Source organism: Rhizobium alarense (genome assembly GCF_021555155.1).
Lineage (GTDB): Bacteria > Pseudomonadota > Alphaproteobacteria > Rhizobiales > Rhizobiaceae > Rhizobium_D > Rhizobium_D alarense.
On record NZ_JAKGBU010000006.1, the window covers coordinates 1 to 52,244 of the forward strand.

Annotated in this window: 48 protein-coding genes, 1 tRNA gene and 1 pseudogene; 22 read left to right on the forward strand and 28 right to left on the reverse strand. The window is 64.1% G+C overall.

Features of this window, described 5'->3' with window-relative positions:
- From LXM94_RS02990 to LXM94_RS03030, 9 genes are all read right to left on the reverse strand, one after another.
- Nucleotides 1–1,966: Wzz/FepE/Etk N-terminal domain-containing protein (locus tag LXM94_RS02990; protein ID WP_235769666.1), on the reverse strand; the 1,966-nt coding region annotated here is incomplete at its 3' end.
- Between the two features lie 94 nt (nucleotides 1,967–2,060).
- Nucleotides 2,061–2,966 (reverse strand): UTP--glucose-1-phosphate uridylyltransferase, encoded by a 906-nt coding sequence (locus LXM94_RS02995; RefSeq protein WP_235769667.1) that lies wholly within the window; start codon nucleotides 2,964–2,966, stop codon nucleotides 2,061–2,063.
- 5 nt (nucleotides 2,967–2,971) lie between these two features.
- Nucleotides 2,972–3,994 carry a glycosyltransferase family 2 protein gene (locus tag LXM94_RS03000; RefSeq protein ID WP_235769668.1) on the reverse strand — a complete coding sequence of 341 codons (1,023 nt, stop codon included), beginning with the start codon at nucleotides 3,992–3,994 and terminating at the stop codon, nucleotides 2,972–2,974.
- Complete coding sequence (locus tag LXM94_RS03005; RefSeq protein WP_235769669.1) at nucleotides 3,991–4,929, reverse strand: glycosyltransferase; 939 nt, start codon at nucleotides 4,927–4,929, stop codon at nucleotides 3,991–3,993. The genes LXM94_RS03000 and LXM94_RS03005 overlap by 4 nt, the downstream gene beginning before the upstream one ends.
- Entirely contained in the window at nucleotides 4,926–5,924 is a 999-nt protein-coding gene (locus tag LXM94_RS03010; RefSeq protein ID WP_235769670.1) for a glycosyltransferase family 2 protein, read from the reverse strand. The genes LXM94_RS03005 and LXM94_RS03010 overlap by 4 nt, the downstream gene beginning before the upstream one ends.
- Entirely contained in the window at nucleotides 5,914–7,128 is a 1,215-nt protein-coding gene (locus tag LXM94_RS03015; RefSeq protein WP_329605581.1) for a glycosyltransferase family protein, read from the reverse strand. The genes LXM94_RS03010 and LXM94_RS03015 overlap by 11 nt, the downstream gene beginning before the upstream one ends.
- Before the next feature lie 111 nt (nucleotides 7,129–7,239).
- Entirely contained in the window at nucleotides 7,240–8,025 is a 786-nt protein-coding gene (exoK, locus tag LXM94_RS03020) for an endo-1,3-1,4-beta-glycanase ExoK (RefSeq protein ID WP_235769671.1), read from the reverse strand.
- A gap of 3 nt (nucleotides 8,026–8,028) precedes the next feature.
- Nucleotides 8,029–9,129, reverse strand: coding sequence for an acyltransferase family protein (locus LXM94_RS03025; protein WP_268964996.1), 1,101 nt, complete (start codon nucleotides 9,127–9,129; stop codon nucleotides 8,029–8,031).
- Between the two features lie 408 nt (nucleotides 9,130–9,537).
- Nucleotides 9,538–11,016, reverse strand: a complete 1,479-nt coding sequence (locus tag LXM94_RS03030; protein WP_235769672.1) for a lipopolysaccharide biosynthesis protein — start codon at nucleotides 11,014–11,016, stop codon at nucleotides 9,538–9,540.
- 120 nt (nucleotides 11,017–11,136) lie between these two features.
- Between LXM94_RS03030 and LXM94_RS03035 the strand changes: the two genes are divergently transcribed.
- Together LXM94_RS03035 and LXM94_RS03040 are read left to right on the forward strand one after the other, a co-directional pair.
- Entirely contained in the window at nucleotides 11,137–12,096 is a 960-nt protein-coding gene (locus LXM94_RS03035) for a glycosyltransferase family 2 protein (RefSeq protein ID WP_235769673.1), read from the forward strand.
- A gap of 71 nt (nucleotides 12,097–12,167) precedes the next feature.
- Complete coding sequence (locus tag LXM94_RS03040; protein WP_235769674.1) at nucleotides 12,168–13,118, forward strand: polysaccharide pyruvyl transferase family protein; 951 nt, start codon at nucleotides 12,168–12,170, stop codon at nucleotides 13,116–13,118.
- Between the two features lie 22 nt (nucleotides 13,119–13,140).
- On the opposite strand, the gene LXM94_RS03045 is transcribed toward LXM94_RS03040, so the two are convergent.
- Together LXM94_RS03045 and LXM94_RS26125 are read right to left on the reverse strand one after the other, a co-directional pair.
- The gene (locus LXM94_RS03045) at nucleotides 13,141–14,145 is read right to left on the reverse strand and encodes a glycosyltransferase family 2 protein (protein WP_329605583.1); all 1,005 of its coding nucleotides are present in this window, start codon (nucleotides 14,143–14,145) and stop codon (nucleotides 13,141–13,143) included.
- Nucleotides 14,146–14,248: 103 nt separating this feature from the next.
- Nucleotides 14,249–14,575 carry an exopolysaccharide production repressor protein gene (locus LXM94_RS26125; RefSeq protein WP_329605584.1) on the reverse strand — a complete coding sequence of 109 codons (327 nt, stop codon included), beginning with the start codon at nucleotides 14,573–14,575 and terminating at the stop codon, nucleotides 14,249–14,251.
- Between the two features lie 750 nt (nucleotides 14,576–15,325).
- Between LXM94_RS26125 and LXM94_RS03055 the strand changes: the two genes are divergently transcribed.
- From LXM94_RS03055 to LXM94_RS03090, 8 genes are all read left to right on the forward strand, one after another.
- Nucleotides 15,326–16,003, forward strand: coding sequence for a sugar transferase (locus LXM94_RS03055; RefSeq protein ID WP_235769675.1), 678 nt, complete (start codon nucleotides 15,326–15,328; stop codon nucleotides 16,001–16,003).
- Between the two features lie 53 nt (nucleotides 16,004–16,056).
- The gene (locus tag LXM94_RS03060; RefSeq protein ID WP_235769676.1) at nucleotides 16,057–17,331 is read left to right on the forward strand and encodes a polysaccharide biosynthesis/export family protein; all 1,275 of its coding nucleotides are present in this window, start codon (nucleotides 16,057–16,059) and stop codon (nucleotides 17,329–17,331) included.
- Nucleotides 17,332–17,338: 7 nt separating this feature from the next.
- Complete coding sequence (locus tag LXM94_RS03065; protein WP_235769677.1) at nucleotides 17,339–18,616, forward strand: O-antigen ligase family protein; 1,278 nt, start codon at nucleotides 17,339–17,341, stop codon at nucleotides 18,614–18,616.
- The gene (locus tag LXM94_RS03070; protein WP_235769678.1) at nucleotides 18,613–19,650 is read left to right on the forward strand and encodes an acyltransferase family protein; all 1,038 of its coding nucleotides are present in this window, start codon (nucleotides 18,613–18,615) and stop codon (nucleotides 19,648–19,650) included. The genes LXM94_RS03065 and LXM94_RS03070 overlap by 4 nt, the downstream gene beginning before the upstream one ends.
- Before the next feature lie 251 nt (nucleotides 19,651–19,901).
- On the forward strand, nucleotides 19,902–20,291 hold the full coding sequence (locus LXM94_RS03075) for a hypothetical protein (RefSeq protein WP_235769679.1): 390 nt from the start codon (nucleotides 19,902–19,904) through the stop codon (nucleotides 20,289–20,291).
- A complete protein-coding gene (locus LXM94_RS03080) occupies nucleotides 20,291–21,388 on the forward strand; it encodes an efflux RND transporter periplasmic adaptor subunit (protein WP_235769680.1) in 1,098 nt (365 codons plus the stop codon). Before LXM94_RS03075 ends, LXM94_RS03080 begins: the two co-directional genes overlap by 1 nt.
- Nucleotides 21,385–24,474 carry an efflux RND transporter permease subunit gene (locus LXM94_RS03085; RefSeq protein WP_235769681.1) on the forward strand — a complete coding sequence of 1,030 codons (3,090 nt, stop codon included), beginning with the start codon at nucleotides 21,385–21,387 and terminating at the stop codon, nucleotides 24,472–24,474. Before LXM94_RS03080 ends, LXM94_RS03085 begins: the two co-directional genes overlap by 4 nt.
- Nucleotides 24,475–24,526: 52 nt before the next feature.
- Nucleotides 24,527–24,718, forward strand: coding sequence for a hypothetical protein (locus LXM94_RS03090; RefSeq protein WP_235769682.1), 192 nt, complete (start codon nucleotides 24,527–24,529; stop codon nucleotides 24,716–24,718).
- Between the two features lie 767 nt (nucleotides 24,719–25,485).
- Here the strand turns inward: LXM94_RS03090 and LXM94_RS03095 are convergent.
- Entirely contained in the window at nucleotides 25,486–26,658 is a 1,173-nt protein-coding gene (locus LXM94_RS03095; RefSeq protein ID WP_235769683.1) for a patatin-like phospholipase family protein, read from the reverse strand.
- Between the two features lie 219 nt (nucleotides 26,659–26,877).
- On the opposite strand from LXM94_RS03095, the gene LXM94_RS03100 reads away from it, so the two are divergent.
- Nucleotides 26,878–27,192, forward strand: a complete 315-nt coding sequence (locus LXM94_RS03100) for a hypothetical protein (protein ID WP_235769684.1) — start codon at nucleotides 26,878–26,880, stop codon at nucleotides 27,190–27,192.
- Between the two features lie 12 nt (nucleotides 27,193–27,204).
- Here the strand turns inward: LXM94_RS03100 and LXM94_RS03105 are convergent, their stop codons facing one another.
- From LXM94_RS03105 to LXM94_RS03115, 3 genes are all read right to left on the reverse strand, one after another.
- Entirely contained in the window at nucleotides 27,205–28,611 is a 1,407-nt protein-coding gene (locus tag LXM94_RS03105; protein ID WP_235769685.1) for a sensor histidine kinase, read from the reverse strand.
- Nucleotides 28,608–29,363 carry a response regulator gene (locus LXM94_RS03110; protein WP_235769686.1) on the reverse strand — a complete coding sequence of 252 codons (756 nt, stop codon included), beginning with the start codon at nucleotides 29,361–29,363 and terminating at the stop codon, nucleotides 28,608–28,610. Before LXM94_RS03110 ends, LXM94_RS03105 begins: the two co-directional genes overlap by 4 nt.
- A 106-nt stretch (nucleotides 29,364–29,469) precedes the next feature.
- A complete protein-coding gene (locus tag LXM94_RS03115; protein ID WP_235769747.1) occupies nucleotides 29,470–30,312 on the reverse strand; it encodes a MipA/OmpV family protein in 843 nt (280 codons plus the stop codon).
- Between the two features lie 590 nt (nucleotides 30,313–30,902).
- On the opposite strand from LXM94_RS03115, the gene LXM94_RS03120 reads away from it, so the two are divergent.
- Nucleotides 30,903–33,548, forward strand: coding sequence for a glycosyltransferase family 39 protein (locus LXM94_RS03120; RefSeq protein ID WP_235769687.1), 2,646 nt, complete (start codon nucleotides 30,903–30,905; stop codon nucleotides 33,546–33,548).
- 130 nt (nucleotides 33,549–33,678) lie between these two features.
- Here LXM94_RS03120 and LXM94_RS26270 read toward each other — a convergent pair.
- The 3 genes and pseudogenes from LXM94_RS26270 to LXM94_RS03135 form a co-directional block, all read right to left on the reverse strand.
- A pseudogene (locus LXM94_RS26270) lies at nucleotides 33,679–33,846 on the reverse strand (Arm DNA-binding domain-containing protein); the annotation flags it as partial.
- A 180-nt stretch (nucleotides 33,847–34,026) separates the two neighbouring features.
- Nucleotides 34,027–34,113: transfer RNA gene (locus tag LXM94_RS03130), tRNA-Leu, on the reverse strand.
- 84 nt (nucleotides 34,114–34,197) lie between these two features.
- Nucleotides 34,198–35,616 (reverse strand): phosphomannomutase, encoded by a 1,419-nt coding sequence (locus LXM94_RS03135; RefSeq protein ID WP_235769688.1) that lies wholly within the window; start codon nucleotides 35,614–35,616, stop codon nucleotides 34,198–34,200.
- 207 nt (nucleotides 35,617–35,823) lie between these two features.
- Between LXM94_RS03135 and LXM94_RS26275 the strand changes: the two genes are divergently transcribed.
- The gene (locus tag LXM94_RS26275) at nucleotides 35,824–36,177 is read left to right on the forward strand and encodes a BA14K family protein (RefSeq protein ID WP_408015577.1); all 354 of its coding nucleotides are present in this window, start codon (nucleotides 35,824–35,826) and stop codon (nucleotides 36,175–36,177) included.
- A gap of 66 nt (nucleotides 36,178–36,243) precedes the next feature.
- On the opposite strand, the gene LXM94_RS03145 is transcribed toward LXM94_RS26275, so the two are convergent.
- Complete coding sequence (locus tag LXM94_RS03145) at nucleotides 36,244–36,555, reverse strand: SelT/SelW/SelH family protein (RefSeq protein WP_235769689.1); 312 nt, start codon at nucleotides 36,553–36,555, stop codon at nucleotides 36,244–36,246.
- 187 nt (nucleotides 36,556–36,742) lie between these two features.
- On the opposite strand from LXM94_RS03145, the gene LXM94_RS03150 reads away from it, so the two are divergent.
- The gene (locus tag LXM94_RS03150; RefSeq protein ID WP_235769690.1) at nucleotides 36,743–37,192 is read left to right on the forward strand and encodes a DoxX family protein; all 450 of its coding nucleotides are present in this window, start codon (nucleotides 36,743–36,745) and stop codon (nucleotides 37,190–37,192) included.
- Nucleotides 37,193–37,232: 40 nt separating this feature from the next.
- Here LXM94_RS03150 and LXM94_RS03155 read toward each other — a convergent pair whose 3' ends face one another.
- Nucleotides 37,233–37,598: a hypothetical protein gene (locus tag LXM94_RS03155; protein WP_235769691.1), complete on the reverse strand. Its 366-nt coding sequence runs from the start codon at nucleotides 37,596–37,598 to the stop codon at nucleotides 37,233–37,235.
- A gap of 213 nt (nucleotides 37,599–37,811) precedes the next feature.
- Here LXM94_RS03155 and LXM94_RS03160 point away from each other — a divergent pair, with 213 nt between their 5' ends.
- Nucleotides 37,812–38,579 (forward strand): Crp/Fnr family transcriptional regulator, encoded by a 768-nt coding sequence (locus tag LXM94_RS03160; protein WP_235769692.1) that lies wholly within the window; start codon nucleotides 37,812–37,814, stop codon nucleotides 38,577–38,579.
- Nucleotides 38,580–38,582: 3 nt separating this feature from the next.
- Here the strand turns inward: LXM94_RS03160 and pyrC are convergent, their stop codons facing one another.
- The 5 genes from pyrC to LXM94_RS03185 all read right to left on the reverse strand — a co-directional run bounded on the left by pyrC (nucleotide 38,583) and on the right by LXM94_RS03185 (nucleotide 43,309).
- On the reverse strand, nucleotides 38,583–39,623 hold the full coding sequence (gene pyrC / locus LXM94_RS03165) for a dihydroorotase (protein WP_235769748.1): 1,041 nt from the start codon (nucleotides 39,621–39,623) through the stop codon (nucleotides 38,583–38,585).
- Between the two features lie 94 nt (nucleotides 39,624–39,717).
- Nucleotides 39,718–40,338, reverse strand: a complete 621-nt coding sequence (locus LXM94_RS03170; protein ID WP_235769693.1) for a nucleoside triphosphate hydrolase — start codon at nucleotides 40,336–40,338, stop codon at nucleotides 39,718–39,720.
- Nucleotides 40,335–41,117, reverse strand: a complete 783-nt coding sequence (locus LXM94_RS03175) for an ATP-binding cassette domain-containing protein (protein WP_235769749.1) — start codon at nucleotides 41,115–41,117, stop codon at nucleotides 40,335–40,337. Before LXM94_RS03175 ends, LXM94_RS03170 begins: the two co-directional genes overlap by 4 nt.
- On the reverse strand, nucleotides 41,114–42,172 hold the full coding sequence (locus LXM94_RS03180; RefSeq protein WP_235769694.1) for an ABC transporter permease: 1,059 nt from the start codon (nucleotides 42,170–42,172) through the stop codon (nucleotides 41,114–41,116). Before LXM94_RS03180 ends, LXM94_RS03175 begins: the two co-directional genes overlap by 4 nt.
- A 111-nt stretch (nucleotides 42,173–42,283) precedes the next feature.
- Nucleotides 42,284–43,309: a sugar ABC transporter substrate-binding protein gene (locus tag LXM94_RS03185; protein ID WP_235769695.1), complete on the reverse strand. Its 1,026-nt coding sequence runs from the start codon at nucleotides 43,307–43,309 to the stop codon at nucleotides 42,284–42,286.
- A gap of 302 nt (nucleotides 43,310–43,611) precedes the next feature.
- Here LXM94_RS03185 and LXM94_RS03190 point away from each other — a divergent pair, with 302 nt between their 5' ends.
- The 4 genes from LXM94_RS03190 to LXM94_RS03205 all read left to right on the forward strand — a co-directional run bounded on the left by LXM94_RS03190 (nucleotide 43,612) and on the right by LXM94_RS03205 (nucleotide 46,417).
- Nucleotides 43,612–44,835 (forward strand): ROK family transcriptional regulator, encoded by a 1,224-nt coding sequence (locus tag LXM94_RS03190; RefSeq protein WP_235769696.1) that lies wholly within the window; start codon nucleotides 43,612–43,614, stop codon nucleotides 44,833–44,835.
- A complete protein-coding gene (locus LXM94_RS03195; protein WP_235769697.1) occupies nucleotides 44,835–45,263 on the forward strand; it encodes an RbsD/FucU family protein in 429 nt (142 codons plus the stop codon). Before LXM94_RS03190 ends, LXM94_RS03195 begins: the two co-directional genes overlap by 1 nt.
- Before the next feature lie 100 nt (nucleotides 45,264–45,363).
- Nucleotides 45,364–45,552, forward strand: a complete 189-nt coding sequence (locus LXM94_RS03200; RefSeq protein WP_235769698.1) for a hypothetical protein — start codon at nucleotides 45,364–45,366, stop codon at nucleotides 45,550–45,552.
- A 124-nt stretch (nucleotides 45,553–45,676) separates the two neighbouring features.
- Nucleotides 45,677–46,417, forward strand: a complete 741-nt coding sequence (locus LXM94_RS03205; RefSeq protein ID WP_235769699.1) for a type 1 glutamine amidotransferase — start codon at nucleotides 45,677–45,679, stop codon at nucleotides 46,415–46,417.
- Between the two features lie 28 nt (nucleotides 46,418–46,445).
- Here LXM94_RS03205 and LXM94_RS03210 read toward each other — a convergent pair whose 3' ends face one another.
- Entirely contained in the window at nucleotides 46,446–47,477 is a 1,032-nt protein-coding gene (locus LXM94_RS03210; protein ID WP_235769700.1) for a hydroxyacid dehydrogenase, read from the reverse strand.
- 79 nt (nucleotides 47,478–47,556) lie between these two features.
- Nucleotides 47,557–47,868, reverse strand: coding sequence for a hypothetical protein (locus LXM94_RS03215; RefSeq protein ID WP_235769701.1), 312 nt, complete (start codon nucleotides 47,866–47,868; stop codon nucleotides 47,557–47,559).
- 82 nt (nucleotides 47,869–47,950) lie between these two features.
- Between LXM94_RS03215 and LXM94_RS03220 the strand changes: the two genes are divergently transcribed.
- Together LXM94_RS03220 and LXM94_RS03225 are read left to right on the forward strand one after the other, a co-directional pair.
- Nucleotides 47,951–48,577, forward strand: coding sequence for a ribonuclease D (locus tag LXM94_RS03220; RefSeq protein ID WP_235769702.1), 627 nt, complete (start codon nucleotides 47,951–47,953; stop codon nucleotides 48,575–48,577).
- A gap of 88 nt (nucleotides 48,578–48,665) precedes the next feature.
- Nucleotides 48,666–49,781: a hypothetical protein gene (locus LXM94_RS03225; protein ID WP_235769703.1), complete on the forward strand. Its 1,116-nt coding sequence runs from the start codon at nucleotides 48,666–48,668 to the stop codon at nucleotides 49,779–49,781.
- A gap of 23 nt (nucleotides 49,782–49,804) precedes the next feature.
- On the opposite strand, the gene LXM94_RS03230 is transcribed toward LXM94_RS03225, so the two are convergent.
- Nucleotides 49,805–50,098: a DUF6665 family protein gene (locus tag LXM94_RS03230; protein WP_235769704.1), complete on the reverse strand. Its 294-nt coding sequence runs from the start codon at nucleotides 50,096–50,098 to the stop codon at nucleotides 49,805–49,807.
- Between the two features lie 336 nt (nucleotides 50,099–50,434).
- Between LXM94_RS03230 and LXM94_RS03235 the strand changes: the two genes are divergently transcribed.
- A complete protein-coding gene (locus tag LXM94_RS03235) occupies nucleotides 50,435–52,126 on the forward strand; it encodes a hypothetical protein (protein WP_235769705.1) in 1,692 nt (563 codons plus the stop codon).
- Nucleotides 52,127–52,244 lie beyond the last annotated feature (118 nt).

Below are 52,244 nucleotides of genomic sequence, written 5' to 3' on the forward strand. Positions count from 1 at the left end.
GCGCCACGGGAAGGATCGCAAGTTTCGTCTGGGGATCGACCTTGACCGCCTGCATCCACGTCGTTTCGCCGAGCGCCGCTTCGACGATGCCGGAGCGCGGCGACGGCTTCAACATCTTGCTGAGCCCGGGGTTGCGCAGGTCCGCGTCGATCAGGAGCGTCCGCTTGCCGCTTGCAGCCAGCAGGACGGCGAAATTCGCCGCAACCGTCGACTTGCCCTCGCCGGGCATCGCCGAGACGACGCCGATCACCCGGCTCTCCCGCCCCTGCAACAGGACGTCGCTCGCGAGCTTGGCATTGCGCAGCGTTTCGGCAAAGGCCGACCGCGGTGCGTCGAGCACGACGCGTGTGATACGCTCCAGCGGCAGCACCTCGTCCTCCGGCAACTCGCCATCACGCGGTTTCTGCATCTTCGCGCCGACCAGTCGCATGCGGCGCCTGCCCGGCTTGCCGACGAGCGGCAGGTAGCCGAGCGGTTTCAGGCCCAGCTGGGTGCGGACGTCGTTCTCGACGCGAAAGAAACGCTCGCGCATCTCCTGCACGAAGGCGAGCGCACCGCCCGCCATCAGCCCCAGCACCAGCGACAGCGCCATCACCATCGTCTTCCTGGGGCTCGACGGCGAGACGGGAACGCCGGCATCCGAGATGACGCGCGCCTTGGCGATCGGGAACGACTGCTGCTGCGACGCCTGCTCGTAGCGTCCGAGATAGGATTCGGAGAGCGTCTTCAGCGCTGCCGCCTTCTGCTCCAGCTCGCGCAGTTGCACCAGCGACCTGTTGGCCTCGGAATTGCGGCCCGAGACAGTGTCGATGTTTTCGCGCAGCGATTCCTCGCGCGAACGGGCGACCTCATATTCGTTGCGGTAGCTTGCGGCCAGCTGCTGGAGCTCCTGATATATCTGGCCGGCGAGATCCGACTTTTCGCCGCGCAACGCCACGGCCTGCGGATGATCCGCGCCGAAATTGTCGGAAATCTCCTGTTCCCGCTTGCTGACGGAAAGATAGCGGCCGCGCAGTTCCTGAATAACGGAATTGTCCGCCTGCCGTGTCGGCACGGTGGCGTTGTCGACGGCCTTGTCCGGCCCCTGCTCGACGATCGCACGGAACTGGTTGTAGCGCGCCGACGCGCTGGCCGTGTCGGCCTGGGCCACGATGAGCTGGCTGTTGAGGTCGGCGAGCTGCTGCTCGGACATCAGCTCGCCCCGCGCCGAGGTAAGGCCGTTCTCGGTCTTGTAGCGCTCGACCTCCAGCGCCGCCTCCTGGGCGCGCCGCTGCAGGTCCGTCAGACGCTCCTGCAGCCAGATCGAGGCACGCTCGGTTGCGTCGAAATTGGCGTTGAGCTGATCGGTGAGAAATGCCTCGGCATAGCCTTTGGCGATCACCGCGGCGAGCTGCGGATCGGAGGAGCGGAAGGAAATCGCGACAACGGAACTGCGCGATACGCGCTCGACCGTCAGCGCCTGCTGCAGCAGGGCCGCCGCCTTCTGCCGGTTGCCGTTGCGGATCGCCTCCTCGGAACGCTCCGGCGAAAGGGAAAACAGGTCGGTCGCCGATTTCACCCAGCCCTTCACGAGGGCCATCGGCGACTGGGGCGGATTGAGGATCGTCGCGTTCTCGGCCAGGTTCAGGTCGTCGGTCACTCGCAGTGCCAGGCGGCCGGATTTCAGGATCTCGACGGCGCTCGAAATGCGCATGTCCGCCTGCTGGCTGCTCTGCGGTGACTGCTCCGTCTCTTCGGCGTAGCGCGAGAGGTTCTCGTCGAGCAGGACCTGGGTCATCGAGGTGTAGATCGGCGTCGTGAAGACGAGATAGGAGGCGCCGAGCGCCAGGAACAGCACGGCCGCGAGCGCCACGATCCGGGCCCGGCGGGCGACGATCACCATCAGCCGGTTGAGATCGATGAAGGAATCGGACGCATCCTGTTCCCGGTGAAGGATGCTGTTGCGGGGCAAGGTCCGTTGATGCATGGGCCGTTTCTGCCTTCCTGGCTCGGTTCGTGCGGGCTGCTCACGCCGCCGTCTGTCCCGGGCCGGTCCGCCGGCCCGGGACAATTGCACTTCGTTATGCAGCGCGCGTGGCGCCCTCGTGCGACAGGACCAGCGCGCGCAGCGACTGGTAGACGGCCGCGCCGATATCCGCCCGCTTGAGCGCGAAGGCCACATTCGCCTCGATGAAGCCGTGTTTCGAGCCGCAGTCGAAGGTGCGCCCGTCATAGGGATGCGCGTGGAACGGCTGGCTGTCGGAAAGGGCCAGCATGCTGTCGGTCAGCTGGATCTCGTTGCCGGCACCGCGCTGCTGGCGGGCGAGAAGTCCGAAAATCTCCGGCTGCAGGATATAGCGACCGTTGAGGTAGAAGTTCGACGGCGCTTCGCCGGCCTTCGGCTTCTCCACCATGCCGGTGATCGCGAAGCCGTGCGGCACGGCGGCGCCCGTCGCGACGATGCCATATTGCGAGGCCTCTTCCGGCGCGCATTGCTCGACGCCGACGACATTGCCGCCAACGTGGCCGTAGAGGTCCATGAGACCGGCAAGGCAGCCGCGGGCACCGTAGGAGATCATGTCGGGCAGGAGCAGCGCGAAAGGCTCGTCGCCGATCAGGTCACGGGCGCACCACACCGCATGGCCGAGGCCGAGCGGCGCCTGCTGGCGCGTGAAGCTGACGGAGCCCGCCTTCGGCAGCAGCCGTTCCAGTTCGGAAACCTGCGCGTCCTTGCCGGACCGGGTAAGCGACGTGATCAGTTCGGGCGTATCGTCGAAATGATCCTCGATCGCCTGCTTGTTGCGGCTCGTCACGAAGACGATGTGTTCGATGCCCGCCTCGCGGGCTTCGTCGACCGCGTATTGCACCACCGGACGATCGACGACCGTCAGCATCTCCTTGGGCATCGCCTTGGTGGCGGGCAGGAAGCGGGTCCCGTTGCCGGCCACGGGGATGACGGCCTTGCGGACTGTCTTGGTACGCTCCATGGGCACTATCCTTTACTCTTGAACGGAGAAAGTTCCGTTGTCGATTGCGGAAGGGCCGCGCGATGCGCGGCGGCTTTGCGGCGGGCCAACGGCGCCGCGAGGCGGCGCAGTCGGGCAGCGATCGGCATTCTCAGATGCCGGAGCGCACGGGGATCGCCGAGCGCGACCTTCAACGCGCCGCGTGGCGAAAGGTTCTTCAGATGCCCGACGATCGCGAGGAACGAGCGCGCCTCCTCGAGACTGCGCGTCCGGCGCGCCTGAGCCGCCGCGGCTGCGGTGCCGAGCGGAAAGCGGAGGAGAAAGCGCGCGTCCGCAGCCAGCATCGCCTCGACATGGTGCGGCTTCAGCACCCGCGAGATCGACCCGTCGCGGATGTGGTAGACGTAACCCGTCTCCGGAACGACGCGGCACTTTGCGCCGAGCGCCAGCGCGGAGGCGAGCAGAAGATAATCCTCGCCGATCCTCAGGTCCTCGTCGAAGCGCAACCGGTTTTCCTCCAGGAACCTTCGCCGGAACACCGGCTTCATGTAGCCGAAATTGTGCGTCGCCTCGAAAAGCACGTTCGAGGCAATGAAATCGGCGAGCGTCAGCCACGACAGGCAGCCGAGCAGTTCCGGCGCGAACATGCGCTCGCTGCGGCCATCCGGGGAAACCACCTCGATATTGTCGACCGCGACATCGGCGTTCTCCCGTTCGGCGACCGCGAGCATCGCCGAGAGCCGTTCGGGGTGGACCGCATCGTCGGAATCGAGAACCGCCACCCACCGGCCGCGGGCCGCGTCGAACCCGGCATTGCGCGCACCGCCGGGACCCCGATTCCTGTCGAGCGCGACGAGCCGGACTGCGGGGTCGGCAAACGCAAGAACCACGTCGCGCGTACCATCCGAGGAGCAGTCGTCCACCACGACAACCTCCACGCAAACGCCCCGCTGGGCGCGGGCGCTTGCGACGGCGCAGGCAATCGTCTCCGCCGCATTGTAGGCGGCGATCACGAACGTCACGTCGGGTTCAAGGGTTGTATCCGTCACGCCGCGTTCTCCAACTGCCCGTATTGTTCGATTGCTCGTGCCCCGAAGAGGCCGGCAACCGCGCCGGCATGGAGCGCACCCCGCAGGGCATAGCGGTAGCGTCGGACCCGGAAGGGGAAGAGGGCGAGCGACACCGCGGCGCAGAAGCCGCATTTGGTGGCGGCGAGCCCCATCTGCCGCAACCTGCTGAACCCCTCGTACTTGTCTGCCAGAATGCGCCCGTGCGTCTGACCCATGCGGAAGCGTCGCCGCGCCAGCCAGAGGAAGGTGGCGCGATCTTTGGCGACCGGTTCGTGCACCCAGGCCTCGGCCGCGAATTCAATCCGGCCGCCGGCGGCGTGGACGGCGTCGAAGAACGCGGTGTCCTCGCCGCCGCTCCGCCCGAGCGCCAGATCGAACCGCCGGCCGGCGATGGCGCCGGAATCGAGCCGCAGCAGCACGTTGCAGGTGTAACCCGTGCGGATCGCGCCATCGACCCAGACGGGCCGCGTGGAATGGAAATCGCCGCGGCGCATCCAGCCCGGCGCATCGGGGCGGTAATGTGCCTTCACCGGCCCGAGCACCGCCGCGGCACCCGTCTGGTCGGCCTGCTCGAGCAGTGTCACGAGCCAGAGCTCGTCCACCGTTTCGTCATCGTCGATGAAGGCGACGAAGTCCGCGGCGCAATGATCGAGGCAGGCGTTGCGCGCAATGGAAATGTTGCCGGCCGGAGCGTGGACATAGACGATCTCCATGCCGATCAGCCGCCGCGCCGCCTCGACACGCGGTGCCGCGCTCGGCGTGACGTCGTTGTCGGCGACGACGGCCCGCAGGTGCACACCTTCCGGCCGGCGCATCAGGGCGAGCGACACCAGCGTCTGCTCCAATTCCTTGCGGCGGAAGGTGCAGACGGCAATGTCGACGCGGCGTTCGGGCACGGGGGAATGGTCGGTCAAGGGATTACCCTCCGCGGCCGGAAAGCAAGCAGTTCGCGCCAGAAGCCGGCCGACCAGGCGAAGTGCATGACCATGGCGGAGATCGCGGCAAGCGGCCCGTAGGGATTGCGCTGCCCCAGCGCCATCCACGTGCCATAACCAAGGCAGGCGACCGCCCAGAGCGCGAAGGGCACCGCGGCGATCCAGGTCAGCGCAGCCAGCAGCGCGCCGAAGGTCACCGGCGCGACCATGAGGGGAATCATCTGGCGAATGCTGGGCAATGCGCGGTGCTTGAGGAAATTCCGGGCGCGCCCGCGTCCGTAACCGAAATACTGCCGGAACAACGGGCCGACGCTCGCGCGCGGATAGTAGACCATGCTCGTCTTCGCGGTCATCCAGATCCGGTAGCCGGCTTTGTGAAGGCGGTAGTCGAATTCCGCGTCCTCATTGGCGCTGAAACTCTCGTCGTAGCCGCCGACCGCTTCGAAAGCCGAAATGCGCATGAGCGCATGATGCCCGTGATCGGCCCAGTGGCTCTCCGCCCCCTTGCGATGCTTGGCGCCGCCGTTGCCGAGGGTGGAGTTCTGCGCGAAGGCCGTCGCCTTCTGGAAGGTGCCGAATCCGACCGTCTGCATGGCGACGACCACGGAGTCGGCGCCGGTGACCAGCGCCTCCTCGACGAGCCGCCGGCCGTAATCGTCCGGATAGGAGCCGTGCGCGTCGACGCGGATCATATAGTCGTAGCCGGCACCGAAGGTGGCGACGGCGAGATTGACCGCGGCACTTTGGATACGCTTCGGGTTGTCGAGAAAACGGATCCGTTCATGGTCGACCGCCAGCCGCTGGGCGATCTCCCGCGTCCCGTCGGTGCTGCCGCCGTCGGCGATGACGAGCGTTGCATCGAGCGCCTCCATCGACGGCGCCAGACGACCGACCAGCGGCTCCAGATGCTTCGCCTCGTTGAGGCACGGTATGACGATGAGGCAGCGCACGGATTTCAAGGCTTCAGCGGTCATGGTAGTCCACCTTGGTTGCGACGAGGTCGGGATAGGCCGGGGCATTGTCGGCGCAGGGTGTGCGGCGCGGCAGCCCCGCGAGGCGGCGGACCAGCGCAACGCAATCGGCGCGCTGGTAGATCCAGGGCTTTTCGCCTTCGGCGGCAACCGCGTCATATGCCGCGCGATAGCGCGTGGCATCCATCGCGGCGAGAAGGGCGCTCAGACGGTCAACCGTTGGCTCGGGCAGCGTCAGGCCGATGCCGTGCGCGGCGACGAACCGCGCCGTTTCCGTTCCCGCCACGACGATCGGCACCGCACCGTGGCGGCAGCCCTCGTACAACCGGTTCGGCAGGAGCCAGCTCGAGTTCAGCCCTTCCTCGAAGAAGTCGATCGCCCAGACGAATTGCACCTCGTCGTAGATCGCCGCGACATCCTCCGGATTGCGATAAGGGCCTTCGAAACGAAGATAGGGCTCGCGCGCGACGAAACCGTCGAAATCGGGGAATTCCGAGCGTGCCGGCCGGCCGCGCAGGACCACCTCGAACTGCCCTTCGAGCACGCGCGTGAAAGCAGCAAGCAGCTCAAGCGACTTCCGGCATCGAAGTGCGCCGAACCAGCCGATGCGCCAGGGAGCACCGGGCGCCGGCGGACGCGACCGGACAGCGGGCGCCGACCTGGCCGGATCGAGCTCCAGCATGCGGTTTTCGACGAGCTGCACTGGCGCCCGGATACCGGACAGCGGGCGGAAATAGCTCTCCACGAATGCCGGCGAGCTGGTCAGGAGCAGGCCGACGTTCCGTCCGAGGCGGGCCTCGGCGAGCCGCAGCGCACGGCCGACCGCATCGTCGCGCAAAAGCAGCCTGTGAATGTCCAGGCATTCATAGACGATGGCGACATCGTTGCCGTAACGGGTTGCGACGCGGTTTGCCACCGCCAGCATTTCGAGATTGCGCGCGATGATCACATCCGGCCTTGGTGCCGAACGCAGAAGGTCGCCGATCCGCAGGCAGGCGCGAGCGACGGCTGCGAGCCGATGGCCGAAACGCGCGTCCGCCGTTTGCCCGAGCTCGATCGCGGCGACGCCCTCGACTGCCGTGACCGCATCGTCACCGCGCCGGAAGCCCGCGAGCGTCAGCTCCGCACCGCCTGCCTTCAGCATCCGCACACGGCGCCGCACCGCCGGGTCGCTCAGGTCATGGACGAGGTAGAGGACGTTCGGCATCAGGACATCCCTTCCCGGCCGGCCTTGCCGGCTCTGCTGATGGGGTAGCGCATCGCTGCGCCGGTACGGCCTGTCTCGCTGGCGTGCATCTGCATCGGTCCCGCCGTCGCCTCAGTTCAGGATACAGGCGACGGAATCGGCGAACGGGCACGCGTCGCCCTCGGCCGTGAAGGCAACGCGATCCACCTCCAGCGTCGTCGGGCCCTCGTAGGCGAAAGCACCCATCCAGTCGGAGAGCTTGTCGGTGCCCCACAGCGAGAAGAATATCTTCTGCGCATTGCCCGGCAGCTTGTCAGGATCGCTAACCTCCTGGACCAGTTTGCCGTTCAGATAGTAGCGCAGGCGATCCTTCTGCCAGACGAAGGCATAGTCGTTGAAGCCGCCGTCGGCACCGCCCGGCACGTCGACCAGCTTCTCGTTGCCGCCCTTGCCGCCGACATACTGGTTGACCTGCACCTTGGCAGAATTCTTGCCGAGTACTTCGAAGTCGATCTCGTCATGCGGCTTCTTGTCGGTCGGCCCGATATAGGAGAAGAAGGCGGAGTTCAATCCGGAGCCGGTCGCGGCCTTCATCCGCGCCTCGTACGTGCCGTATCCGTAACGTTTCCGCGTCTGCACCTCGCCGCAGGCAAATTTGCGGTCGCCGGCGGTGCGCTCCTCGAACGTCAGTTGGAGCACGCCCTCGCGGATTCCCACCTGATCCTTCGACCAGGTACAATTCTGGTGGCCGCCATTGTTCCAGCCATCGGAGACATACCAGAAGCGGGTGTTCAGGTGGTCGAAGTTTTCTACGAACGAAGTGCCCTTCGGCCCCTCCTGGGCGAGGGCAGGGCCTCCGGCGCAAAGACCGGTCAGGATGGCGACCAGTGATCGGGGCGAAAGAAGAGAATGGGCCATCGGTCACCTCTGCTGGGACACATAAGGGGAATTCTGATGGGTGGGCCGGGTTCGTCCGCCGGCCTCGACACCCGGTTTTGGCGCGAGTCCCCCGCGGCTTCCGGTCAGGACGGCATGCAGGCCCGGCCATACGTGCCTTACCGCCGCGTTCGTCGCGACGAGAAGGAACAGCACCAGCGGCGGGGCCGCGAAATAAAACAGCGTATAGTCCTCGACCGCACCGACGCGGTTGAACACCATCCAGAAGGCGATCAGCAGCGGGTAATGACCGCAGAAGATCCAGAAGCTCAGGCCTGCCGTACGCGACAGGCGTTCGCCCGCCCGGGTCCGGATCAGCAGCGCGGACAGCGCCCAGGCTCCGAATATCCCCGCGACGGCGGCAAGGCTTCGCAGGCTGTCGAACCACAGGGGGTAGTCCGGGCCAAGCGCATAAAGACCGCTCGCCAGAAGCACCGACATGGCAAGGACGACGAGGACGATCGATACGGCCCGGTCATCGAGCTTCCGCACGTCCATGCGATGAAGCGCGACGCACGCCCCGAATCCGAAGCCGAACAGGATCGATTTCTTGAGAAAGATCAGGTTCGGGACCGGGAGAACCGCATAGGCGAGCATCATCGCAAGGCTCGCCCGCGGATAGCGCCAGACGACCGCGGCGATCGCCGGTGACAGCACGAGGCACAGAAGCAGGTCCCGGAGAAAATAGAGCGGCAGGTTGATCGGCCAGGACTCCGCCGCGAGGGCGAGGCTCAGCATCTCGCGTGGCGTGGCGCCGGCGACATCGGGCAGGTAGCCGAGACCGACGCCCGCGGTCTGCGCGAGGTAGACCAATGCCAGAAAGGCACCGTTCCAAAGCAGAAACGGCAGAAGGATTGTCAGCGCCTTCGTCTTCAAGGTCCTGCCGTAATGGAAATCGGCAAGCCCTTTGCGAAAGAGGAGGTAACCGGAAATGGCACTGAGGCACGGCACGCCGATGCGGAACAGGCTGTCGCCGAGAAAGACTCTCAGCCAATCGGCAAAACCGTTCAGGCCGAGAAAGGGACTGGTCGCCGGGTTATAGGGAACATGCACGAAAACGATGCCCGAGATCAGTACGATGCGCATCAGGTTGATACGTGATGAGACGTTCGCGTCCACGATGTCAGTCACCCCTTTCCGGGCCGTCCCCCCAAACGGCCATTTCAGACAGAGCAGACTTCAGCCCGCAGCGATGAAGGTAGAGCGGACTTGCGGAAGAAAATATGGCGCTGCAGCAAAAAACCGATGGCGCTTTGGTTGCATTGCAGCAACGGCGTTGACTGCTTCGTGGTCCGGCCGGCCGCCGCGATCGGGTCAGAACCCGTGAAAGGGATTGGGAAGCAAAGATGTGAAGTTGTTTCGCATATGCTTAAAGGCCGCAATTGGAGGCTGTGACGATGCCTGCAATTTTTTAGGTCGCCGTTACCTGAATATACCTTCCAGAACGCTTTGACGTCTCGAATTGGACAATTCCGCGTCGAATTGAGGCAATTTTCAGCCGGCACTCTGCAGGGCCGCACGCGATCCGGGGCGTGCAAGACCCCAAAGCTTGCGCAGCAGCGGTCGCTCGAGAACGAGAATCAGCACCGCGTAAACGGCGCCCCCAATCAGGCCGCCGGCAACGACCTTCAACGCCGGATGCGGCAGGTGCACGCCGTAGCGATCGAGCACATAGCGCACAACGAGCGCCATGACGATGGCCGAGATCATCGGACGGCTCGCCCGATAGAGGCCGACGACCAGCGGTGTCTGGTCGACCTTGAACACCACCCAGGAATACCCGAAGAGCACGGCCGCATTGACGGCACAGAGCCAGACCATCGCTTCGGTCAGCGAGCCGCCGAGCGCCCCGTAGGCAACGGCGCCGGTCGTCACGATCGCCCGCACGATCGCCCACCAGAAGAGAACCCCGCCGTTTCCGGAGCCTTTCAGGTAGGGAATGAACGTGCTGCAGGGGGTGAGTATGCCTTTCGACAGGGCGAGCAGGCCGAGCACCGGCCAGGCATAGGCCCATTGCGGACCGAACAGCACGAACATCGCCGGTTCGGCGATCGCCCAGAGACCGAACATCATCGGCGCGAGCAGCAGTGTCGTCACCTGCGTGCTCAGCATCAGCGCCTGCGAGCGGCGCTCCCGGTCGTGCGCCATGGTGCTGAAGGCTGGAAAGAGAACGCCCATCACGGCAGACAGCACCACCTGATTCGGAATGCTGGAAAACCGGTTCGCCGCCGAATAGGCGCCGGCATCCGCCAGGCCGAGATAGCGGGAAATGACGACCATCGGCGACTGGAAGGTGATGAAATTGGCAATCTCGGAGCCCATCAGCCCGAGGCTGAAGCGGGCCAGTTTCAGCACCCGTCGACTGTTGAACCGCAAACGCGGCATGTAACGGGATACCGCAAAGAGACCGCCGAGGCGAATCACGGCGGCCACGAAGAGCTGAACAATAAGAGCCCAGACCCCGAAGCCGAAGAGTGCCATCAGCACGGCCGCGATCGCGGCCGTCGATTCCGATGCCATGCTCCAGAGCGCATCCTTGCTGAACTGCATGCGGCGGGCAAGCAGCGCATAGGCGACGTCGCCGGCAAGCTGCAGCGGAATGAGCACGCTCATGACGCGCAGCAGATAGGCGGCCTGCGGTGCGCCGAGCCAGGCGGCGAAGAAATCCGCCCAGACGTAAAGGCCGATTGCCATGAGGCTGGCGATGGCGAGATTGGCCCAGAAGACTGAGTGGATTGTCTCCGCCTCCTCCTCCTTTTCCAGGATAAGGGCGGACGCCAGGCCCGCGCCGCCGACCATCGCCAGGAACTGCACGACGGCGAGCGCGACCGCCACCGCACCGAACTCTTCTGGCGACAGCAGCCTTGCCAGAATGGGCACCGTGACAAACTTAAGCCCGAATGTGCTTGTCTTGGATAGGACACTCCAGCCGACGTTGCGGGTCACGGACTTCGCATTCACATGCTGGGACATGGCAGGATCCTTGGAGACGGAGGAACGACGAAGACGACGCATCCGCGCTGAAGGCGGCCGCAACCCGGTGGGAGGAGACCCAAGCGAAACTCTTTCTAGAGAGACCACAGGGACGAAAAGATGGCGAAGCTGACTGTTATCATCCCCTTCTACCAGAAGGAGCCGGGTATCCTGAGGCGTGCACTCGCCTCGGTCTTTGCCCAGACGCATACCGACTTCGACATCATCGTCGTCGATGACCAATCTCCCTATCCGATTGATTTGGAACTCGAACCGCTCCAGGCGGCCGAGCGGGAACGCATCACGGTGATCCGCCAGCCGAATGCCGGGCCGGGCGGCGCGCGCAATACCGGCCTCGACGCCATCCCGCCCGACACCGACTTTGCTGCCTTCCTCGATTCCGACGATGTCTGGACCCCCGACCATCTTGCCAATGCACGGCAGGCCATGATGCGGTTCGGCGCCGACTGCTATTTCGCGTCGATCACCGGCGGTGACGCATTCTATTATCACTTCGGGATCGGTGACCTGGAGAAGACGGCGGGCACCGTCCGGCTCGGACACGATCCGCTGCTGCTCGAGATCCCGGACCTCACGCGGGTCATGCTGGAAAACTGGAGCTTCCTGCATCTCTCCTGCATGGTGATCGGCCGGCCGCTGTTCAGCCGCGTTCGTTTCGAGGCGGAACTTCGCCTGGCCGCAGAGGACGTGCTGTTCTTTTGCGATTGCGTGCTCGCGGCCTGCCGCGTCGTGCTGTGCGGCGCGGCCGGCGCCCTGCGCGGCGAGGGCATCAACATCTTCCACGGCATCGACAACGACTCGCCCCAGTTCCTGCGCCAGCAGTTCAACACCTGGGTAGCGCTCGATACGCTGGAGTCCCGCTTTTCCCGCCGCCCGGCCGAAGTCGCCTCGATCCGGTCCTACAAGGACACCGCGCGCCGGCAGGCGCTCTGGGGCCAGGCCCGCCTCGTCAAGCGGCGCAAGATGCCGGAGATGGGGTTGCTTGCCCGATGGGCCTTTCGCGATCCGCGCCTTCTCACCAGCGCCATGCAGCTCGCCGTCGGCAAGTTTGCGCGCTGATCCACCCGCATCCCGCCGGCGGCGCCAGGCGCCGTCGGCCCCCCGCACAAACCGCAATCGTGGAGCGCGACATGAAGCCTTTCTACTGGGAATCGCAGCACGGCAATTTCGGCGACGACCTCAATCTCTGGCTCTGGGATTTTCTGCTGCCCGGCCTGCGCGAGGTGCAGGAGGACGTGCTGCTGGTCGGGGTCGGCACGGTGCTCAACAGCGAACTGCTCGAGGGAAGCGGCCGCAAACTGGTGCTTGGCAGCGGGTTCGGCTACGGGACGCTTCCCGACATGGCGGATACGTCGACCTGGGACGTCCGCTGCGTCCGAGGCCCGCTGACGGCCGGCAAGGCCGGTCTCGATGCGGCGCTCGGCATCATCGATCCGGCTGTGATGGTGGCGGAGATGCCGGAATTCCAAGGACTTGAAAAGCTTCACAAACGCAGCTTCGTGCCCCATTGGGAATCGGCGGTTGCCGGGCTCTGGCCGCTGATCTGCTCCATGGCCGGCCTGAACTATATCGATCCGCGCGGCGAGGCAAAGGACGTGATCCGGCAGATCGCCCAGTCGGAGATGATCATCGCCGAATCCATGCACGGTGCGATCCTCGCCGACGCCTTCCGCGTCCCCTGGGTGGCGGTGGCGACGTCCGACAGCATCAACACGTTCAAGTGGAACGACTGGGCGTCGACGGTCGGCGTCCACTATCGGCCACGCCGCATTCCCGTCTCCAGCCGCGCCGAGGCGATCATCAAGGGAACGCGTTTCTGGGGTGTCGACTTCGAGACGCGGCGGCGTTCGCTGGAAACGCTCTGGGACGAAGTGCCAGCCGAACGGGCGGTCGCTGCAAGGGGCGCGCCACGGCAGACGGGCCTGCGTGTCGCCGCGAAACAGGTTCTCGCTGCCCCGTCGACGCTGGCGCTCTGGCAGGCGAGCCGTATCGAACCGCAGCTCAGCGCCGATTCACGGCTCGCGGAGCGGAAAGAGCGCTTCCTCGCGGTGCTTGAAGGCGCGCGCCGCGACTATTTTTGACGATGCCGTCACCGGCCGGCGTTCACTCCGTGCGGACGGGGAGAAGATAGCGTAAGCTGCCGGTTTCGTTTGCGTGGCCGATCTGCGGCCGTCGCCGGCCTTTCGAACCGCCGAGCTTGTCCGCAAGGATGCCGGCGGCAACGGCCGGCAGAAGCATCGGCCTTTCCAGGAGATCGCCGACGGCTGCCGGCAGCCCCTCCGCCTTCTTGATGTCGAGAAATCGCCTCAAGGCGTGGCGATCGCGGATCTGGCGACGATGCCGGCGAAGCGGGGAGACGGCATCCGCGGGAAGCAGCGGCTCCCGCAGCAGCCCTTCATCCGCCGTGAGCAGCACGGCAAGGTCGTCGGTGCGGTGTCTGCCACTCAGTGAATCGCGCCTGACGACGGCGCCGTAACCGCAGCTGTCGATGACGGTATAGCGGGCACCCTTCAGCAACGCCCTGGCATAAAGATCGTAGTCTTCACCGAGACGCATGTCCTCCCTGTAACGGAGACCATGATGCTCCAGGAAGGCGCGCCGCATCACGGGCTTCAGGAATCCCATCTCGCCCCGTTGCGTCCCTCTTCTGGAAAGATTGCCCTCGACGAAGACACGCAGGTCCACCCGGCGCGGGCTGGGCGGAAAATGCCGTCGTTCGATATGCGCGCGCTCGACATGCGCCGCATCGACGAAGGCGATGTTGTCGGCGACGAAGTCCCAGTCCGACTGGGCGAGAAGCGCCTGGAACCGGCCCGGAAAAAAGAAATCGTCTGCGTCCAGAATGGCGATGAACGGGGCGGATGAAAGAGCGATTGCATGATTGCGGGCAGCGGAGGGCCCCTTGTTGTGGTCGAACCGGACGATCTCAAGCCGCCTGCTGCCATCGTCGGCGGCGGCGGCCGCCGCCATCGTGCCGTCGTCGGATGCGTCATCGATGACGACGACCTCGGTCGTCTCGGGTTCGGCGAGTGCCGAAGCGACAGCACGCCCGATGGTGGAAGCCGCGTCGCGGGCGGCGATGACGACGCAAATGCTGTTGTTTGTCACGGCGATCTCCACGGCTTGAAGGATCGTCTGGAGATCCTGCCGGACTCCACGCTGCAACGCAGCATGTCGCACGATCGTGACGCAAAAACGGCCGGTCGGCGCTTTATAGATTGGAGGCGCCAGGCTCCTTGAGCCGGGAAACCGGAAGGCGCGCGGCTGCGCGGTCATCGACCGGGCGCGGCTCGGCCGCGGTTGCCGTCTCGGACTGACGCTCCCGGGCGGCCTTCCACACCAGGACAAGCAGCGCCAGGAAATAACCGACCTGGATGAGAACGGCGCAAGCCAGGGTCCAGACCACGGTCGTCCAGACGGAGCCGGTCGAAAGATAGGAGACAACGGCAAATGCGACGAGCGCGAATGCCATGCTCACCAAAAAGCGCGGTGCGTAGGCGACGCTTTCTCGCATGTTTGAATGACGGGCAGGTTTCATTCGACGGTCCGCCTTCTCCTCATAGGCACATTCAATATACGGGTTGATGCGTTGCGATTCAATTGCTGGTTCTCACTGCCGGGTTGCGCTCCCGTGCATGCCGGCATTATGCCGCAGCACCCCTTCTGTTTCGGTTACGGTCACATTTAAAATGATGCAGTGCGAAATAATCCTTCGGTCATCATGTCGCCCGATAGAATCGGTTGCCTTCTTTCTGCCGTTTTCCAGACGGCCACGGCGGCATTTTCGTCTCTTCGACAGCAAAAACGGGAAGTCACCGGGAGGATGCACAGCCCATGAGTTGCAACACTCCGGATCGTTGATCAAATTTTGTTACAAATTTAGACTGCACTAATGGAAAAATGTGCAGTGCAAAATGATATTGCAGCGCAAAATTTTTGCCTCGTGCTTGTGTACTACCTCGACACCTAGCAGAGAATTTTCGAACCTTATATGTATCAATTCGATTTCATGTAATTATTTTTCTCGCATTTCAAGTTTTACATCGTGATGCAAAATATTCATCGGGCAAATTATACAATGTTGCGGCCTCGCCCTCATCCTGAGATACGCTCATATTCCTTAGATATACTTTAAAAACTTAAATAAGAATTCCCTTAATTTCAATTCTTGACCAAACAGCCACGATGATTCGGCTTTAAAAAACAAAATCTCACCATACACTCACGTTTGGATACGTTCTCAGTCCGAGGGACCCGACCAATCGCCAACGTAAATGGAGCTCACTCTATGAAGTCCGCGACTCGATCGGCCATGTCGCCGTTTTTCAGTTCGATCGCAACCGGCGCGCCGCCGGTAGGGGGGATATCCAAGCGCAGCTTCGACATACTTGCCGCAGTGGCGGCTCTCGTCCTGTTGAGCCCGATCTTTCTGCTCATCATGGCGCTCGTAAAATTGTCGGACGGCGGAAGCATCTTCTATGGCCACCGCCGCGTCGGTCATAACGGTCAGACGTTCCACTGCCTGAAATTCCGCACCATGATGCCGAACGGCGACGCGGTGCTGCAGGAGTTCTTGCGCAACAATCCGGCCGCCTACGAGGAATGGCGGACGACGCGCAAGCTGCAGCACGATCCCCGCGTCACCATCGTCGGCTCCGTGCTGCGCAAGCTCAGCCTCGACGAACTGCCCCAGATCATCAACATCCTGCGGGGCGAGATGAGCGTCGTCGGTCCTCGACCGGTCGTCGAGGACGAACTCGAGATGTACGAGGCCGCGGCCGTCTACTACCTGCAGACGCGGCCGGGCCTGACCGGTCTCTGGCAGGTCAGCGGGCGCAACGACGTGTCCTATGCCTCCCGTGTCGCTTTCGACACCCACTATGTGCGCAACTGGTCGCTGCTGGCCGATTTTGTCATCGTCGTGCGCACGATCCCCGCCGTCTGCCTCTCGCGCGGCAGCTACTGACACTCCGTCTCCGGTGGCCGGGTGCTGCCGGAGTTGACAGAAATGGGAAGCTCATGACGACAACGCGCAGAGCGGCGCCGGCTGCCGGCCATTTCGCATTTGCCAGGACACTCCTGTTCGCCGTTGCGGTCAGTCTTGCCGGCCTTGCCGCTGCAGGGCCGGCGGAGGCGGAGGACTATCGCCTCGGCGTCATGGACAAGCTGCGCATCAGGGTCGCGGAATGGCAGACGGCGGAGGGCACGATCCGCGACTGGTCGGCGGTCAGCGGCGACTACAGCGTCGGTGCGGACGGCATGATCTCCCTTCCCTTCGTCGGTTCGCTGCCGGCGTCCGATCGCACGACCGGCGAGCTCGCGGACGAGATCGGCAAGAAGATGCAGATCCTGTTCGGCTTGCGCGACCGGCCGTCGGCCTCCGTCGAGCTGGCGCAATACCGTCCGATCTACATTTCCGGCGAGATCCAGACGCCGGGCGAATATCCCTATGCGCCCGGCATGACGGTCCTCAAGGCTGTCAGCCTCGGCGGCGGCCTGCGCCGGGCGGAAACCGGCCAGCGCTTCGCGCGCGACTTCCTGCGCTCGCAGGGCGACGCCTCCGTCTATCTCGCCGAGCGCAACCGGCTGCTTATCCGCCGTGCCCGGCTTATCGCCGAGATGAGCGGCGCGGCCGCGATCGACATGCCGGCCGAACTGAAGGGTACGCCGGACGCCGAGCCAATCCTCGAAAGCGAGATGGCGCTCATGACGTCGCGCGACAAACGCCTGAGACTGCAACTGACGGCGCTTGCGGACCTGAAGGAACTGCTGCGCAGTGAGATCGAATCGCTTGCCAAGAAATCCGAAACCCAGACGCGTCAGCTGACGCTGGTGGAAGGGGACCGGGAGAAGGTGGACGCGCTTGCCGAAAAGGGCCTCGCCATCAGTTCCCGGCGCCTGTCGCTCGAGCAGCGCGTCGCCGACCTGCAGGCGGCTCTGCTCGACATCGACACGGCGTCACTGAAGGCAAAGCAGGATATCAACAAGGCGACGCAAGACGAGACGAACCTGCAGAACGACTGGGACGCACAGCTCGCGGAGGAACTCCAGAACACCGAACAGGAGCTCGACACGCTCACCCTCAAGCTCGGCACCACCCGGGACCTGATGGCGGAGGCCCTGCTGCAGTCGGCGGATTCGGCATCCATGACGAAGCACGTCTCCGCCGCCAACGTCGTCTATTCGATCGTTCGCGATGTCGATGGCGAAAGTCGGCAGATCGCCGCCAGCGAGACGACCCGCGTCCTGCCCGGCGACGTTGTCAAGGTGGATGTCAGCGTCGCGATGCGATGAGGCGCCGATGCGGATCGCGAAGTCCCGCCTGATCGAACCCGGAGAGAACGACCCATATGGTGTCGTCGCCGTCGCCTTGTCGTTGTTCGTCTTCGCCTATTCCAGCCGATTCGGGCAAGTGTCGATCCTTGCCTATTATGCACTGTGGTTGCCGCTCGTCCTTGTCGACTACCGGCGCGTGCTCGGCAATTATCTGCGCTACGGCTGGATCTTCGGCTTCGCGCTCTTCGCCTGCCTGTCGGTGTTCTGGTCGCAGGCGCCATCCGTGACGGCGCGGGCCTCGGTTCAGTATCTGTCCCATATCGTCTGCGCGCTGATCGCGATGCGCACGCTCGACATCTGGACACTGGTGCGCGGCGGCATCGCCGGCACGGGGCTCGTGCTTGCCTATTCGCTCGCCTTCGGCGTCTACCATCTCGACCCGCTCGACGGCACCTACAGCTTCGTCGGCGCCTTCGCCTCGAAGAACCAACTCGGCTTCTACGCGTCGCTTGCGGTCTTCTTCTCCTTCTGCGCCATCGGCTTTCTGGGCGAGACGCGTCCCTGGAAGTTCGCCTCCCTCGGATCGGGATTGCTTGCGGCCTATAGCCTCGCGGCGTCGCAGTCGGCGACTTCCGTGCTGACGACCGTCCTCGTCATCGGCCTCTGCCTCGGCATGCGCGTACTTGAGACGCTCTCGCCCCACCACCGCCGCATGCTGTTTCTGGCGCTTGCCGTGGCCGTCCTGTCGCTCGTCGTGGCGGCGGCCTATGGCGGTGGCATGGCAATGGTCCTGGGCGCCTTCGGCAAGGACGCGACGCTTACCGGCCGCACCTATCTCTGGCAGCAGGGGATAGAGGCGAGCGCCGACGCGCCGATCGTCGGCATCGGCTACCAGGCCTATTGGGTACAGGGCTTTTCCGAGGCTGAACGGCTGTGGGAGGAATTCTATATCGGCACCCGGTCCGGGTTCCACTTCCACAACACCTTCATCGCTTCGCTCGTCGAGACGGGTGCCGTCGGCTGCCTGCTGCTGGCTGCCGTGCTGCTCGCCACGCTCTTCGGCCATCTCGGCCGCCTGCTGTCACACGCGCGCGATCCGGAGAGTGCGGTGCTCTTCGGCGTAGCGGCGCTGCTTGCCATTCGCGCCTTCGTCGAAATCGACATCCTCAATCCCTATCACGTCGGCTCGTTCCTGCTCTATTTCGCGGCCGGAAAACTGGTGCCGCGGACAGAAGGAAACCACGGCCGATCTCTTGACGGCCATCGGCGACGGCCGGCCGCGGTGGCGGTGTCGCTGCAATGACGTACGCTCGCGCCGCGACCTCGCGGGAGACCCTCTACGGCGTGCAATATCTGCGCGGACTGGCGGCCCTTGCCGTCGTGCTGTTCCATGCTGCCGAACGAAGCGGCCATGCCTTTGCCATCGGCGCGGCGGGCGTCGACGTCTTCTTCGTCATCAGCGGCTTCATCATGTGGATCATCAGCGCCAGGCGGCCCGTCTCGCCTGGCCGCTTCCTCGCCGAGCGCCTCCGCCGGATCGTGCCGGTCTACTGGCTGGCGACCAGCGTGATGCTGGCGGGAGCGGCCGCGGGCCTCTTCCCGAATCTGGTAATCAGTGCCGGGCACACGGCCGCGTCACTGCTCTTCCTCCCCATGCGCTCGCCGAGCAATGGCGAGATCTGGCCGGTGCTCGTGCAGGGCTGGACGCTCAATTTCGAGATGTTCTTCTATCTCGTCTTCGCCGCTGCGCTGGTTCTTCCGGCCCGGTTCCGGCTCGCCGCCGTCGCCGGCCTGTTCGCGAGCCTGGTCGCAGCCGGCACGCTCGTCGACAGCAACGATCCTCTGTTCCTGACCTATACAAGCCCGATCGTCTTCGAATTCGTCGCCGGGATGGCGATCGGGCGGCTCTGGCTTGCCGGACGGCTGCCGCCCGTAGCGGTCGCCCTTGCGCTCGTCGCCCTGTCATTGGCCGGTTTCGCCGCGCTCTGGCTGCTCAGGCTGCCGTTCGACGAGACGGTCTGCGGTCCGCTTGCCGCCGCACTGGTGCTCGCCACCGTGACACTCGACAGGCACGGACACGTGCCGAAACTGGCCCTGCCGGCGCTCATCGGAAACGCCTCCTATTCGATCTACCTCTGGCACACATTCGCGATCTCGGTCGTCGCGAAAGCCGGCCCGTCGCTGGGCCTCGACACGCCGTTCGTGCTGGTCGCCGCAACACTGCTCGGCACCGGATGCGGCATCCTCGCCTATGTCCTCGTCGAACGGCCGCTCGCCGCGGTGCTCCGCCCGCGTCCGCCGGAACGCCGGGACGCGTCGCCTGCACCCAACGGCTGAAGACCCCCGCCGCAATAAGCGCCCCGCATCCGGCAAAGGGTGGACAAAGGGCAACAAAAAGCCCGGATAACCGGGCTTTTCTCGGTGTTTTGGATTATTCTGGACAGCCGGAACCGGGAATTTAGTGCCGGAAGAGAACGCATATTGCTGCCGTCTGCCTTAATCTATCTTAACCGATCTTTGCCGATCTTTGACCCGACCTGACACTCGATCCGCTACATCCCGTGCAGGAAAACGGGATCAAGCGCGGCATGAAGGCGGCCCATCGTGGAACAGTCGGTATCGGCAGCATTGCGGCCTGCCTGATCGTTTCGGATTGCGCAGTGGCCGCCGAAGTCGAGACCGTGCTCGTACGGATCGACAGCACACGACGACGGATCGGCGACGCCACCGTCGCGGCGCGCAACTACCGCGCCTCTTTCAACGCCGCGGATTCGAACTGGAGGGTGGGTGGCGCGAGCCTTCTCGACCGCGAGGACGCCCGGCGTTCGGCACAATCGGCGGAGGTCTCGCTCATCGAGATCCGCCGCGACTCGGTGGGCTACTGGATCGCCCTCTACAAGGTACTCGGCGGTGGCTGGCATGCGAGCATCGCACCCGCCGAACCCCTCCGGGAAAGGCCGAAAGGAAATCTGCTCTGATGCAACGGATACCTCTTCTCCTCGCCCTTTTTCTGGGTGTGCACCATGTTTCCGCGGCCCGGCCTGCACGAGCCCAGGTGAACGAGGCAACCGCGCTCACCGTCGCCGTGGCAAAGCCGGCAGAGCGCCGATGGCCGGAAACGGTACCCGCCAGCGGCTGGCTGAAACCCTGGCACGAGGCGATCATCGCTGCGGAAATCGATGGCCTGCGCGTGACCGACATCCTTGTCGATGCCGGCTCTGCCGTCTCGAAGGGCCAGCCCCTCGTCCGGCTTGCCGACGAGACCGTGCGCGCGGACCTGCGCAAGGAAGAGGCCGCGCTGGCAAGTGCCAGGGCAGCCCTCGCCAAGGCCGGGGCAAATGCCGACCGGGCACGCAAGATGCAGGGAAGCGGCGCGCTTTCGGACGAGAAGATCAACGAATACCTGATCGGCGAGGAGACGGCGATCGCGGACGTCGAATCCGCCGAAGCCTTGCTGGAAAGCCAGAAGATCAAGCTCGCCCAGACGACGATCGTCGCCGCCGACGACGGGCTGATCACATCCCGCTCGGTCCAGCTCGGCGCCGTGGTCTCCTCCGGCACGGAGTTGTTTCGCCTTATCCGCCAACAGCGCGTCGAATGGCAGGCGGAAGTGTCCGCACGCTATTTGCCTCGCATCAGGGAAGGCCTGACCGCTACGATCGTCGGTCCGGATGACCGACGGGTTCGGGGAACCGTTCGGCTCGTCGGGCCGACGGTCAGCACCGATACCGGACGGGCGATCGCCTATGTCTCGCTGCCGGCGGAGGCGCGCACGCCCGTCGGCCTTTACGTCATCGGCCAGATCGAGCTTGAGACCACGGCGGCGCTCACCGTGCCCGAGGCGGCGCTCGTCCTGCGTGATGGCATCGCCTACGTCTTCACGGTGGATGCAGAAAAGCGCGCCTCGCGCGTTCGCGTTGAGACCGGCCGCCGCAATGGCAGCGAAGTGGAAATCCTTTCCGGTCTCGACCGCTCGACGGATGTCGTGGCAACGGGCGGCGCTTTCCTTTCGGACAGGGCGCTCGTCCGGGTGGAGGAAGAGGCGCTCGTCCAGCTCGAGGGGAAGCCGCGATGAACTTTTCCGCCTGGTCGATCCGCAATCCGGTTCCCGCCATCCTGCTGTTCATCCTGCTGACCGTCGGCGGCCTCGTCGCCTTCGACCGGCTCGCGGTGCAGAATTTTCCCGACATGAACCTGCCGATGATCGAGGTCAGCGCCATGCTTGAAGGCGCAGCACCGGCCCAGCTTGAAACGGAAGTGGCGCGCAAGGTCGAGGACAGGCTCGCCTCGCTCAGCCTCCTCGACCACATCACGACGACGATCACCGATGGGTCGGTCTCCATCAATATCTCGTTTCAGTTGGGGAAGGACAGCGAGGAAGCATTGAACGAAGTGCGCAATGCCGTCGACAGCGCGAGCGGTGACCTGCCCTCCGGAATGCAGACGCCGGGCGTAACGAAGACGACGGTGCAGGGCTCGCCGCTCCTCACCTACGCGGTACGCTCCACCCGCCTCGACGAAATGGAACTTTCCTGGTTCGTCGACAACGATATGACGAAGGCCCTGCTCTCGGTCCCCGGCGTCGGCGAGGTCAGCCGGATCGGCGGCATCGACCGCGAAGTCCACGTCGATCTCAGCCCCCGACTCATGAACGCGCTGGGCGTGAGCGCTGCAACCGTTTCCGCACAGCTCAAATCCGTGCAGTCGGACACCTCTGGCGGCCGGGCGGAGATCGGCGACGGCAGGCAGACGATCCGCACGCTCGCCGCGGTCTCCTCCATCGAAGAGCTCAAGGCGCTCGCGATTCCGCTGCCGAGCGGCGAACGCGTGCGGCTCGACGAGATCGGCGCGGTGACGGACAGCTTTGCCGACCGCTCTTCCATCGCCTATCTCGACGGCGAGCCGGTGATCGCCGTGCAGGTCAAGCGCTCGAACGGCTTTTCCGATACGGGTGTCGCGGCCGCCATCGAAGCGGCCATGCAGGACTTTGCCGCCGCCAATCCCGATGTCGGGATTGGCGAGGCCTACAGCACGGTCGGGCCGATTATCGAGAATTACGACGGCTCCATGCACATGCTCTACGAGGGCGCGATCCTGGCGGTCGTCGTGGTCTGGCTCTTCCTGCGCGACTGGCGGGCGACATTCCTTTCGGCGATAGCGCTGCCGCTCTCGGTCATACCGGCCTTCCTCGTCATGTATCTTGCGGATTTCAGCCTCAACACGGTGACGCTGCTGGCACTCTCGCTCGTCGTCGGCATCCTTGTCGACGACGCCATCGTCGAGGTGGAGAACATCGCGCGCCACCTGCAAATGGGCAAACCGCCCAAGGCGGCCGCGCTCGAAGCCGCCGACGAGATCGGCCTTGCCGTCATCGCCACGACCCTGACGCTCGTCGCGGTCTTCCTGCCGACCGCCTTCATGAGCGGTATTCCCGGCCTGATCTTCCGCCAGTTCGGCGTCACGGCAGCCGTGGCGGTACTCGCCTCGCTGGTCGTCGCGCGCCTGCTGACGCCGATGATGGCGGCCTACATGATGAAGGCGCATCCCGTCGGGACAAAGGACGGCTGGATCATGCGCGCCTACATGGCCTTCGTCAAAACCTGCCTGCGCCATCGCAAGCTGACGGTTCTCGGCGTCTGCATATTTCTCGGGCTCTCGCTGTCGACGATGACGATGCTCAACTCCGGCTTCCTGCCGCCTTCGGACGATTCCCAGACGCAGGTCACGCTGACGCTGCAGCCCGGCAGCACGATCGAGCGGACGGATGCGATGACGCGGCGGGCGGCGGAGATCGTTTCCGGCCTCCCCGACGTTACGCGCGTCTTTTCGGCCGTCGGAAGCGCCTCGTCGAACGACCTGATCGACTCCTCGGCGACCATGGATATGGCGACCGCCTCGCTCGTGGTCGATCTGAAGACGATCGGCGAGCGCGACCGCAAACAGGCCGGGATAGAAAGCAACATCCGAGAGGCGCTTTCCGTTCTCCCCGGCGTCAGGGTCGCGGTGGGCACGGGGGGCAACGGCACGACGCTGGAGATCACACTTGCCAGCGATGATGCGAATGCGCTCGACCAGGCGGCCGGCGCGCTCGAAGAACAACTGCGCGGCCTCCGGGGCATCGGCGCAGTGACCTCCAGCGCCTCCTTGCAAGCCCCGGAAATCCAGATCGTCCCCGACCTCGACCGCGCCGCCGCCCTCGGCGTTACCGCCGAAGCAATTTCCGAGGCCGTTCGCGTGGCCACGAGCGGAGACTATGCCTCGTCGCTCGCCAAGCTCAACCTGCCGCAACGCCAGCTTCCCATCCGTGTCCGGTTCGATCCCGGCAACCGGACGACACTCGACGATATCGCCAGTCTCCGCGTTGCCGGCGCCAGGGGCAGCGTCGATCTCGGCTCGGTCGCCGACATCCGCATTGGCGGCAGCCCGTCGCAGATCAGCCGCATCGACCGCTCCCGCAACGTCACGCTGTCGGTCGAGCTCAACGGCCGCATCCTCGGCGAGGTCTATCGCGCGGCGCAGGCATTGCCCGCCATCCAGAACCTTCCGGACGGGGTGCGGCTCGTCGAGCAGGGTGAACTTGAGCGCAGTTCCGAACTCTTCGACAATTTCGCCGTCGCCATGGCGATCGGAGTGTTCTGCATCTATGCGGTGCTCGTCCTGCTCTTCCATGACTTCCTCCAGCCGCTGACCATCCTCATGGCGCTTCCGCTGTCGCTCGGCGGCGCCCTGCTGCCGCTGGTCATCACCGGCACCAGCTTCTCCATGCCGGTGGTGATCGGCCTCCTCATGCTGATGGGCGTGGTGACGAAGAATTCGATCCTGCTTGTCGAATACGCGATCATGTCGCGGCGCGCCGGCCTCTCGCGGTTCGACGCCCTTGTCGACGCCTGCCACAAGCGTGCACGTCCGATCGTCATGACGACGATCGCAATGGCCTGCGGCATGCTCCCCGTGGCTCTCAGCCTCAGCGGTGGCGATTCGAGTTTCCGTCAACCGATGGCGATCGTCGTCATCGGCGGCCTGATGACCTCCACCGTCCTCAGCCTCGTCGTCATTCCCGTCATCTTCACCTTCGTCGACGACTTCCTGGAGGTCCTCACGCGACTTGGGGGCGGAACAAGAGCTGCGCAAAATCGTATGCTGAGGTCGAACGAAACATGAGGCAGGACGATGGCATCGATGTCCCCGGCGGCTTGAGGGCGCAGCAAGGGCATTGATGATTCCGGCCGCGACGGCGCTTGGCCTTTATCTGTGCTACCGCCCTGCCCTGCCTTTCCTGGCGGCCCTGATCCTGGTGGCCTCAGTCGCGGTTGCCGCGCTGACGGTGCTGGTCTTCGTTGCGCAACAATTGCTGGGCGAGATCGTGAGGGGGCCTACCGATCTCGAAATGGTTCGAGAAAGATGAACGCGCTGCTGCTCTCGTTGCCGAGATCGCCGGCAATGTTCGTGACCAATTCACCCTGCGCGAGACGCTGAAGCGCCAAGCCGACATGCGTTGCTTGCCGTCAGCGCTTGAGCACCCAGATGGTCCTCCCGTTCTGGGAAGCCGCAATCCCCGCTTTCGTTCGTTTTAGCTGAAGGCACCTTTCGGAATCTCCCGGACGCGGCGTTATGCAAATGCCGTCAGGAACGGTTCGCCATGTCGGGTCTATACTCTCTATGCTGTTGCTGATCGTTCCGCGGCCATCCGGACGAAACACAAGGATGTTGGAGGCCCTTCGTTTAACGACATACATCTCCCATGGCTTTCCGTCGGCAACGACGCCGGCCAAAGCCTCGTCGGCACGGGCCTGCCCCTCAGCCAGGAATGGAAGCGCAAGAAACACCATCACACGTAGATCGGGAAAGCGGTTTCGGCGTAAGCGAGTTGAGGGCATCAATCTTCTCCAGTTTGTTCGGATGATCCACTTGATCCACACCACGCACTCTGCGTCGGAGCCGACTTGTCTGTCCAAGACGACGGCGTGCCGAATTGCGAGGCTGCAAGATCTGTCACTCCGGATGCGTGGCCAAGCCTCTCGCAAGCCTGATATTTGGGCTTTCCGCCAAGGTTGGATTTCGGAGGAAGGCAGTTCCGGGAGTCCCTTGAACGGCGTCGGCCGCCGCCCGGTCAACATGATCATGTGACATTTCGTTCGCTTGTCAGGTCCGGGAAGGAAAGGCCGGCAGCAGCTATTGCCACCGTTCTGCGGGCTGGGCGGCAGCAGGGTTGTCCGTAAACAAGGGCCGGTCTTTCCACAGGCTGCCACTTGCCATCTTTGCATATCCGAGGTTGTAGGCGGCGCGCATATAGTTGGTGTTGAACGGATCGGTCATGTCGTAGGGAATCTGCGTATCGATCGAGGCCACGCGGAACCGAATGCCGTTCTTCTGGGCGTAAACGTAGGTGGCCAGCAGCGCGCTGCGTGTCTGTGCCTTGATGAGAGAAGAACTCGCTCTGGCCATGACCACGAACATGTTGTTTGTGGTCATGACGAATTCCGGCATGAGCGCATTGTTGACGATGATATACATGTTCAACCGGCGACCTTTGGACCACGCACCCGTCTCCGCGTCGGCCATCCATCCCTCCGGGATCGTCAGGATCTGGGAGGACGAACCGCCGTCGGAGTGCATTTCCGCGAACTCACGCCCCCCGGATTTGGCCTTGATGAGTACGGCCGGGAAAAGACCGGGCACGCTTGCCGATGCGATGATGATGTCCTGGAAGAGTTTCAGTGCATCGGGCCGGCCGCTGTCGGCGATGGCACCCATGTTCCAGATTACCGCCCTTTGGGAATCGAGATTCGAGGTCAGAACGAGCAACCGCCGTCCCTTGCGGTGTTCCGCGGCGATTTTCGCCAGTATGTCTCGTGTCAGGTGCCGCTCGACCATTGCTCGAAGCGGCCCCTGCTTCAGGAGGCTCGCGCCCAACAGAGCCTTCGGCAGGAAATCCGCGTCGACCAACTCCTTGGCGACGCCGCTTGTGTACAACTCGACAAGAACCTCGTCGTAGCCCGGGCCGAGAAACGCATAAGGCGCAATCAGCGCTCCGGTACTGACGCCGCTGACGATGTCGAATTCCGGCCGCTCTCCCTTATCCGACCAAGCCTTCAGCGCCCCTACGCCGAACGCACCTCCAGCGCCTCCGCCCGACAATACGAGATAGTTGATTTCCTTGTGTCTCGGGATGGGAAGCCACGCACGCGCGTCGGGAAACTGCCGGCTGGTATCCGCATAGATACGGATATCGCTAAACCCTTCAATATTGGCTCTTGCCGCGACCGTCGGCCCGTATGCGATACGGTCCGGCGCCATACAGCCGGCCAGAAAGGCCAGCATGAAGATTGCTACCAGTCGATCCACGTCTGTCGCCCTGTACTCAGCCGCTGTCCCGCAGGAAACGATAAAGTCTCCACGGACGGGCGCGCCCTGTATCCGCGAACTTCCTTCTGAATCGCGTCAGGCGGCATTAATTCAGATTCGCCATTGCCTTGGATTTTGTATTGTTAAGATTTGTTTGCCGCGTGATGATCGACCGTGACCGGCGTCATCGCCTGCCGGACTTGTGTCGGCTGAAGGGCATTGGCCATTTTGCCGATGCGCGGCATCCGGCAACAAAACTTGATCGAACGCCTCGGTTTCGTCTCGGCTTTGACATCGCAAGGTTTTCCGGCGCGGCTATCCATCCGATCAGAAAAGCAGGAGATCCTCATGCATCGGGATGAGATGACGATAGCCGATGTCCTGGAAGACCCGCTCATCGGACAGATGATGCGTGCAGACCGGGTATCCTTGCGAGAGATGAAAAAGCTGCTTCAGGGCGCGCGGTCGTTGCGCCTCCGATCAGCGTCACCTGATCGGCTGACCGCGGAGCCCGCTTTTTTCCCGACGACCTGAAGGAGGCCCGTTTCAGTTGGGGAGCGCGTTTCGCGCGAAAGTCGTTTCCGGTTGCGGCGGAACAGGTCTGCTTTGCCGTGAAACAGCCTGCGTCGGCGGCAACAGTATCGTCACGCTCAGGCCGTGCGGAATGATGTTCTCCAGCACAAGGGTGCCACCGTGGCCCTTCACAATCTCGTCCGCGATCGAGAGGCCCAGCCCAAAACCCGCATTCGAGTTCTGATTCCGCGCCTCATCGGCCTTGTAGAACGGTTCGAGGACTTTTTCGTGGAGGCCGTCTTGAAGGCCGGGGCCGTTGTCGCTCACAACAATGACCGCTTCCCCTTGATCGTTAGCAGACAGTTCGAGGTGCACGGCCGTACCAAATCTGACCGCGTTCTCGACAAGATTGGTAACGGCACGGATGAGAGCCTGCTGTTTGCAGAGATACCCGAAACGCTGTGGTCCACGGTAAGCAACGTTATGTCCAAGATCGCAAAATTCCGATGTGACCGTCTGCAGCAGGCTTGAGATATCAACCTTTCGAAGCGATTCCACTGCGGTATTGCTGCTTAGATATTGGAGACTCCCCTCGATCATGGAGGTAAGCGTGTCAATCTCGGCAAGCATCGCCTCCCTTTGCGCGGGACCTCTGGAGCGCTCAACGCGCATTCGCAGCCGAGTAAGCGGCGTCCTCAGGTCATGGCTGACGGCCGTCAGCATTCGTGTGCGATCGTCGACCATCTTGCGAATACGACGGCGCATGTTGTTGAGTGACGTCGCCAGCGTGCGAAGTTCCTTGGCACCTTCTGCGGTGAACAGTTCTTCTTCGTTTCCATCGAGGCGCAATCTCTTTGCCGCGTCTGCAAAACGAACGAGAGGCGACGTGATCATGCGACCTATGTAAAGGACCAGGAGGAGCATCGGCAGCATCAGAATGGTGACCTTGGCGATGAACTCCAGAATTGTGCTGAAAAACGACGGGGAGATATCGGCGCCGGAGAATCCGATGACGAGGGCACGATGCGCATCGAGGCGCACCGCCAATGTACTGTGTCCTTCGCCTTCTGGCGTATTTTCAAGAACGACCGCTTCAAAATCGGCAGGCAGGACGCGGCGAAGCTCATCCGAGATGAGATGGTCATCCGTTTGATGCCCCCCTCCGCCAGCGACATCGCTCCACGGCAGAACCCTCAATTCGAGACCGAGCGGCGCACTCGACCGCACCACATTCTCGATATCGGATTCGTCTCCGGCGTTCCTGATCTGGGTCACGATCAGTTCGATTTGAGCGCCCTTGACCATGAGCATTTTCTCATTCTGGAAAATGAACGGCTCCGGCAGCATCGCAATGATGCATATGACGATCACGGGAATCGGAATAGACGCGAACACTATGAATTGCAGGCGTATGGACGCCCTGCGGAAGCGATCGATCATGGTGCTATCGCAACCTCCGGCGTGAAGATATACCCGCCCAGGCGCACGGTCTTGATGAATGTCGGCTCCTTGTAATTCGGCTCGATTTTCTGCCGGACACGGCTGACATGCACGTCGATGCTGCGTTCGACAGGCCCTGCAGAGCCTGCGTGGGTACGGGAAAGTATATCCTGGCGGGTCATCACCTGCCGGGGGTTGCGGCAAAACACCAGCAGCACGTCGAATTCCGCTGTCGTCAGCGAGACATGGATACCGTCGCCGTCGATCAGTTCGCGGGTGACAGGGTCAATCCGCCACCCTTCGAACGTCATGGCCTCCAGGCTAGGCTTGACTTGCACCGAATAGGACGCGCGACGCAGAAGCGCCTTTATTCGCGCCAGAAGCTCCCTGGAATGAAACGGTTTCGTGACGTAGTCGTCGGCACCCAGTTCCAACCCGACGACCCTGTCGATCTCTTTTGTCAGCGCGGTGAGCATGAGGATCGGTGTCGTATCGGAAAACCTGATCCGTCTGCATATGCTGAAACCATCCTCGCCGGGCAGCATTCCGTCCAGCACGATAAGGTCGAACGCTCTCTTCTTCAGCGCGCGGTCCATTTCGATCGCCGATCCCACAGCTTCGGCGGCGTAACCTACCTCCTTCATCAGATCGATCAGCATGGTCGCGATGCTGCGATCATCCTCGACGATAAGAATTCGGGCCGACGCTTGAGCAGGGGCATTGCTTGTGATGCAATCCATAGTCACGGCCATTCATGCCGCCTCCGATTGTCGTGTATCTGGCCCGACGGTTGCCCATTCGATCGCGAGAACCCGCCTTTGTTATGCGTCAAGCATGGTCTTTGTTCGACTGGCCGCCTCAGAACTTGTGACCAACGAACATCATGACGGATGGCTGGGTGTCTTTCTGGACAATCGGGCTTTTCCTCGCATCGCCCGTGAGAATACCGAGTTCGGCCTGGCCGCGGATGAACCAGTTTTCGGACGCCAGGTAGGTGACGGACGCCGTCAGATCGACGCGCTTGAAGCCCGCCCCGGCGTCATAGGTGGCAAGGCCGGATCTTGCCGACTGCGTGGGGGTGACGCCGAAATAGGATTTCATGTGCTTCTTGTCCGCCCACGTGGCCGCCGCCCCTGCGGAAAAGATAAACTGACCCCACATGTGGGAGACCTCCGCACCGAACTTGCCGGTCAGGCCGTCGCTTCCACCGATGTTCCTGTCGATTTCCGCTTTGAACTCCACCGGTCCGAGTTCGTATGAGATGACGCCGCCGAGCACGCCGCCGCCGTCGATATCCCCGAGGCCCTTCAAATGCGGGCTTTCGTCCTCGTCTCGGCCGAAGTCGAACCCGCCCTTGGCGCTGACGGTGAGGTTCTCCGCCTTGTAGACGTCAACGGCGAGACCCATGGGGGTGACGTGCAGAAAGTCGTAGAACGTTGCGGTGATGAATGGAACCGGCACCACCTTGAGGTCCTTCGATCCTTCGAATTTGGGGGCGTACATGGCGCCTGCACCAATGACGACCTCCCAGTCGTGGAGTTTGCCGCGCAAACCGCCGAACCGTTCGCCGTCGAGTTCCGGCTGCACCGCTTCGCTGGAGTCGCCGCCCAGGGCATTCGCATCGGCGGCTTTTGCCGTATTCCGCAGCGCCAGGGGCACGATCAGCGCAGACAAGACAATCAAACCGGCATTCTTCATCATGGAAGACAATGTTCGCTCCTGGGTACGGTTAGGATATGCAGGTCGCGCATGCGGCCTTGCGAAGGTATGTGCGGGATTCGTTTTGGGATGGGTTTTGTCTTGTTAAGAAATATTTCCGCGCCGGAGCGAGGCCGAATACCGCTCGAACGTCAGTTCTGCGTCTGGACGTGCGCCCGGCGAAACTCCAGCCATGAACGGAAGATATTGTAACGGCCTATTCCGGGGAACGGCCCCTGTCCGTAGAGGGGGTGACATTGCAGGTGCGCATATCCCCGCCACCTCCGCCGGGACGTGCCGGCAACATAGATTGCAGAGGCCAGGCCCGTGCGCTTCGATCCGTGCTCGCAATGAACGAGCGCCGGCTTCTTCGCTTTCACCATGATTGATGCAGGGCGCTCCATGTCTTCCAGCGACGAAACAGACGCGGGCAAGCCGGCTCGGTCAGGCGGGCACTTTCGCCTGCCGGGGCAACAAATCCGAGCGCACATTAACAACACTTAAAACTGTCCGGTCAGGGGAGAGGCTAGTTCCAGGCGACGGCGTGTCGGGCCACCGATTGCGCGTTTGCTGCACCCTGCCTGGAGAGCTTCATGTTTTCAAATCTGGAGTCGACGCAGGAGACGGAACACGTCCAACGACATCCCTCTCTTCCATCGGATGTTCAGGATTTTCATCGCTCCGTTTCGATCATCGTGCCGACGCTGAATGAAGCGGAGAACATCGACAGAATCCTGGGTGATCTTGTCGAGCATGTCCGTGAGCATTTCGATTTCGAGATCATCGTGGCGGATGGCGGATCGACCGACGGCACGCGGGAGCACGTGGCCCGCTGGGCAAAGCGGCACCCGGTCCGCCTCGTCTCGAACGATGGTCCCGGCGGATTGGCCGAAGATGTGCTGGCAGCGGCCGCCAAGGCGAAACACGCGATTCTCGTCGTTCTCGATGCCGACGGAAGTCATCCGGCTTCCTCCATACCGGACCTCGTAAGGCCCGTTTCCTCGGGCGATTGCGACATGGCGATCGGTAGCCGATATGTCGATGGCGGTCGGGTCGTCGGCTGGCCGCTCCGTCGCCGAACCCTCTCGCAGCTCGGCGCGGCGTTCGCTTCACCGTTCACCGACGTCAAGGATCCGCTCTCGGGATTTTTCGCCGTGCGACGGGCGTGCCTGTTGGCAGCCGGCGGCCATGCCGAAGGATTCAAGATCGGTCTGGAGGCGATATTCGCCGGTGGAGACACGCTGACGGTAAGCGAAATCCCCATCTCATTCAGCGATCGCATCCGGGGCACCTCGAAGATTGGGGCGAGCCAGTTCGCCGCCTACCTCAAGCAATTGATGCGATTTGCCAGGGGCACGTCCTCCGCGGGCACCATTCACCGCTTCGCGATGGTGGGCATGGCCGGCTTGGGTCTTGACGTCCTCGTGGTGTCCGCAATGCGCGCTCTCGGCGCCGATATAACGCTCGCGCATATTTCCGGCTTTTGCTTTGCAACGGTCTTCAACTATCTGGCCCATGCGAAATGGTCTTTCGAGGACCGGGGCAAAGGCAATACGCGGCTCGCCCGTTTCATGCTCCTGTCGACGCTGGCACTGGCGATGCGCGGCGGTTTCATAGCAGCCGCATCCGATCTTGGACTGCCATTTTTCCTGGTCGTGCTGATGGGCATCGCCGGCGGCGGCGGCGTCAGTTACATCGGCAACGAATTCTACGTTTTCCGCAGCAACACGGTTCTTTCCCCGACAACCCGGTGGAGATTGGGGGTCGTCGCCGTCGCGGCCTATGTCGTCGCCCTGCGGATCGTCTGTCAGGGCGCCATAGACCTCATGCCCCAGGAGGCCTACTACTGGAACTACGCCCAGCGTCCGGATTGGGGCTATCTTGATCATCCCCCGATGGTCGCATGGCTGATATGGCTTGGGACGTCCGTTTTCGGCGATTCCGAGTTCGGCGTCCGGATAAGCGCCACGTCGTGCTGGCTGGCCACGGCCTTCTTCGTCTTCCGGTTTGCCCACAACCTGTTTGGACGCACGTCGGCCGTCCTTGCCCTCCTGCTGCTGTCCATTCTCCCGTTCTTCTTTGCCATTGGCCTGGTGACGACGCCGGATGCGCCGCTCACCGCCGCCTGGGCGGGGGCCTTGTATTTTCTGGAACGGGCGCTGATCGGAAATCGCGAGACGGCGTGGCTCAGCGCTGGCGTGTGCATCGGTCTCGGCATGCTGTCGAAATACACGATCGCCCTTCTGGGGCCTGCGACGATCGTGTTTCTGATCGTCCACCCGGCCTCCCGGCGCTGGTTCCTCACGAAATGGCCCTATCTTTGCGCAATCCTGGCGATCGCCCTGTTTTCCCCGGTGATAGCCTGGAACGCCACCCATGACTGGGCCTCGTTCCAGTTCCAGGGAAGCAGACGATGGCTGGCGGAGGATATCCGCTTTTCCACGCCCGCCCTTCTCAACTTCATCGCACAAGTGCTGGGGCCTATCGGTCTGATCCTGGCCGGTGTCGCGATCGTCAGGCTGGTTCGGCTTCCCGGCGGACACGGCATGCGGAGCCCTGCGGCATTCATCACCGTCTTTACGCTGGTGCCGCTTTCCGTCTTCCTTGTCTTCAGCCTGCTGCACACCGTCAAGCTGAACTGGACCGGCCCGGTCTGGCTCGCCTTGCTGCCGGCGATGGCCAATGCCGTTGCGACAACGGTAAAAGACGGCCGCAGGCCGCGCCTTGTGGCAGCGTTGAAAGCCGGTACGGCGACCAGCGTCTTGTCGGTCGCCCTCTTTCTTCACTATCTGGCACTGGGCCTTCCGTTCGTCGGCTATTCCGGCACCCTGTGCGGCTTGCCCATCGCCTGGGAGGAGTTTGTGTCCGACGCAGAACGGATCGGGGCCAAGGTCGCGGCCGAGACAGGGCAGTCGCCGCTGCTTGTCGGCATGGACGCCTACACTATCGCCAGCGAACTTGGTTTTTACGGCAAGGGGCGCACGGCGTTAACCGACATCACAAGCCGGAACCTGTTCGGAAGAAACGGGCTCATGTTCGGTGTGTGGGCTTCAGACATTCCGTCCGAACGCAGCGCCGTGATCCTGTATGGCCTGAAAGAGAGCAGCGTTTCCGCCGGCGAGCTTGAAGACTGGTTTGAGAACATCGGGCCGGTGAGAACACGGGTGGTGCGAAAAAATAACGCCGTGGCAGGACGACTTTTCTACAGGATAGGCTACGGGTTTCGCCGGCCGGACTGACATTCTTCCGTCGCCTCAAGCGTTCACCCGGACGATGTCGCGATGAGCGGCGTATCCTTCGTCCGAGGCCGCATCTCCCACCGTCGCGTTCTCTGGTCTCCGCGCAGTATTTTCTGACAACGGCTCCTACCGCCATTGAGAACATGCGGGAGAACCGGTTTTGGCGGCAGCGGAAACGATAAGCCAGCCGCCACAAGCGACTGCCGTTCGGGGTTGCGAGCAGGAACAGGCCGCCGCCGTCCGACAGCGTGAATTGTTTGTCGCGCAGCTTGATGGATCGGAGCGCCGCATCACTGATGCCTGTGCGTCGTCATGTGCTGGTGCGTCGTTGGTGCCGTGATCTCGACACCAACAATCATACCAGCAAATTTTTCGGATGCCGAACGATACCAGCAAACGTCATTGGACGCATGCCACCGAAATTGCTTGAGAATTTCGGGGTTTCTCAGACATCCGCGGACGTTGAGAAACAGGGAAATGGTGCCCAGAAGAGGACTCGAACCTCCACACCCTTTCGGGTACCAGCACCTGAAGCTGGCGCGTCTACCAATTCCGCCATCTGGGCGACGGACCGGCATGTAAGGGGCATGCCGGTCGGTGTCAACAGCCATTTTGAAGTTTTCACGACGGCGGCCGATAAAGTCGGCGATCAGCCCGCAACCCATCCCGAAAGCAGGGCAAGCCCCTTTGCAAGCAGCTCCTGGGCCGCCGCCTCATCCCGCGCCTCGACATAACAGCGCATCTCCGGCGCGTTGCCGGACGGGCGGAGATGGATGATGCTGCGATCCTCCAGCGTTATGCGCAAGCCGTCGATGTCGCTCGTTTCGGCCGGCAGGCCGACGGGCGCGAGAAAGGCCGCGAGTGCTTCCGGGCTCGACCGCAGCATCGCCATCAGCGCGGCGCTGCGCTCCTGAACATAGTTCTCGATCCGGTCGCTGGCGGCGACCGGAAGGGCATAGCCGGATGCAAGCGCAGACAGCGGCTTGCCGCGCGAGACCGCGCGGTACAGCGCGGCGAGAATCGGCAGGAAGCAGTCGCGGGTCGGCAGGGGCGCAAGCGTTCCGCCATGCACCGCGAAGGGTGTCGCGGTCAGCGTTCCGCCGTTCGCCTCGAAACCCATCACCGCCCCTTCGCCCTTCGCCACCGCCTCCGCCATGGCGGCAATCACATAGGGCGAGCCGACACGCGTGCGCATCACCCGGTAGTTTCCGGCCGCCTCGATGCCGGAATTGGACGTGACCGGCGTTGCGATGACCTTCGCCCCGAGGAAGTCGGCCGCGACGAGCCCGAGCAGATCGCCTCGCAGCGGCGTTCCCCCCTCGTCCGCAACCAGCGGCCGGTCGCCGTCGCCATCGGCCGAGACGATCGCGTCGAGACGGTGTTCGGCCGCCCATCGCTTCAATTTGGCAATCGTCTCCGACGAAACCGCTTCCGTGTCGACCGGGATGAAGGTTTCCGATCGGCCGAGCGGCACGCAGTCGGCGCCAAAATGCGAAAGGATGTCGCCCAGCATGTCGCGGGCGACCGTGCTGTGTTCGTAGACGCCCACCCTGAGGCCGGCAAGCACACCCTCCGGCAGCAGGGCCCGGTTGCGGTCGAGGAAAAGCGCCCTCGCCTCTCCCGACCGGTCGCCGGGTGCGGGCTCGCTCTCCGCCGGCGGCAGTTCCGCAGCCTGCGCGATCACCGTGATGGCCGCCTCGTCCACCTTGTCGATCTCACCGTCCGGACGGTAGAACTTGATGCCGTTGCGGTCGGCCGGGATGTGGGATCCCGTGATCATCAGGCTGGCGCGACGATGGCGCAAGCCGAGCAGGGCAAGCGCCGGTGTCGGCAGCGCGCCGCAATCGACCGGCTTCAATCCGGCAGCCGCGATCGCCGCCATGGCGCGTGCCGCAATCGCCGGACTCGACTGGCGAAAGTCGCGCGCCACGAAGACCTCGTCGCCGGGCGCGGCGAACCCGGCCTGACGCAGATGGCGCACGAAGGCAACCGTATGCACGGTGGTCGGCGGCCCATCAAGGTCGACCGACAATCCGCGAAGTCCACTCGTGCCGAATTTGATGCTCATGCCTTCAACCTCATTTCATGCGCGCGGGACAGGCGCCGTCCAAAATTTTCCCGAATATTGCGTTCCGGCAGAAGAAGTCCATCCAGCGAGGCTCTGCCGTATGCAAGCGGAAGATGGACCGGCCGGCGAATAAAACAAGAAGACGACGCGTCAGCCCGGCAGGGACGCAGAAGGGATGACACCCACATCAAGAAGAGAGGATAGAGAATGTCAAGAATTCGCAATATCGCCTTCGGCTGCGCCATGAGCGCGGCGTCGGTCCTGGCTCCGATCGGCGCGGCACAGGCCGGTCCGCTTGCCGTGCCCGGTCTCAGGATCGAAACGGCAAGCGAGATCGTGCCGGCGAGGCTCGTCTGCAATGCCTACCGCTGCTGGAACACGTATCCGCGCCGCTACTACCGTCCGCGCTACTATCGTCCGCCGGTCTACCGCGCGCCGGTCTATGGCGGCAGCGCCCATGTGCGCTGGTGCCTGAACCGTTACCGGACCTACAACCCGGCGACGAACCGCTATCATGCGGGCGGCGGCGTTTACCCGATCTGCTATTCGCCCTATCGCTGATCCTGGCGCCAGGCAGGGGCGGCGCATCCGTCCGCCCCTGCCACGGCGGCGATGCGCCGGCTGCCGTCATGCCGGCTTGCCGGCCGTGGACGGTCCTGCCGCGTCGACATGGCCGAGGTCCCTGCCGGGTTCCACCACGTCGCGCACGCGCTGCTTCAACTCCTTCGGCCCGGGAAACCCGCCGTCGCGCTTGCGTTCCCAGACGACCTGGTCTCCGACACGAATTTCGAAATTGCCACCAGTGCCCGGCACGAGGGTCACGGCGCCGAGCGTGTCGGAAAAGGTCGAGAGCAGTTCCTGCGCCATCCAGGCAGCCCGCAGCAACCAGTTGCATTGTGTGCAGTAGACGATCGTGACGTGGGGCTTGGCGGCAGCCATGGACAATCTCCTCCGTTTCGGATCGATACTAGCGCCGAACGGTCGGATCCGCCACGAAGGATCCGCAGACGGCGCAGCCTCACGTAAATGTCAACTTAATTCATCAAGTTTTGAATCGAATGGCCTTGCAGGATATGCCGCGGCCGCGACAGAGATATCGCAGCGCAACATCCATGAAAGGTTATCCATGAGCAACGCTTCCGCAACCGCACCCCGCCTCATCGTGCCGGCACTCGGTCGTCTCTATGCAACGCTCGGCGAGAGCGCGGAAACGCTGATGCGCCTCGCAGCCGGCCTGCTGCTGGCGACGCATGGCTACGGCAAGATCCTTGATCCGTTCGGGGCCTCCGGCATGGTCGAAAGCCTCGGCTTCTATCCGGGTGTGTTCTGGTCGCCGCTTCTGGCCGCAACCGAGTTCTTCGGCGGCATCCTGATCGCGATCGGCCTGCTGACGCGGCCTGCCGCGGTCGCGGCCACCATCGTGCTTGCCGTCACCATCTACTTCCACGGCATCGCGCAGGGTCAGGGACTTGCCGGCGCCGAAAAGTCGATCCTCTGGGCGACGATCACGCTGTTCTTCGCCATCCGCGGCGCCAACAGCCAGTCTGTGGACGCCAGGCTCGGCCGGCAGTTCTGACGCGGTCGTAGGCCTGACTGCCGCCTTGAGCGGGCGGCAGTCAGCGCGACAGCATGCCGCGCACCGCCGAAAGCAGCTTCTCGGCATCATAGGGCTTCGTCACGATCTGCACGTCCGGCAGGCCGGGAACACCCCGGCAATGAAACTCCGAGACCGTGGTCAGAAGCACCTGCACGCCGAGCGCCAGGAGGCGTTCGGCGCGGGCGACGGCACTCGCAGGCTCTGCCGGAACGTCGAGCAGGCAGAGAGCCGCAGTTTTCAACTGCTCATCGTCCTGCCCGTCGAGTTGCTCCGGCCGGACCAGGCTGATGCTGCAATCGAACGCCGACTTGATCAGATATTCCGCGTCGATCGCGATCAGGAATTCTTCTTCCGCGATCAGGATGCGCGGTTGCATTTTTGTCACGGCCGCACTCCCGGCGTTAGAATCCAGTCCTTGGCCGACAGCCGCTGCGGTCGTCCGGAGGGGCGGACCTTCGTGCGATCCCCCTGCCGTGTCATTTAAATTTGACATAGTACCCGACGAATTCGGAACCCCCCGTCATGCGCCGCGTTGACACGACTCCCCTGCCCTCGTTCGCCATGCGCAACGGTGAAGGGCACGCAACCGGAGAGGCGTATGGAAAGACGGAGGAACGGCAATGGCATTGGCGGAAAATGGCATACGCCCTGCACGCAGTGTCCGCTGCGCGCACTGCCGCATTTCCGGGACTTCAACGCCAAGGAACTCGATTTCGTCGCGCATTTCAAATCCGGCGAGCTCTCCGTCGACCGGGGTTCCACGTTTCTCGTCGAAGGCACTCACAGCCCGCATATCTACACGGTGCTGAACGGCTGGGCCTTTCGCTGCAAATTTCTGTCCGACGGCCGCCGGCAGATTCTGAACTATGTGCTGCCGGGCGACCTCGTCGGTCTGCAGGGAGGTTTGCTGGGTGCGATGGACCATTCCGTGGAAGCGCTTTCGCCGCTGACGCTGTGCGTCTTCGAGCGCTCGAAGCTCGACCGTCTGTTCGAGCGGCATGCGTCGCTCGCCTATGACCTGACCTGGATCGCCGCGCGCGAGGAGCGCATCCTCGACGAACACCTGCTGAGCATCGGCCGGCGCTCGGCGATCGAACGCACCGCGTACCTGCTCTCCTATATCGAGCAGAAGGCGCGGCAGGTGCACATGCTGACGGTCAACCGCCCCGTCATTCCCGTCACCCAGCAGCACGTGGCGGATACGCTGGGTCTCTCGCTGGTTCATACCAACAAGACCTTGCGCAAGCTCGCCGATCGCAGGCTGATCAAATGGCTCGACCGCGGTTGCGAGGTTCTCGCGTCGGACGACCTCAGGCGCCTGGCGCAGTGGGAGGGGCTGCCGGAGATGCAGCGGCCCTTCATCTGAGCGTCAGCCGGCGACGTCCCAGTGCAGCTTGAACATCGGGTCGAAGACCGTGACGGGTCCGGCACCGGTGTCTATCTTGTGCGGAAAGGACAGCGGGTCGTCCCGGCGCACCAGGGTCACGCGCTCCTCGTTCGGCGCAAGGCCATACCAGGCAGGACCGTTCAGCGACGTGAAGGCCTCCAGCCGGTCGAGCGCGCCTTCGTCCTCGAAGACATGCGCGAGGCAGCTCATCGTGTTGATCGAGGTGTAGATGCCCGCGCAGCCGCAGGCACATTCCTTCAGCGGATCCGCGTGCGGCGCCGAATCGGTCCCGAGGAAGAAGCGGCGGTCGCCCGAGGTCGCGGCTTCCCGAAGCGCAAGACGGTGCTCCTCCCGCTTGGCGACCGGCAGGCAGTAGTAATGCGGGCGGATGCCGCCGACGAGGATCGCGTTGCGGTTGATGATCAGGTGGTGGGTGGTGATCGAGCCCGCGAGGTTCCTCCCGCTCGACCGGATGTAGTCGATGCCGTCCTTCGTCGTTACGTGTTCCATCGTGACCTTGAGTTCGGGAAGACGCTTGCGGAGCGGGTCGAGCACGGTCTCGATGAACACCGCCTCGCGATCAAAGATATCCACCTCCGGCGTCGTCACCTCGCCGTGCACGCAGAGCGGCAGGCCGATCTTCGCCATGCGCTCCAGAACCGGCATGGCATTGTCGAGATTGCGCACGCCGCCATGCGAATTGGTGGTGGCACCGGCCGGATAGAGCTTGACGGCGGTGATCAGGCCGCTCGCCTTGCCGGCCTCGACGTCGTCCGGTTCGGTGTGTTCCGTCAGATAGAGCGTCATCAGCGGCTCGAAACGGTCTCCTGCCGGGATCGCCGCCAGGATGCGCGCGCGATAGGCCTTCGCGTCCTCGGTCGTCACCACCGGCGGCACGAGGTTGGGCATGATGATGGCGCGGGCGAAGTGCCGCGCCGTGTCGCCGATCACGCCGGCGAGCATCGCGCCGTCGCGCAGATGCAGGTGCCAGTCGTCCGGGCGACGGATGGTGAGTTCGGTGATCGCAGAAGAGGTCATGGCGCAGCTCCCGGCATCGTGTCCGGGTCCGATAACATCAAGCGTGGCGTGATGACAATTCCTGCCGGGCGATCCGGGTTCAGAAGGTGTCGACGCGAATATCCGCAGCGCGCGAGTTCTCGGTGATGCGCCTGCCGTTCGGCAGGTCGTTGCCGTAGAGCTTCCACTCAATGCCGGCCTCGTCCAGCCCGTAGTGGATCCAGCGCTCGCGCAACCGCTCCTCCAGCACTTCATTGGTGGGGCCGACGAAGATCGTGAGGTCGAATTTCCCGTCGAGCCGCGTCCACGGCGCTTCGTCCAGCAGCAGATAGTTGCCTTCAACAAGGATGATGCGCACGTCCGGGCCGATGGCGCGGGCGGATGCAATGGCGATCTCGCGCGCGCGGTCGAAGACCGGCACCAGCACTTCCTCGTTTCCACGGCGCACCGCGTCGACGATATCCGCGAAGCCGCGCACGTCGAAGGTTTCCGGTGCGCCCTTGCGCGGCAGTAGGCCGCGCGCTTCGAGGATACCGTTGTCCATATGGAAGCCATCCATCGGAAGGACTTCCGCAGCCTCGCCCCTGGTGACGAGAGCCTCGCGCAACGCATCGGCGAGCGTCGACTTGCCGGCGCCCGGCGGGCCGGCGATGCCGACGAGGAAACGGCGCGCCGGGCCGGCGCGCCGCAGGACGGTTTCGGCGATCTCCGCCAGGGTCATGCGGCGACCGCCTCCCGGGGCGCTTCCTTGGCGCCGGTCATGAAGGCGACGGCATCCGACATCGTGTAGTCCTTCGGGTTGATGACGGCCAGCCGCCGTCCGAGCCGATGGATGTGGATGCGGTCCGCCACCTCGAAGACATGCGGCATGTTGTGCGAAATGAGCACGATCGGCAGGCCGCGCCGTTTCACGTCGAGGATCAGTTCGAGAACCTTGCGCGATTCCTTGACGCCGAGCGCCGCCGTCGGTTCGTCCATGATCACGACCTTCGACCCGAAGGCAGCGGCGCGTGCCACCGCCACGCCCTGGCGCTGGCCGCCCGAAAGCGTCTCCACCGCCTGGTTGATGTTCTGGATCGTCATCAGGCCGAGTTCGGTCAGCTTGTCGCGGGCGATTTTTTCCATCCGCGGGCGGTCGAGCATGCGGAAGACCGAGCCGAGTGGACCGGGTCGCCGGATCTCGCGGCCGAGGAACATGTTGTCGGCGATCGAAAGCGCCGGCGACAGCGCGAGGTTCTGGTAGACGGTCTCGATGCCGGCGTCGCGGGCCGCCATCGGCGAGGAAAAGTGCACCACCTCGCCATTGAGCCGGATTTCGCCTTCGTCGGGCCGGACGGCGCCCGATATCGCCTTGATCAGCGTGGATTTGCCGGCGCCGTTGTCGCCGATGACGGCGAGGATCTCGTTCTGACGAAGGTCGAAATCGGCCTGGTCGAGAGCGGTAACGCGGCCGTAGCGCTTCACCAGGCCGCGGGCGGTGAGGATATTTTCGGTCATCAGCCTGCTACCTTTCTAATCCACTGGTCGAGGGCGACGGCCGAGATGATCAGCACGCCCGTGAGCAGTACCTTCCACTGCGGATCCGCACCCAGCATGTTGAGGCCCATGGAAACGACGCCGACGATCAGCGCGCCGAACATCGTGCCGAGGATCGATCCACGTCCGCCGAAGAGCGATATGCCGCCGATCACGGCCGCGGTGATGGCCTGCAGGTTGTAGTCGGTGACTGCCCAGGACGGAGAAATCGAGCCGTTGCGGCCGATCGAGACCCAGGCGGCGAGCGCCGCGATCACGCCTGCCAGCGCATAGGTGCCGAGCAGCACGCGGTCGGTGCGGATACCCGCCAGTTTCGCCGCTTCGGGATCGTCGCCGACGGCATAGAGATGGCGGCCCCAGGCGGTGTGGTTGAGCGCATACCAGAGCACGATGACGAGGAGGATCATGGTGATCACACCGAGCGTCAGCACGGCGCCGCCGAATTTGAAGCTTATGCCGAAAAACTGCAGGAAGGGGGCCCTGGCCTCGATATCGGCGTCGCGCAGGGTCTCATTGGCCGAATAGATGAAATTCGTCGCCATGACGATGTTCCAGGTACCGAGCGTGACGATGAAGGGCGGCAGCTTCAGCTTGGCGACGAGGAAGCCGTTCAGCAATCCGCAGCCCCCTCCCACCACCAGCCCGATCACGACCGAGAGCGGCGCGGGTATGCCGTAATGCAGCGCGCAATTGCCCATCACCACTGCCGAGATGACCATGATGACGCCGATCGAGAGGTCGATGCCGGCGGTCAGGATGACCAGCGTCTGCGCCGCGCCGAGTATGCCGACGACGGCAATCTGCTGCAGGATGAGGGTCAGCGTGTAGCTGGAGAAAAATCGGTCGCCGATGGTCAGACCGAAGATGATGATCGACAGCACGAGCACGATCGCCGGCACTGCCGCAGGCGTCGAATGCAGGAAATGCTGGATCTTCTGAAGCGGCGATCGCGAGTGAAAGGTAGCGACAGACGTGTCGCTCTGGTCGAGAACCTTCTCGAACTCCTGGAGACTTGCCATGATTTCCCTCCCAAGGACCGGCATCGGAGTTCCGGCTATGCTGCCGGTCAATCCGGGGGAGCGGCAGGCTCCGTTCCCCCGGGAAGAGCTTGGACCCAAAGGATCAGGGGATCAACCCCAGCACTTGTCCGTGCCGTCCTTGACGCTGATCGACTGCACGCCTTCGGCAGGCTTGTCGGTGACGAGCGCCACGCCGGTATCGAAGAAGTCCTTGCCTTCGGTCGGCTTCGGCTTCTCTCCGGTTTCGGCAAACTTCTTGATCGCCTCGACGCCGAGGGCAGCCATCAGCAGCGGATACTGCTGGGAGGTCGCACCGATCTGGCCATCGGCCACAGCCTGGACGCCCGGGCAGCCGCCGTCGACCGACACGATCAGCACGTCGCCTTCCTTGCCGATCGCCTTGAGCGCCTGGTAGGCGCCGACGGCGGCCGGCTCGTTGATCGTGTGGATCACGCTGATGTCCGGATCCTTCTGCAGAAGGTTTTCCATCGCCTTGCGGCCACCTTCCTCGTTGCCGTTGGTCACGTCGTGGCCGACGATGCGCGGGTCGTCCTCGTCGCCGATCTTGTTCGGATCCTTGGGGTCGATGCCAAAGCCAATCATGAAGCCCTGGTCACGCAGGACGTCCACGGTCGGCTGCGACGGGGTGAGGTCGAGGAAGCCGATCTTGGCATCCTTGGCCTTGTCGCCGAGGGTGGCGGCAGCCCACTGGCCGATCAGCTTGCCGGCGAGCAGGTTGTCGGTGGCGAAGGTCGCGTCGGCGGCGGTGGCCGGATCAAGCGGCGTGTCGAGCGCAATCACCAGCAGCCCGGCTTCCTGGGCTTTCTTGACCTGGTCGACGATGGCCTTGGTATCGGACGCGGCGATCAGGATACCCTTGGCACCGGAGGCGATGCAGGACTCGATGGCAGCCACCTGGCTGTCATGGTCGCCGTCGACCTTGCCGGCATAGGCCTTGAGATCGACACCGAGTTCGGCCGCCTTGGCGGTCGCACCTTCCTTCATCTTGACGAAGAAGGGGTTCGTGTCAGTCTTGGTGATCAGGCAGGCGCTGACCTCGGCCGCAGAGGCCGGAGCGGAAAAGGCCACGCCAAGCGCGAGCGCGCCGAGAGCGGCGGAAACAATGGTCTTCCTCATGTAATCCTCCCAAGGACAAAAGGATGCGCCCCGCCCAGGGGCGATCCGGTCGCGTCGCTGGCCTGACAGCTCCTCCGCCGGCCATCCGCGCTTCCGGTGCCAAAAAGAGCACCAAACAAATGGGCTGTCAATAAATAAATCGAATTGAATTATTAATCCAATGTGGCATCCTGCCGTGAAAGAGGGCACAGATCGGACATGGTCCGGTCGTCCGACTCGGGTCGAGGGAGCGACCCGGGCAACGATGCCCTGGCGGACGACGCATCCCGGGCGTGCGGCCGCAAATGGGAGGAGTGACGGGAATGGGCAAGGAAGCGGCCATCGTGCCGCCGGCGGACATTCTCGATCCGAGCGGCGGCGCCAACCAGGTGCGCGTGCGCGCCTATAACGAGCGGCTCGTCATGTCGCTTGTGCGGCGTCACGGCAGCCTGTCGAAGGCGGAGATCGCCCGGCGCAGCGGACTGTCGGCGCAGACCGTCACGGTCATCATGCGTGCCCTCGAAGGCGAAGGCCTGCTCGTGCGCGGCGAACCGCTTCGCGGCAAGGTCGGCCAGCCCTCGACGCCGATGCGCCTCAATCCCGATGCCGTCTATTCCCTCGGCCTGAAGATCGGCCGACGCAGCGCCGATCTCGTGCTGATGGACTTCGTCGGGCGAATCCGCCGGCAGGTACGACGGACCTTCCCCTATCCGATGCCCGGCCCGTTGCTTGCCTTCGTCGGCGAGGGCGTCGCGGAGCTGGAGCGCGGCCTTTCGGTCGAGGAGCGCGGCCGCATCGCCGGCCTCGGCGTCGCGGCACCGTTCGAACTCTGGAGCTGGGCGGAGGAGGTGGGCGCGCCGCAGGCCGACATGGACCAGTGGCGCGGCGTCGACCTCCAGAAAGCGATTGCCGCGCGGGTCGCCTATCCGGTCTTCCTCCAGAACGACGCCACCAGCGCCTGTGGGGCCGAACTCGTCTTCGGCCTCGGCGCCCGCTACCCGGACTTCATCTATTTCTTCATCGGCTCCTTCATCGGCGGCGGCATCGTACTGAATTCGGCGCTCTTCACCGGGCGGACGGGCGCCGCCGGGGCGGTCGGTCCCCTGCCCGTGCAGGGACGCGACGGCGAGACCGTGCAACTCCTGAAAATCGCCTCGATCTTCGTTCTGGAGAACCTGCTGCGCGCCAGCGGCGTCGATCCGAAGCCGCTCTGGTATTCGCCCGACGACTGGTTGGATTTCGGCGCGCCGCTTGAGACCTGGATCCAGGAGTCGGCGGCGGCGCTCGCCCAGGCGATCGTCGCCGCCGCCTCCGTCATCGACTTCTCCGCCGTTGTGGTCGACGGCGGCTTTCCGGCATGGGTGCGCGAACGGCTGGTCGCGGCGACGAAGTCCGCGATCGGCCGGCTCGACCTGCAGGGCGTCACCCTGCCGGATATCGTCGAGGGAGCGGTCGGCAGCCAGGCGCGTTCCATCGGCGGCGCCAGCCTGCCGCTGTTTTCCCGCTACCATCTCGACCAGAATGTCCTCTTCAAGGAGCGCGCCTGATGCTCAAGGGTATCGATCCCATCCTCAGCCCCGATCTGCTCGCGACGCTGCGCGCCATGGGTCACGGCGACGAAATCGCGATCGTCGACGGAAACTATCCCGGCCTCGAACATGCCCGGAGACTGATCCGCCTCGACGGGCTGCCGATCGTGCCGGTGCTCGACGCAATCCTGAGCCTGCTGCCGATCGACGATTTCGTCTCCGAGGCGATCTTCCGTTCGACGTCGGGCGGCAACCGCGACGCCCTCGACCCCGTTCACCGAGAAATCGTCGCCTGCTGCAAACGACACGAGCCGACACAGCCCGTCGTTCCGCTCGTCGGCGCGACCTTTTACGACCGCGTGCGCGCCGCCCATACGGTGGTCCAGACGAGCGAACCGCGGCTCTATGCCAACGTCATCCTGCGCAAGGGTGTCGTCTACCCGTGACCCTGTTCCATCCGGAACAGCGCCGGGGGGCCGCCCGTGCGATTGTTCCCTCACCGGACGAGATCGGCTCCTCCGACCAGATCAGAGAGAGGGAATTCCAATGCGCACGTTCATCATCTCCGCCACCGTCGCCACCGTCGCGGCACTCTCCTTCGCCGCGCCGTCCCAGGCCGGCTACTACGGCGGCTATTATGGCGGCCACGACCAGGCCTACTGCTTCATCAAGAAGGTCCGCTTCTACGACTACTACGGCAACCTGCGCGTCAAGCGCATCCGCGTCTGTCACTGAGACCACCCGACGACATCCTCCCGTCAAACGCAGAACCCCGACCACCCCTGAAGGCCGGGGTTCTGCGCTTGCCTTGGCCGGGGAAGACCGGCATCCTGCCGCGCGAAAATCGGTGGAGACGGGCATGCGCATCCTGGTGATCGAAAACAACGCGGCGACGAATCTCGGGCTCGTCGGCAAGGCGCTCGACGAAGCCGGGGCAACCATCGATCTTCGCAGGCCCTTCGAGAGCCAGCCGCTGCCGGTGGACGAAACGGACCACGACGCGCTGATCGTGCTCGGCGGGCCGCAGAGCGCGGTGGACGATGCGGCGCATCCCTATCTGCCGGACGTCGTCCGTCTCCTGCGACGGTTCGGCGACGCGGACAGGTCGGTGCTCGGCATCTGTCTCGGCTCACAGCTTCTGGCCCGCGCCTATGGCGGGGTGAATATCATCGGCACCGCGCCGGAGTTCGGCTGGCAGAGGATCGAAACGACCGCGGAGGGACGCAGCGACCGGCTGCTTGCCGATCTCGGAACGACCTTCACGAGTTTCCAGTGGCATGGCGACACGTTCGAGTTGCCGCCGGGCGCCCTGCGGCTTTGCACGGGAAGCATCGTCGCTAACCAGGCATTCCGCGTCGGCCGCGCAGCCTACGGAACACAGTTCCATTTCGAAGCCGGGCGCGACACGGTCGCGCGCTGGACCGATGCCTTCCCCGATGCGGTCGAGGCGATGGAGCCCGGCTGGCGCAAGCGCCATGCGGAACGCGCCGGTCGGCACGGACCCGAAGCCGACGCGGCCGGCCTGTCGATTGCCCGCGCCTGGGTTTCGACGGTCCGGGCCTCGTCCTCCGGAGTAGAGGCCGTCGCGGCCTGCGCCTGAGCCTCCGAAGGATCCCGGCGCGACAGTCTCAGTTCACGTTCACCGGACGGGACCGCATGCGCGCCACCGTTTCGCGCTCCGCGCGCTTGCAGCGCAGCGGCGGCAGGCCGCGGTCCATGAGATCCATGTCCTCCAGGACCATGTCTCCCATTTTCCTGAACGCCTGGTCGAGCGCACCTGCGCGATGCGCCGAGCGAAGAAAACCCTTGAGCCTGCGCACGGGATGATCGGGTGCCAGCGGCTCATCGGGAAAGACGTCGCTCGCCGCCAGGATGTGGCCGCGCCCGACGGCCGCCATCAGCGCATCGAAGTCGACGACGTCGGCGCGGCTGAGCAGGATGAAGGACGCACCCAGACGCATGCGGGCAAAGGCGTCGGCACCGAGAAAACCGCGGTTCTCGCTGGTGACGGACGCCACGACGAAGACATGGTCACTTTCCGACAGCACGGTCTCCAAAGAGGCCGGCTCCACGCCGGCCTCCCGCAGCATGGACGGCGGCAGCCAGGGGTCAAAGACACGGACATGCGCCCGGAACCCCGCAAGCAGCCTGTTGAGGGCGCGACCGAGGTCGCCGAATCCGACGATGCCGATCTCGGAGCCGGAGATCAGCCGCGCCGTCAGGTTGCCCTCGCCACCCCACAGCTCCCGGCCGTCGCGAAAGGCCAGATCCGCCTCGGTCACGCCGCGCGCCAGATCCAGCGCCAGGGCAAGGCCGAGCTCGGCCACCGGCTCGGCAAAGACCTGTCCCGTCGTCACCACATGGATGCCGCGGGCGAAAAGCACGTCATAGGGCATGTTGTTGACGAGGTTGCTCTCGACATTGAGGATGCAGCGCAGCGATTGCATGCGCCCGAGTGTCCCCTCCGACAGCGGCGGCTGACCGACGATGTAGCGGGCCTTCGACAGGATGTCGTCGCCGAGATCCGCGATCCTGCCGGGATCCGCCTCGACGACGGCATAGGCCGCGTGCAATCGCGCCCGGGCCTGCGGCGTAAAGATCAGATCCAGCGTCCGGGGCGCCGGCGCGCTGATCACGATCGGCTTGTCGCTGTCGGTCAATGGTTTCTCTCCCTCGCTTGCTGCGACTCGTGATCGCCTTCGCGGCAGAAGTAAAGGAGCTGTCAGGAAAGAAAAGCCGTCACCATTGCAGGCCGCGCAACGTGCGTTCGCGTGACGGGCGCGGATTGTTGCTGCGGTAGACGTCGCCGTTGACCGTACATGTTTCCACCTGTCGCGGCTGATCCCCGAACCGGCGGCTTTGCCGGTACTCGAATATAGTCGTGCAGGTGATCGACGGCGCGCCGTCCTCGACCGGCTGCTTGACGCCAGGCAGGTCGAAATAGACCTCACCGGAGGCAACGGACGGCGACACGGGCAACGCCAGAACAAGGACTGCAAGCGCAGGACGCAACCGGAGCATGGGTTGATCCACCGTTTCGAAGGCCGGCACTGCCTCCGATAGAACAGTACCCCGACGCGCAAACATGCGCTATAGCGCAGAGCAATCAGTCGCGACCGATGAGGGGTTTCCAATGGCGAGTGCAATACGGTATCACGAAAACGACATCACCGCGGCCGATGCTGCGCGGTACACCGACGCCATCGCCATCGATACCGAAACCCTGGGTCTGGTGCCGCGCCGCGACCGCCTCTGCGTCGTGCAGCTCTCGCCCGGCGACGGCACCGCCGACGTCATCCGCATCGCTGCCGGCCAGAAGGAGGCGCCGAACCTCGTGGCGCTGCTCGCCGATCCGGCGAAGCAGAAGATCTTCCATTTTGGCCGCTTCGACATCGCCGTGCTCTTCCACACGTTCGGCGTGACGACCACGCCGGTCTTCTGCACCAAGATCGCCTCGCGGCTGACGCGCACCTATACCGACCGCCACGGGCTCAAGGACAATCTGAAAGAGTTGCTGGACGTCGACATCTCCAAGCAGCAGCAGTCGTCGGACTGGGCGGCCGAGACGCTTTCCCCGGCGCAGCTCGACTATGCCGCATCCGACGTGCTCCACCTGCATCGGCTGCGCGACAAGCTGATGGCGCGTCTCGTGCGGGACGGGCGGCTGGAGCACGCCGAGGCCTGCTTCGCCTTCCTGCCGACGCGCGCAAAGCTCGACCTGCTCGGCTGGGAAGAAACGGATATCTTCGCCCACAGCTGACGCGCCGTTCCACGGAATTCGCAAAAAGACGCTTAACCAACACTTAAGGCATCCGGGCTAGGGTCGAGGGCATCCGCGGGAGGTCTTCATGATCACATCCTTGCAAGGTAGCCAGGCAGCAATCGCAACCACGGTGATGACCTCGATCATCGATTCGATCGAGGATCGTCGCCGCGACGAGGAAGCGGAGCGCACGGGCAGGACGGACGATACGCTGCAGCAGGCGATGGTGCAGGCGAGCGAGACCGAGCGCGAAGCCAATGCGCGGATCAACGAACATTTCTTCGGCGAGCGGGCCAATTCCGAAGAGACGATGGCCCGCATCATCGCGCGCTTTTCCTCCGCGCTCGGCCTGTCGCAGCGGCCGGAAGAAACAAGCCGGGCCTTTGCCCAGCGGCTTGCCGATGCCGTCGCCTTCATCGACGCCGTTTCCAATGCCGGCCTTGGCATCGACGATTCCGTCACGCTCGATACGTTCGGCACGACGATCGAAAACGTGACGGCGGAACTCTCCGGCGAAAATAGCGACGACGACAGCGCCGCGCTGTTGGCCCGCCTACTCTCCGCCAATGGCCTGAGCCGCGGCGAGGAGGAAGCGGACGCCGATTTCCAGCTCCGCGTCGAACAGGCGCTGACACGGCTGTGGACGGACCTGCCGGAGAGCGTCGCCGCTCTCGAAAAGACGACGGGTCTGCGCGACCTTGGCATAACAGCTTCGGACTTCATCGAGGCAATCCGCAATCCCTACGGCAGCGAGGCGACCAAGGTAAAGGACGCGCTGGCCGAAAAGGCGCGCGAGGAAAAGGCGCTTACGCCCGAGTTGCGCAAGGCGATTGCCCGGATCGAAGATATTGCGGACCAGAAGACCGTGGCCGAGTTGGAGCTCGAGGCGACGCGCACGGATCCGACACGCGTCGAGGATGCCGAAACGCGCGCGGAACGCGCAGAGGACCTGGCGACGCTCGACGCCCGGGAAAGGCTCGAGGATGTTCGCAATCTCCAGGAAGCTGTGTCGGAACGGCAGGAAAAGGTCGCCGACGAGACGGCACAGGACGCTGCAAATGCGGCGATCGCCACCCTTCAGAATCTTGCCGCCGCCGCTGCGGAGCGGGAAGCCCGCGAAGAAGCCGAGAAAGACATCTTCGTATTGCGTGTGGACGAGAACGGCATCTATGATCTGATCACCCGGCAGCTCGCCGCCTGACGTTTCTGCAGCCGCCGGGACCGTTACGACCGGCGAACGACACCGACCAGCGCCATGACCTCGGCGGGGATGCCATAGCGGCGGATCGCATCGCGCTGATCGCGCAGCCCGCAGATCTCCCGTTGCACGAAGAGAGCCCACACGGCCTCGGCCGCATCCGCGCGAAGTGCCTGCCGTTCCGCGTCGCCGCAGCCGGATCCGACGCTGTCCTTGAGACAGGCAAGCGCCTTTTCGACCTTCACCCCCTGCCGCCCGAGCGCACCCGCTCGCTCGGCCAGGAATTCGTACTGCAGGACGTCGAAACCGGAATGATTCATGGCAACCGCCACTTCTCGTTCTGACGAGATGAGAATGGCGCGTCACGGCTTCCCGATCAAGTCCGGATGCTGCATGTGCGAAGGATTCGGATCAGCGTTAACGAGACGTTAACCTGTCCATGCAAATGCTTGGAATCATCGCGGATGCCGATGGTTGGCGGGATGCCAGATATTTCCTCCCGCCCGATGACCCGGCGCAGATCGCCGGATGCGAATGCCCCCGAACCGGGGCCCGAAATCATAATTCATCCCGAAGCGCATGATGCGCCATCCGATTGACGATGGACGAATGACAGATCATCGCGCCAGCCGGAGGCGGCGCAGAAGGAGATGGTGATGCTGCCGGGTGTGGCGACAACGACGGCGACCGCGGGCCAGGCGAGAGCGACGCCGGCCGCCCTGCCGATCGCGCCCGACGCCGCACGGCACACCGTCGGAGCCGCCACGCTTGCGAGCCTTCGCGCAGCGCTCATTCTGCGGCTGATCGAAACGCTCCATCGCCAGATTCAGGCCGGCGGACACCGCGCCGATCCGATGCACGACATGATCGAGGCCCTGCTCGACGCCATGGAGCCCGGCTTCTCCGACCTCGGGCCGGCCGAGAAGATCGAACGCTTCGCACGCCTTCTCGATCGCCTGCCCGCGGCCCAGCGGCGCTCGATGGAAAAACTGCTGCAGACCGCGCTCCTCGCGCTGCCGACCCGCATGCTGATGGAGGCAGTGCGCAACCCGGACGGACGGGAGGCGCGCCAACTTGCTGCGGCCGTCCTGCAGAACCCTGAATTCCTGGAGCGGCCGGCCGAAGGAGATCACGAGCCTGCGACCCAGCTCACGGCCCTTCAGACCCGTCTTTCCGATGCTGCCGCCAGGCTGCCGCCGCAATCGACCTATGCAACCGCCGACGCCAAGACTTTGCAGACGCTGCTTCGCCATTATTTCGAGAGCGGGGCCGAACCGCGCATGGCAGGCCCGGAGCGCGGCGGCCATCTGCAAGCGACGCACGGCGATCTTCCGGCCGGGCGACTGCAGGATGGATCCGTCCGCGGCAAGGCGGTGACGCACAGGCCGGACGCCGGGCCGACGGAGAGCCGGGGAACTGCCGCGGCCGATCAGATCCGGGTGCCGCCACGGCCGGCGAACGGCGCGGAACCGGCACGGGCGGCACCGAAGAACGAGAGCGTCCACGCCTTGCCGGTACGGCCTGCCGACAGCCGGGCCGCGGTCGACGGGGAGCGTGCGGTCGACATCATCGCCCCGCCGCCCGCCGATGCCCATCAGACCCTGCCGAAGCCGATCGTTGGCCTGATCCGCCATCTCCTGTCGAGCCTGACGGAATCCGAAACTGCCCTGCTCCGGCACCTGTTCGGAATTCGCCCCGACATCGCCGTCGCGACGGGCAACGAAGGTGCGACAACGGACGAATCCTATCTGCTTCTTTCCGACCTGATCCAGGAATCCGACGCCGCCGCGGAGGATGCCGGCCGTGCGTCCTCCGCGATCGCCCGACCCGCAAGGCCCGCGATGGCGGACGTGGAAATCTCCGCCGAAACGGACGGCTATCAGACCGTGCCGACATATGATCGCGACGAGCCTCCAGCGCACCGCACACAACTGCCGCAGGCGTCGACGACTTCGGAGGCCCTCGGGGAAGAAGCCCAATCCCGCCCGGCGCCCGGCCCCACACAGGAGACGCCGGCCGAGCAGCCCGGCTGGCTGACCGGCCGCAGCGAGGCTGCGGCAGCCCTGGCGGCGCGAGAGCTCATCGTCGTCGGGTTCGTGCCCTACGCCCCCGCGACCGAAGAGCCTGCCGAGGACGAGCGGCGGGCGGACGAGGAGCCGGAGAATCCGCCGCAGGACAGTGCGAGAGAGGACACGGCCGGGCAGGGCGAGGAAGATGAGGGAGCGGCGGCGGAAGGCGAAGAGCAGGATCCCGCGCTCGACCGCAAACGCCAGCAGGTTTCCGACCTGGTTGCCGCGCCCGACCCGGGATTCGTCTTCTACCAGAAACACGGCGACTACTGGACCTGATCACAGGCTTCGGAGGGCGACGTACAGTTGTCCGACGAAAAACCCCGCGGAGATCGCTCGCCGCGGGGCCGTTGTTTTCCGGACGGAACGCCCGCGTTTATTCCGCGCTGTTGCGGTT

Excerpts from the sequence above, each read along its gene's own strand:
- LXM94_RS02995 (WP_235769667.1), bottom strand. The coding sequence starts at position 2,966 with ATGGAGCGTACCAAGACAGTCCGCAAGGCCGTCATCCCCGTGGCCGGC.
- LXM94_RS03010 (WP_235769670.1), bottom strand. The coding sequence starts at position 5,924 with ATGACCGCTGAAGCCTTGAAATCCGTGCGCTGCCTCATCGTCATACCG.
- LXM94_RS03015 (WP_329605581.1), bottom strand. The coding sequence starts at position 7,128 with ATGCCGAACGTCCTCTACCTCGTCCATGACCTGAGCGACCCGGCGGTG.
- exoK (WP_235769671.1), bottom strand. The coding sequence starts at position 8,025 with ATGGCCCATTCTCTTCTTTCGCCCCGATCACTGGTCGCCATCCTGACC.
- LXM94_RS03025 (WP_268964996.1), bottom strand. The coding sequence starts at position 9,129 with ATGCGCATCGTACTGATCTCGGGCATCGTTTTCGTGCATGTTCCCTAT.
- LXM94_RS03030 (WP_235769672.1), bottom strand. The coding sequence starts at position 11,016 with ATGTCCCAGCATGTGAATGCGAAGTCCGTGACCCGCAACGTCGGCTGG.
- LXM94_RS03035 (WP_235769673.1), top strand. The coding sequence starts at position 11,137 with ATGGCGAAGCTGACTGTTATCATCCCCTTCTACCAGAAGGAGCCGGGT.
- LXM94_RS03040 (WP_235769674.1), top strand. The coding sequence starts at position 12,168 with ATGAAGCCTTTCTACTGGGAATCGCAGCACGGCAATTTCGGCGACGAC.
- LXM94_RS26125 (WP_329605584.1), bottom strand. The coding sequence starts at position 14,575 with ATGAAACCTGCCCGTCATTCAAACATGCGAGAAAGCGTCGCCTACGCA.
- LXM94_RS03055 (WP_235769675.1), top strand. The coding sequence starts at position 15,326 with ATGAAGTCCGCGACTCGATCGGCCATGTCGCCGTTTTTCAGTTCGATC.
- LXM94_RS03060 (WP_235769676.1), top strand. The coding sequence starts at position 16,057 with ATGACGACAACGCGCAGAGCGGCGCCGGCTGCCGGCCATTTCGCATTT.
- LXM94_RS03065 (WP_235769677.1), top strand. The coding sequence starts at position 17,339 with ATGCGGATCGCGAAGTCCCGCCTGATCGAACCCGGAGAGAACGACCCA.
- LXM94_RS03070 (WP_235769678.1), top strand. The coding sequence starts at position 18,613 with ATGACGTACGCTCGCGCCGCGACCTCGCGGGAGACCCTCTACGGCGTG.
- LXM94_RS03075 (WP_235769679.1), top strand. The coding sequence starts at position 19,902 with ATGAAGGCGGCCCATCGTGGAACAGTCGGTATCGGCAGCATTGCGGCC.
- LXM94_RS03080 (WP_235769680.1), top strand. The coding sequence starts at position 20,291 with ATGCAACGGATACCTCTTCTCCTCGCCCTTTTTCTGGGTGTGCACCAT.
- LXM94_RS03085 (WP_235769681.1), top strand. The coding sequence starts at position 21,385 with ATGAACTTTTCCGCCTGGTCGATCCGCAATCCGGTTCCCGCCATCCTG.
- LXM94_RS03105 (WP_235769685.1), bottom strand. The coding sequence starts at position 28,611 with ATGATCGATCGCTTCCGCAGGGCGTCCATACGCCTGCAATTCATAGTG.
- LXM94_RS03110 (WP_235769686.1), bottom strand. The coding sequence starts at position 29,363 with ATGGCCGTGACTATGGATTGCATCACAAGCAATGCCCCTGCTCAAGCG.
- LXM94_RS03115 (WP_235769747.1), bottom strand. The coding sequence starts at position 30,312 with ATGATGAAGAATGCCGGTTTGATTGTCTTGTCTGCGCTGATCGTGCCC.
- LXM94_RS03120 (WP_235769687.1), top strand. The coding sequence starts at position 30,903 with ATGTTTTCAAATCTGGAGTCGACGCAGGAGACGGAACACGTCCAACGA.
- LXM94_RS03135 (WP_235769688.1), bottom strand. The coding sequence starts at position 35,616 with ATGAGCATCAAATTCGGCACGAGTGGACTTCGCGGATTGTCGGTCGAC.
- LXM94_RS26275 (WP_408015577.1), top strand. The coding sequence starts at position 35,824 with ATGTCAAGAATTCGCAATATCGCCTTCGGCTGCGCCATGAGCGCGGCG.
- LXM94_RS03145 (WP_235769689.1), bottom strand. The coding sequence starts at position 36,555 with ATGGCTGCCGCCAAGCCCCACGTCACGATCGTCTACTGCACACAATGC.
- LXM94_RS03150 (WP_235769690.1), top strand. The coding sequence starts at position 36,743 with ATGAGCAACGCTTCCGCAACCGCACCCCGCCTCATCGTGCCGGCACTC.
- LXM94_RS03160 (WP_235769692.1), top strand. The coding sequence starts at position 37,812 with ATGGAAAGACGGAGGAACGGCAATGGCATTGGCGGAAAATGGCATACG.
- LXM94_RS03170 (WP_235769693.1), bottom strand. The coding sequence starts at position 40,338 with ATGACCCTGGCGGAGATCGCCGAAACCGTCCTGCGGCGCGCCGGCCCG.
- LXM94_RS03180 (WP_235769694.1), bottom strand. The coding sequence starts at position 42,172 with ATGGCAAGTCTCCAGGAGTTCGAGAAGGTTCTCGACCAGAGCGACACG.
- LXM94_RS03185 (WP_235769695.1), bottom strand. The coding sequence starts at position 43,309 with ATGAGGAAGACCATTGTTTCCGCCGCTCTCGGCGCGCTCGCGCTTGGC.
- LXM94_RS03190 (WP_235769696.1), top strand. The coding sequence starts at position 43,612 with ATGGGCAAGGAAGCGGCCATCGTGCCGCCGGCGGACATTCTCGATCCG.
- LXM94_RS03195 (WP_235769697.1), top strand. The coding sequence starts at position 44,835 with ATGCTCAAGGGTATCGATCCCATCCTCAGCCCCGATCTGCTCGCGACG.
- LXM94_RS03200 (WP_235769698.1), top strand. The coding sequence starts at position 45,364 with ATGCGCACGTTCATCATCTCCGCCACCGTCGCCACCGTCGCGGCACTC.
- LXM94_RS03205 (WP_235769699.1), top strand. The coding sequence starts at position 45,677 with ATGCGCATCCTGGTGATCGAAAACAACGCGGCGACGAATCTCGGGCTC.
- LXM94_RS03220 (WP_235769702.1), top strand. The coding sequence starts at position 47,951 with ATGGCGAGTGCAATACGGTATCACGAAAACGACATCACCGCGGCCGAT.
- LXM94_RS03225 (WP_235769703.1), top strand. The coding sequence starts at position 48,666 with ATGATCACATCCTTGCAAGGTAGCCAGGCAGCAATCGCAACCACGGTG.
- LXM94_RS03230 (WP_235769704.1), bottom strand. The coding sequence starts at position 50,098 with ATGAATCATTCCGGTTTCGACGTCCTGCAGTACGAATTCCTGGCCGAG.
- LXM94_RS03235 (WP_235769705.1), top strand. The coding sequence starts at position 50,435 with ATGCTGCCGGGTGTGGCGACAACGACGGCGACCGCGGGCCAGGCGAGA.